The sequence below is a fragment of the Pantoea sp. Fr+CA_20 genome, assembly GCF_024520835.1.
Taxonomy (GTDB): domain Bacteria; phylum Pseudomonadota; class Gammaproteobacteria; order Enterobacterales; family Enterobacteriaceae; genus Pantoea; species Pantoea allii.
In genome coordinates this window covers 1-57671 of sequence record NZ_JALNPN010000018.1, presented here as the reverse complement: position 1 = coordinate 57671, position 57671 = coordinate 1, and the positions used below count along the sequence as shown (strand labels likewise).

The following is a 57671-nucleotide window of genomic DNA, read 5'->3' as shown; positions in this document are numbered from 1 at the left end:
CTCGCGCACCGTCATACCTTCTGCAGCCGGCAGTTGCTGAGGTAAATAGGCGACCTCACGGGCAAATACTTTGCTGTTCAGGCTCTCCACGGGCCGCTCATTCAGGAGCACCCGGCCTTCGCTGGCCGCGTGATGCCGCCCCAGCATTTTTAACAGCGTGGATTTTCCCGAACCATTGTGACCAATCAGCGCGGTTACTTTGCCTGGTGTAAAAGAGAGAGACAGCGGCTGGAGAAGCGTGCGACCGGGTACACGAAAGCTGGCATTATCCAGTTTGAAGGTCGTCTGTTGGTGCTGCGGAAGCTGCATGGTAATCCCTGTAAACGGGCGCCGAAGCGCCCTCATCGATCAGAACCGGAACGTGGCGGTGCCTACAATCTGCCGTTCTGCGCCCCAGTAGCACGCATATTCACGGTAACAACTGGCAACGTAGTCGCGGTTAAACAGGTTATTAACGTTAACGCCTACCGTTGATCCAGGCAAACCAAAACGTCCTAAATCATATTTCAGTGCAGCATCGACGGTGGTATAACCCGCCACGCTAAAGTTCTGGTTGGCATCAGGACCGTTGCTATACAGCCCCTGACTTTCGCCCACGTAACGGATGCCCGCGCCGACCGTGACGCCTGACAGCGCGGTTTCGTGGAAGGTATAGTCACTCCACAGCGACGCCATGTGTTTGGGCACCTCAACCGGGGTCTTGCCCTGAAGCTGAGTATCTTTCGTATATTCGGCATCGGTATAGGTATAAGAGGCCGTCAGGTTTACATTGGCGTTCAGCGCCGCTTTCGCTTCGAGTTCAACACCGCGAGAACGGATTTCGCCGCTCTGGATGCTGAAATTAGGACTGTTAGGATCAGCCGTTAAGTTTTTGGTCTTTGTCAGCTCATAAATCGCGGCCGTGACAACGACAGGGCGATCTTTTGGCACAAACTTTACGCCCGTTTCATACTGCTTAGCGCGCGAAGGGTCGAAAGGTTGACCACTTTGAGTCGTTCCGGATGTCGGAATGAAGGATTCGCTATAACTGAAATAAGGCGCGATACCATTATCGAACACATAGTTTAAGCCGCCACGCCAGGTAAACGCCTGGTCATGACTTTTAACTTCGGTACTGCTACTCCGATTAAAAGCAGAAGTCATTGCGTAATCATAGCGACTGCCCAATGTCAGTACCCAACGATCCCATTCCATCTGGTCTTGTGCATACAGGCCGGTTTGCTCCTGTTTGTTGAGATAGCGATACGGGGAAGGTGTGCCGATTAGCGCGTCATTGCCGTATTGCGGATTAACCGCATTCAACGGGAATGCTGAGCCAAAAGCCGCATTAATATCATTTCGCATGCGCTGATAATCAACGCCAAACAGTAACGTATGATCAAGCTGGCCGGTGGCAAATTTAGCCTGAGCCTGATTATCCACCGCAAACTGATTCAGTTTCTCGTCTGAAGCCGCAGACCCGCGGGTGATTTGCTGAGTGGCTGCATCAAAGCCGTTACCATAAATACTGCGATAATCCGTGGTTAACTCGGCATAACGCAGGTTCTGCCGCACCGTCCAGGTCTCATCAAAACGGTGCTCAAAGCTGTAGCCCAGCATTTTGGTATTGCGTGAGATGCGGTTGCTCTTCTCGCCCTCATCAAAGTTGGTCGGCAGTTTGTACTGGCTGCCATCAGGCCGGGTGATCGGCACCACGGTCCCTTCACGCGGGAGCCAGCCGTAGTAGCCGGTATCCGGCTCGTTCTGGAAATAGGTCAGCAGATCAAGACGGGTGTTTTCATCTGGTCGCCAGCTGAATGAAGGCGCGATGGTATAACGCTTCTGCTTGTTATTCGCCTGCTGGGCATCCTGGCTACTGGCCAGGCCTGTCAGACGGTAGCTGTACACGCCTGCGTCGTCTATTGCGCCGCCAAAGTCGAAACCGGTGGAGTAAAGGTTATGGTTGCCCATCTGGAACTGGACTTCGCGCAGCGTTTCCTGAGTGGGACGCTTGCTGACTAAAGCGACGACACCGCCGGGATTGCTTTTACCGTACAGCACGGAAACCGGACCGCGCAGCAGTTCAGCCCGCTCCAGAAAATAGGGATCGATAGCGAATTCAGAGTAGTTGTCACCCTGCAGCTTCAACCCATCGAGATACTGATTGGTGTTGGTTTCGCTAAAACCGCGAATCGACAGCGCGTCAATGACTGCGGAACTGCCGCGGTTGCCGGTCAGTACGCCAGGCGTATAGTTAAATGCCTGCTTGACGCTGCTGACGCTGCGCATGTCCATTTCTTCACGCGTGACCACGGAAACCGACTGCGGGTTCTTTTCAATCGGCGTATCCGTTTTGGTGCCGGTGGCGCTGCGTTTCGCGGCGACGGTCGGTGCCGGGCCCCACGGACTTTCCTGCGCAACAGCGGCACCGCCGTTTGCTGAAACCACCACCGTTTGTTCGGCGAAGGCCAGGGGAGTTGCGCCACTCGATATCAGCGCAATCATCAGTGCCAAAGGACGAGGGGTAAACGACCCTGGTGTGAAACCAAAAGTGGTGGTGCGCGCAGTCATGAAGGTGTCTCTCAAATGGGGATGATTAAGCGAATCGAAACGATAATGATTATTATAACGGTTCGATAATATGCGAAGTGCAACAATCTCTGCAAGCAGAATTCCCTACTGTGGCGCTGTTTGTAGCCTGTTTACAGCGTATTTATCAGGCATAAAAAAAGGCACCGAAGTGCCTTCTTTTCACTGCTTTTGACCCGTTACTTGCCGAACATGTCTTTTATCCAACCTGCAACGCCATCGCTGTCTTTTTGCTCCTGCTGTTGCTGCTGTTGCAATTGCTGTTGTTGCTGTTGTTGTTGCTGCTGCATTTGCTGAACCTGTTGCTGCTGTTGCTGACACAGTGCATTCGGGTCCAGTGCCCAAACCGGCAATGAGCGCCAGGTACTGCTGCCTGAGCCACAAACAAAGTTGCCCGCTGAGTCGATATTCATCATCGTCACGTCTTCCGGCGGCGTCAGTTGCAACGGCATCGGTGCCTGGTTATCAAGATAGCGACGGTAGATCTGCATCGCACCGCTGGCACCGTACAGCTTGGTCGGCTGGTTGTTATCACGCCCAACCCAGGTGATCGCCACTTCTTTACCATCGACACCGGCGAACCAGCTGTCTATCAGGTCGTTAGTGGTCCCTGTTTTGCCCGCCAGATGCGCATTAGGGAAGCGAGCGCCCAGGGCGCGTGCCGTACCGTGATCGGCAACCTGCTGCATCGTGTACAACGTTAAATAGGCAGCCTGCGCAGGCTCTACCCGTTGCGCCTGCGGGAAGCTCTGGTACAGCACCGTTCCGTCTTCGGCAATCACGGAACGCACCGCTGACAGGTCCGCACGATTCCCTCCGCTGGCAATCGACTGAAACGCCTGGGCCACTTCAATCGGCGTCAGGTTGAGTGCGCCCAGCAACATTGCCGGCACCGGGTTGAGCTGATCTTTAGGTACACCCAGTTTGGTCCAGGTATCCACCACCGCATTCAGCCCCAGCGTCATGCCAAGATTCACCGTCGGCACGTTCATGGAGTTGGTCAACGCATCCACCAGCATGACTTTGCCACTGAAGCGGCGGTCGTCATTCATGGGTTTCCAGATGCTGCCATTGGGCTGTTTCAGCGCAATAGGCTCATCGGCAATCCAGCTATTGAGTCGATATGTATTTGGCTGGCTCAGTGCGGTGAGATAGGTGGCCGGTTTTGCCAGTGAACCAATAGAACGGCGGGCCTGTAACGCACGGTTATACCCGGCGAACTGCGGATCGGCCCCGCCGACCATCGCGCGGACTTCACCGCTGAAACGGTCAACGACCACCATCGCGGTTTCCAGATCTTTCAGACCGCGCTGTTTTTTCAGGGTTGGAATGCCGTCGATAACCGCTTTTTCAGCGGCATCCTGCGAGACCGGATCTAAGGTGGTGAAAATTTTCACCCCCGACAGATCTTTAACCTTGTCACCCAGTTTTGCCTGAAGCTCATTACGCACCATCTGCATAAACGCAGGCTGTGGCGTAATCACACCGCCTTTCGGCTGCACGCCTAACGGACGCGCCGACAGCATGTCATACAGTTCCTGGTCGATGACTTTCTGCTGCTGCAACAAGCGCAGCACCAGATTGCGTCTTTCCAGTGCCAGTTTCGGGTTACGCCATGGGTTATAGAGCGAAGCGCCTTTTACCATGCCGACCAGCATTGCCTGCTGATCCAGACTCAGCTCATCCACCGGACGGCCAAAGTAGTAAAGGCTGGCCAAAGGGAAACCACGAATCTGATCGTTACCTGCCTGACCGAGATACACTTCGTTAAGGTAAAGCTCCAGAATGCGATCTTTGCTGTAACGCGCGTCCATGATCACGGCCATATAGGCTTCACGCGCTTTACGCCACAGCGAACGCTCGTTGGTCAGGAACAGGTTTTTTACCAGCTGCTGAGTCAGCGTACTGCCCCCCTGAACCGCCTTACCTGCCGTGATATTCGCGACAAAGGCACGGCCAATGGAGTACGGGCTGATACCATCATGCTCGTAAAAATGGCGATCCTCGGTGGCGATTAACGTATCGACCAGCAGATCCGGGAAGCCCGCACGGGGCACGAACAGGCGCTGTTCACCATTAGGCGACTGCAGCATGGTGATCAGACGCGGATCAAGACGGAAGAAACCAAAATCGCGCCCGGTTTCAACGTTTTTAATCTCGCTGAGTTCATCTTTGCTAAAGGTCATACGGGCATGAATCTGCCCCTCTTTGCTGTCCGGGAAATCAAATGGACGGCGCAACAGTTCGATAGTGTTGCCCTTAACCGAGAACTCACCCGGGCGCGTAATACGTGAAACTTCACGGTATTGCGTGCCTTCAAGCAGGGCGACCATTTCGCTTTTGTTGTAGGCCATGCCGGGTTCAAGGCTGACCATACGACCATATACGGTTGCGGGCAGTTGCCACACTTTACCGTCAATGCGGCTGCGAATTTCCGAGTCGAGGTATACGCCCCACGCGGCCATTACCACCACAAATACCAGGAACAGCTTAATTAACCATCCCAGCCAACGGCGTTTGCCGCGCGGCGGTTTTCCACCTTTACCTTTACGTGGCACCGGCGCTTCCTCCTCGTAGTCATCATCAAAATCGTCCTGAGCAACATCGTCATCGATGTCTCTGCGCCGCCCACGGCGGGCGCTGCTGCGCGGAGGCAGCGCTTTTCCTTTGCGCCCAATAGGTTCGCGATCGTTCCCAGACATTCGTTTTATTCTCCAGGCATAGCTTACGGCTGCGCCGCTACTCTAACTGCTTTCTTCACTGTCGCATGGCAGAACCCTCTGAATTAATCAGAGGTTCCACCCTGTGACGTCTTCTTTTTTGTCCGTCTTGTCGGCAAGGCGGAAGCCGGATCGTCAGGCCAGGGATGTTTGGGATAACGCCCTTTCATCTCTTTTTGCACGTCCTTATAGGCACCACGCCAGAAAGCGGCGAGGTCACGGGTAATCTGCAAGGGCCGCTGGGCGGGCGATAACAGCTCCAGTACCAGTGGAATGCGCCCTTCTGCCACGCTTGGGTTGCTGGCTTCGCCGAACATTTCCTGGATGCGCACCGCCAGTGCAGGCGGTTTATCTGCATCATAGCGAACAGGCAGCCGACTTCCGGTGGGCACAGTGTAATGAGTTGGCAGCACAGTATCCAGCCGCTGACGTTGTGACCATGTGAGCAAATGTAAGAGCGCGCTGACCAGATTCACCGCCTGTAAACTTTTCAGATCACGCACCGTGGTCATCTGGGGCAGAAGCCAGTGTTCAAGCGTCTCGATCAGGCTGGCGTCGTCAACCTCAGGCCAGTGTTCCTCTGGCAACCACTGTGCCGCACACTGGATGCGCAGACGCAACTGTTCTGCCTCCGGCGTCCAGCCCAACACCGATAGCCCTTTTTTGCCAATCCAGCGTAGCATTGCCGCCTGCAAGACTTTTGCGTCGGGACGGGCTAGCGGCTGGGTTTTCAGTATCAGTTCGCCAATCTGCTCGCGGCGCAACGTGCGTAACGTGCCCTTCTCCTCATCCCATTCCACCTCGGTGCGCTGTTCAATCAGTTGCGGACAGCGCTGCGTCAGTGCCTCGATATCAACGGGAATCGCCATCAGGATACGCGCGTCGGGCGCGCTGCTGCCCTGTAACAAGGTGGGGGCAATTAACCATTCATAACGCGTCAGCGCCTGCTGTTCGTCCAGCATCGCGCCCAGGCCGTTAGCTAACTGATAGCGGCCGCTGTTATCGCGGCGACGTGCCAGACGGTCGCTGAAGCCGGCGGTCAGCAGGGCGGCAAAATGGTCTTCGTCTAACCGACCGCCCTTTACGCCGATGCGTTTTTGCCAGTGCTGTGCGCGGCGCTGCCACTGTGGCAATGGACGATAAAGCGCATCACGCAGATCGGCTCCGGCACTGCGAGGCGGATCTTCCAGAACCGCCACCAGCAAGGCCGCGCTGGCAACGGCGTCAGGGTCACTGCCTGCTGCACATAAAATAGCGCTGAGCCGGGCGTCGCTGCCCAGCTGCGCCATGCGTCGTCCCTGGGCATTGAGGTGGCCCTGCTCGTCCAGAGCCCCAAGCCGCACCAGCTGCTGCTGAGCCGCACGCAGGTGCTTTTCCGGCGGCAAATCTATCCACTGCAATTGTTCGATACGGGTACAGCCCCACTGCAGCAACTCCAGCCATAACGACGCGAGATCGCTGTGCAAAATTTCTGCTTCGCTTTGCGCGGGCGCGCGTGAGGCCTGTTCCTGTGGTGTCAGATGCAGACAAATACCGGGCATGACACGTCCGGCTCGTCCGGCTCGCTGGGTCATGGATGCCTGACTGATGCGCTGAGTCTGCAAGCGCGTAACGCCGCTGCGAGCGTCAAACTGGGCTTTTCGCTCCAGGGCGCTGTCCACGACCAGCCGGATACCTTCAATGGTTAAGCTGGTTTCGGCAATGTTGGTCGCCAGCACCACTTTGCGGCGTCCGCTGGCGGCAGGCAGGATGGCCCGTTGCTGGGCCGCAAGAGGAAGTGCCCCATACAGCGGCGTTAAATCCACGTCGTCGTCAACGCGCGTCTCCAGTTCCCGTTTTACCCGCTCAATTTCGGCGATGCCGGGCAGGAACAGGAGCAGCGAGCCCGTTTCGTCGCGCAGTAACTGTGCGACTTCGCGCGCGACCGCATCATCAAAACGCAAGGTCTGGCTCAGCGCCGTATAGCGCCGTTCAACCGGATAGCTGCGCCCTTCAGAAGTAATCAAAGGAGCGTCCGGCAACAGTGCCGCCAGCCGCGCATTATCAAGCGTCGCCGACATCAGCAGGATTTTTAGATCTTCACGTAACCCCTGTTGCACATCCAGTAGCAGCGCCAGCGCCAGATCGGCCTGCAGGCTCCGCTCATGAAATTCATCCAGGATAACCAGCGACACGCCCTCCAGCATCGCATCCTGTTGCAGCATTCGGGTCAGAATGCCTTCGGTCACCACTTCAAGCCGGGTCATTGGCCCTGTGCAGTTTTCGCCGCGCATACGGTAGCCCACCGTCACGCCGGGTTGTTCACCCAACTGCTCGGCCAGACGTTGCGCCACGTTGCGCGCGGCTAAACGGCGCGGCTCCAGCATAATAATGCGTCCCGGCAAGGCCTTGTGCTGTAAAAGCTGAAGTGGCAGCCAGGTGGATTTACCTGCGCCCGTGGGCGCGGCCAGCAGGATGTTTGAGGCATCATTAAGCGCACTCAGAAGGTCAGGCAACACCGCGCTGACGGGTAAATCACTCACCGCAAACTCCGCGAATGGCTATGTTAAGATGGCGCGCATTGTAGCACTCATCCGTGAGGATTGCCGGAGACCGCCATGGCGTTACAACGCTTATTTTTTGCTATTACCCCGCCTGACACGCTGCAGCAGCAACTGGTGCACTGGCGGGCACAAACCTTTCATGCGGAGGCGGGCCGCCCCATTGCGGCGGCGAACCTTCACCTGACGCTGGCTTTTCTGGGCGATGTGTCGGCTGGAACGTCACAACAGTTGCAGGCCCTGGCGTCACGCATAAACCAGCCAGCATTTGACGTTGCGTTAGACGATGCAGGTCACTGGCCGCGCCCCGGCGTCGTGTGGCTGGGTTGCCAGCGCCCCCCGCGCGGCTTGTTACAGCTGGCAAGCCTGCTGCGCGCTCAGGCCGCGCGACATGGCTGCGAACAACCGGCTCAGCCCTTTCATCCCCACGTCAGCCTGTTGCGTGCGGCGACCCAGCCTGTCGCCCTGCCGCCACGTGGCTTTCACTGGCAATTTACGGTCAGTCAGTTTTCCCTTTTTACCTCAGAGTACGCGCAAGGCCGGACACGCTACCGCACGCTGGCCAGTTGGCCGTTACTCTCTTAATCAGGAGCCTTATGCTTTTTTCTTCCGCTCTTAAACCCGCGCGTCTTATTACTCGCTATAAGCGTTTTCTGGCCGATGTTGTGACGCCCGAAGGCGAAACGCTGACGATACATTGCGCGAATACCGGCGCAATGACCGGCTGTGCCACGCCGGGCGATACCGTGTGGTACTCCACGTCAGACAGCCTGACGCGCAAATACCCGCACAGTTGGGAAATGACCGAGACGCAGCAAGGCCACTGGATCTGTGTCAATACGCTGCGCGCCAATCAACTGGTGCGTGAAGCGCTGGACGAAAACCGACTTTTACCGCTGACCGGCTACGCGAAATGTCAGGCGGAAGTTAAATACGGCAGTGAAAAAAGCCGAATTGATTTCCTGCTCAAAGCAGAGGAGCGACCTGAGTGCTATATTGAGGTGAAATCCGTAACGCTTTTACAGGAAGGTAAAGGCTATTTTCCGGATGCGGTGACGATTCGAGGGCAGAAACACCTGCGTGAGCTGAGTAAGGCTGCCGCAGAAGGTCATCGGGCCGTTTTGTTGTTTGCCGTTCTGCACTCGGGGATTGAGGACGTTTCCCCGGCGCGTCACATTGATGCTGCTTACGCAGAACAACTGGTACAGGCGCAGCTGAGTGGCGTGGAGATTTTGGCTTACCGGGCAGAACTGTCATCAGCAGGTATGTTTCTGACGACCGCCATTGACGTAACATTGTAATATCATTGGCATCGTTCTGTGATATGACTATCTTCTGTCAGGGGCTAACTACGCTGTTCCTCACAGGCTTGTCAAGATGCGATCAGGAATAATTGCCAACCTTGACTGCTTCTGTTATTTATAGCGGCCTGTTTTTTCCCCGTTGGGGGATCGATGTACCCAAGAGAGGGTCATCATTAAGGTTAGCGTGTATGCGCTTACCGATGGCAATCAAAGGGTATAGTGCGTGTTATCCAGGAGAGAAACAACATGCAAGAAGGGCAAAACCGTAAAACATCGTCCCTGAGTATTCTCGCCATCGCTGGGGTGGAGCCTTATCAGGAGAAGCCAGGCGAAGAGTATATGAATGACGCGCAACTGGACCATTTTCGCAAGATTCTGGAAGCCTGGCGCAATCAATTGCGGGACGAAGTCGATCGCACCGTTACACACATGCAGGATGAAGCTGCAAACTTCCCGGACCCGGTTGACCGTGCCGCTCAGGAAGAAGAGTTCAGCCTGGAACTGCGTAACCGCGACCGCGAGCGTAAGTTAATTAAGAAGATCGAAAAAACGCTGAAGAAAGTCGAAGACGACGACTTCGGCTATTGCGATTCCTGTGGCGTCGAGATCGGTATCCGCCGTCTTGAAGCGCGTCCTACTGCCGATCTGTGCATCGACTGTAAGACACTGGCAGAAATTCGTGAGAAGCAAATGGCGGGCTAATGTTGCCGTCTGACTGCAGCCACACGGCGGGAAAAGGCCATCTTTTTCCGCCGTCTGGTTCATAATGCCTATGTCATTCTCATCCTGCGTTGGGCGCTTTGCCCCATCCCCTTCCGGTGAACTCCATTTCGGCTCCCTGATTGCTGCGTTAGGCAGTTACCTCAGCGCTCGCGCACAGCATGGTCGCTGGCTGGTGCGTATTGAAGATATCGATCCGCCTCGTGAAGTCGCGGGTGCCGCAACGCGGATTCTGCAACAGCTGGAGCATTACGGCCTGAACTGGGATGGTGAGGTGATGTGGCAGTCACAGCGGCATAACGCCTATCGTGACGCACTACAGTGGTTGAGAACGCAGCGTCAAAGTTATTTCTGCACCTGTTCGCGAAGCCGCATTCAGCAAACTGGCGGCTTTTACGATGGTCACTGTCGGGACCGGCAACATGGCCCCGATAAGGCAGCCCTGCGCCTGCGCCAGCATGCACCTGTCTATCGTTTTCAGGATCGGCTCAGGGGCGAGGTCGTCGCCGACAGGCGACTGGCTGAAGAAGATTTTATTATTCATCGTCGTGATGGGCTGTTTGCTTACAATCTGGCGGTGGTCGTGGACGATCATCATCAGGGCATCACAGAAATTGTGCGTGGGGCTGATTTAATTGAGCCAACGGTACGGCAGATTGCGCTTTATCAGCAATTCGGCTGGATGCCGCCGGACTATCTGCATTTGCCCCTGGCGATCACCGCTGATGGTCACAAACTTTCTAAACAAAATCATGCGCCCGCGCTGCCTGATGGGGATACACGTCCCTGCTTGGTACAGGCTTTACGCTTTCTGGGGCAGCCGGTTGGCGAAGGTTGGAAGGACAAAACGCAGGAGAAACTGCTGTCTGAGGCTGTGAAGCAGTGGAATATCGCTTTGATACCTCATGATAACGCCCTGATAACGGATGCATAGACAACAGCATTCTCAAATGATTCACAACAGGCTATGATTAGCCGCTGATTTTACCTACACCCTAATTGTCACTGTCGAGGTGTCCCATTTTTACCCGAGTAGCTAATTTTTGCCGGAAAGTCCTGAAGCGTGATGACGAGGAAGCACCAGCAGAGGTTGAACCTGAGAGTCATATGACCATCATTCCTCGTGAAAGCCACACCATCTCACGTAAAGACATCAGCGAAAATGCCCTCAAGGTGCTATATCGCCTGAATAAAGCCGGTTATGAAGCCTATCTTGTTGGCGGTGGCGTACGCGATTTGCTGCTGGGGCAGAAGCCGAAAGACTTCGACGTGACCACAAACGCCACGCCGGAGCAGATGCGTAAACTGTTCCGCAACTGCCGTCTGGTTGGTCGTCGTTTCCGTCTGGCGCACGTGATGTTTGGCCCGGAAGTCATCGAAGTGGCAACGTTCCGCGGTCATCATCAGATTGAAGAGACCACCGACGATCAGAACAACTCTCAGCGTGCCCAGAGCGGTATGCTGCTGCGCGACAACATTTTTGGCAACATCGAAGATGATGCCCAGCGTCGCGATCTGACCATCAACAGCCTCTATTACAGCGTGGCCGATTTTTCGGTGCGCGACTATGTTGGTGGGCTGAACGATCTGCAACAAGGCATCATTCGCCTGATTGGCGACCCGGAAACCCGTTATCGCGAAGATCCGGTGCGGATGCTGCGTGTCGCGCGTTTCGCTGCCAAACTGAATATGCGCATTGCGCCTGAAACGGCCGAGCCGATTCCACGCCTGGCGTCGTTGCTACGTGACGTGCCCGCCGCGCGCCTGTTTGAAGAGTCGCTAAAGCTGCTGCAGGCCGGCTATGGCTACAGTACCTGGCTTAAACTGTGTGAATACCAGTTATTTCAGCCGCTGTTCCCGACGCTGGCGCGTAACTTTACCGAGAACGGCGACAGCCACATGGAACGCATGCTGGCGCAGGTGCTGAAGAACACCGATAACCGTATTCAGAATGATATGCGGGTTAATCCGGCGTTTCTGTTTGCCGCGATGTTCTGGTATCCCCAGCTTGAAGCCGCCGAACGCATTGCGCAGGAAAGTGGCCTGACCTATTACGATGCCTTTGCCCTGGCAATGAACGATACGCTGGATGAAGCCTGCCGTGCGCTGGCGATCCCTAAACGCATCACATCGTTAATTCGTGATATCTGGCAGCTGCAGTTACGCATGTCTCGTCGCCATGGTAAGCGAGCCTGGAAGCTGATGGAGCATCCGAAGTTCCGCGCCGCTTACGACCTGCTCTCTTTGCGGGCTGAGGTAGAAAACAACCCGGAACTGCTGCGTCTGAGTAAGTGGTGGGGCGAGTTCCAGGTGGCCGCGCCGCCACAGCAGAAGACCATGCTGAATACGCTGGGAGACGATCCGGCACCACGCAGCCGCACACGTCGCCCACGTCGCCGTTCAACGGCTCCGCGTCGTGATAACAATAGCGCGTCATGACACGTGTGTATCTGGCACTAGGCAGTAACCTTGCCGATCCGCTGCATCAGATTGATGCAGCGCTGTCAGCGCTGGATGCACTCCCTGATACACAGCGCGTGGCGACCTCCGCTTTTTACCGGACGCCGCCCTATGGCCCACCGGACCAGCCCGATTATCTCAATGCGGCCGTCGCTCTCGATACCGCGTTGTCTGCCGAGGCGCTGCTGGACCAGACGCAGCGCATTGAGCAGGAACACGGTCGCGTTCGCAAGGCCGAGCGCTGGGGACCACGCACGCTGGATATTGATATCATGTTGTTTGGTACAGCCAGCCTCAACAGCGACCGTCTCATCGTGCCGCATTATGATTTGCTTAATCGCGCATTTATGCTGGTTCCGTTGCTGGAGATTGCCCCCGATCTGAGCCTGCCAGACGGTCGGTCGCTCAAACCAATCCTGGCCCAGTTGGACCGTTCCAGCATCCGACCATGGCACAGCTAAGCACCTAATCACACTTCATGGATTCCGCTCTGCAACACTATCCAGTAAAATGCGCCAATCTGAATTTCTGAGTTGAGAGCACCATGAAACCCACCACCATTTCTCACCTGCGTCAGTGGAAAGAAAGCGGCAAAAAATTCGCCACCCTGACCGCCTACGAGTTTAGTTTTGCCCGACTGTTTGCCGATGAAGGCATTCAGGTCCTGCTGGTGGGCGATTCACTTGGAATGACCGTGCAAGGCCATGACTCAACGTTGCCCGTTACGGTAAATGACATTGCCTACCATACCGCTGCAGTGCGCCGTGGCGCGCCTCAGTCGCTTTTGCTGGCTGACCTGCCCTTTATGAGTTATGCCACGCCTCAGCAAACCTTTGATAACGCGGCGCAGTTGATGCGCGCCGGTGCCAATATGGTGAAACTGGAAGGCGGCGCATGGCTGGCGGAGAGCGTACGAATGCTGACGGAGCGCGCCGTTCCGGTTTGCGGGCATCTGGGATTAACGCCGCAGTCCGTGAATATTTTTGGTGGCTATAAAGTGCAGGGCCGCGATGAAGCGGGCGCAGAGCAGCTTCTGGCTGATGCCCTGGCCCTGGAGGCGGCGGGTGCACAGCTGCTTGTGCTGGAGTGCGTCCCTGTTGCGCTGGCACAGCGCGTGACCCAGGCACTGGCGATTCCGGTTATTGGTATCGGCGCAGGCAATGTCACTGACGGTCAGATACTGGTCATGCATGACGCCCTGGGCATCACTGGCGGACATGTTCCCAAATTTGCTAAAAATTTCCTGGCGGAGACGGGCGATATTCGGGCGGCCATTCGCCAATATATTGCCGAAGTTGAAGCAGGACGCTACCCCGCCGTGGAACACAGTTTCCAGTAATTCAGGAGAATTGCCGTGCTGATCATCGAAACTCTGCCCATGTTACGCCGCGACGTTCGTCGCTGGCGCGAGCAAGGTAAACGCATCGCGTTGGTGCCGACTATGGGCAATCTGCACGAAGGACATTTGACGCTGGTCGACGAGGCACGTGAACGGGGCGATATCGTGATCGTGTCCATTTTCGTCAACCCCATGCAGTTTGATCGTCCTGACGATTTGGCCCGCTATCCGCGCACGCTTCAGGAGGATTGCGAAAAGCTGAACCGCCATGCGGTCGATGTGGTGTTTGCCCCCTCACCTGCGGAGGTTTATCCTCAGGGATTGGCCAATCAGACGTTTGTGGACGTCCCGGTGTTGTCATCGCTGCTGGAAGGCGCGAGTCGTCCCGGCCATTTTCGCGGCGTCGCGACCATCGTCAGTAAATTATTCAATCTGGTTCAGCCCGATATTGCCTGCTTCGGTGAGAAAGATTTTCAGCAGTTAGCCATCATTCGTAAAATGGTGGCGGATATGGGTTTCGACATTGAGATTATTGGTGTGCCCACGGTGCGCGCCAAAGACGGTCTGGCACTCAGTTCACGCAATGGTTATCTCACTGATGATGAACGCAAGTTGGCCCCCGCGCTGAGCCAGGTGATGAATGAGATGGCAGCCCGACTGGCTAATGGCGAGCGGCAGATTGACGATATTATTGATGCCGCGAATCTGTCGCTGCAGGAAAAAGGCTTTCGCCCGGACGGTCTGGCAATCTGTGATGCAGAAACGCTACAGCCTCTGACGGTGGACAGTCAGCGTGCCGTGGTTTTAATGGCGGCCTGGCTGGGGAACGCACGGCTGATCGATAATCAACAGGTCGACCTCACGCAGTAAAGGCTGTGGGTTGCAGGTCGTATTTTTGGCTGTTTAACAAGGTTTCTGACTATGATTCGCACGGTTTTACAAGGCAAATTGCATCGCGTGAAAGTGACGCAGGCGGACCTGAACTATGAAGGCTCCTGCGCCATCGATCAGGATTTCCTTGATGCTTCTGGCATCCTGCAATATGAAGCCATTGATATTTATAACGTCACCAACGGTCAGCGTTTCTCCACCTATGCCATCGCGGCCGAACGTGGCTCGAAAATCATTTCGGTAAACGGTGCAGCGGCTCGCTGTGCCTGCGAAGGCGATATCCTGATTATTTGCTCGTATGTGCAGGTCGATGATACACAAGCCCGCCAGTGGCAGCCCAACGTGGCCTACTTTGAAGGGGATAATCAGATGAAGCGCCTCGCAAAAGCGCTACCGGTACAGCTGGCATAGGTCAGTTGGCATAAAAAAAGCAGCGATATCGCTGCTTTTTTTTGCCCGTTACTGCATCAGGTGCGCAATCCACGCCCGCGCTGGATCAGGAAGTACACCGCGATATAGAACACCACGATAAAGGCAATCAGAACCGATAAGGTCAGGGCCAGTGGCACGTCGTGGATACCGAGAAAGCCAAAGCGGAAGCCGCTTATCATGTACACCACCGGGTTCAGCTTTGAAATCGCCTGCCACACTGGCGGTAACAACGTCAGCGAATAGAATACGCCGCCCAGGTAGGTTAATGGTGTCAGCACAAAGGTGGGAATCAGGCTGATATCGTCAAAGGTGCGGGCAAACACCGCATTGATCAGGCCCGCCAGCGAAAACAGCACGGCAGTGAGCAGCAGCGTGATGGCAACCATCATCCAGGAGTGCACATGGAACGGCACGAAAAACAGCGAGACGGCCGTGACCAGCACACCGACACAAACCCCGCGTGCCACACCGCCACCGACGTAGCCCGCAATAATGATGTGCGTCGGCACCGGTGCCACCAGCAGCTCTTCGATATTGCGCTGAAATTTGGCGCTAAAGAACGAGGAAGCCACGTTGGCATAGGCGTTGGTGATCACCGACATCATGATCAATCCAGGCACAATAAACTGCATGTAGCTGAACCCATTCATATCGCCGATGCGCGCACCGATAAGGTTACCGAAGATAATAAAATAAAGCGTCATGGTGATGACGGGCGGCACCAACGTCTGAATCCAGATACGGGCGAAACGGTTCACCTCCCTGGCCCAGATGCTCTTTAACGCCACCCAGTACAAATGTGTCATGCTTTAGCTCCTGTTTTTCCTTGCGTCAGGCCGACGAACAGCTCTTCCAGACGATTCGCTTTGTTGCGCATACTCAGTACCTGTACGCCCTGGGCGCTGAGCTGGCTAAATACACTGTTCAGCCCCTGCTCGCGTAGCACTTCCACTTCCAGCGTCGAGGTATCAACCAGCCGGTACTGGAAACCTTCCAGCGACGGCAACGGACTGCGCGGGGCCAGATCCAGGATGAACGTTTCTGATTTCAGCTTTGAAAGCAGAGATTTCATTGAGGTGTTTTCCACCAGTTCACCGTTTTGAATAATGCCGATGTTGCGGCACAGCATTTCGGCCTCTTCAAGATAGTGAGTGGTCAGGATAATGGTGGTGCCCTGGGCATTGAGATCTTTCAGAAATACCCACATTGAGCGGCGCAGTTCAATATCAACCCCGGCAGTGGGTTCATCCAGAATCAGCAATTTAGGCGAATGCATCAGGGCACGGGCGATCATCAGGCGACGTTTCATCCCGCCGGACAGCATCCGCGCCCGCTCATTGCGTTTTTCCCACAGGTCGAGCTGTTTCAGATGCTTTTCCGCACGCTGAAGCGCTTCACGGCGCTCAACGCCATAGTAACCGGCCTGATTCACCACGATCTGCATGACCGTCTCAAACGGGTTGAAGTTAAACTCCTGTGGGACAAGGCCCAACTGGCGTTTGGCATTGACCACGTCTTTTTCCAGATCGTAGCCGAAGACGCGTACGCTTCCCTCAGACTTATTCACCAGCGAACTGATAATGCCGATAGTGGTTGATTTACCCGCGCCGTTAGGTCCCAGTAGTGCATAAAAATCACCGGCTTCGACGTTGAGATCGATGCCCTTGAGCGCCTGTACGCCGCCGGGATAGGTCTTGGTCAGCCGGGAAAGTTCCAGTGCATAGGTCATTCTGAATACATACCCTGTTTTGTGGCATTGTAATGCCGTTTGAATTTAGGAAGCCTTCGCCTATAGTACGCGCACGCAAATGCGCAGTAACAGGTTGCTTAACGCCATGACAGATATTGATACCCTGATCAGTAATAACCGCGAATGGTCCACATTACTGGTCAAAGAAGATCCCGGCTTTTTTGAGCGACTGGCTCAGGCGCAAAAACCGCGTTTCCTTTGGATTGGCTGTTCAGACAGCCGCGTACCCGCCGAACGTCTCACCGGCCTTGAACCCGGCGAACTGTTTGTTCATCGCAACGTTGCCAACCTGGTGGTTCATACCGACCTCAACTGCCTTTCTGTCGTGCAATACGCCGTTGAAGTGCTGGAAGTTGAACACATCATCGTGTGCGGCCACTATGGTTGCGGCGGTGTGCAGGCCGCAATGGATAATCCAGAGCTCGGTCTTATTGATAACTGGCTGCTGCACATTCGCGATCTCTGGTACAAGCATAGCGTGTTGCTGGGAGAACTCCCGCCGGATAAACGCCTGGATAAACTCTGCGAAATCAACGTCGTTGAGCAGGTTTATAATCTGGGGCATTCCACTATTCTGCAATCCGCCTGGAAGCGCGGACGCAAAGTTTCGCTGCATGGCTGGGTTTACGGTATCCAGGATGGCTGCCTGCGTAACCTTGATGTTACGGCAAGCAGCCGGGAAAACCTTGAGCAACGCTATCGTCACGGCATGGCCAATCTGTTGGTTAAGGGCGATTTTTAGCGCCAGTAACCGCTGTGCGCGACAAGCCTACACGAAATGAAGGGCGCGGGCCTTGGAAGAATGTGCGGTAAACGGCATTCAGTCTTCGAGCGGCACCACTTTGCCAATGTAAGGCAGATGGCGATAATGCTGCGCATAGTCAATGCCAAAGCCCACGACAAACTCGTCAGGAATGGAAAAGCCCACGTATTCAACCTTGACGTCGACTTCACGGCGTTCAGGCTTGTCCAGCAGTGTACAAATCGCCAGTGATTTTGGCTCACGCAGGCGCAGGATCTCGCGCACTTTGGAAAGCGTGTTACCGGAGTCGATGATGTCTTCGACGATTAATACGTCTTTACCCCGAATATCTTCATCCAGATCTTTGAGGATTTTAACATCCCGGGTCGTGGACATACCGCTGCCGTAACTGGATGCGGTCATAAAATCCACTTCGTGTGGCACGTCAATGACGCGGCATAAATCAGCCATAAACATGAACGAGCCACGAAGTAGCCCCACCAGCACCATATCACTGCCGCTGTCGCGGTAATGGTCGGTAATCTCTTTGCCCAGTTCAGCAATGCGCGCGGCGATTGCCTCTTCAGGGATCATTACGTCAACAGTATGTTTCATTGCCTTCTGCCTGGTAGCTCACAAAGCCACGCAGTTTATCATAGTAGAACTGAGTACTGACGCCGCACGGAAATAGCAAACGTTTACGTGCGGTAAAATTCTTCACCTGCGTTCAGGCTGTTGCATCATCAGCATTACCTTAGAACAATACGGCATTTATCAGCATTAATTACTGCATGATACGATTTTAACAACATATCGTTATGCGGTTAACGACCTTATTGGGAGATCTCAATGGCCTCACCCTCAAGTAAGAAAACGCACGTTGGCGATCGTCAACTGCATCCTGAAACGCAGATGCTGAATTATGGCTACGATCCTCGCCTGTCTGAAGGGGCGGTTAAGCCGCCGGTGTTTCTTACCTCAACCTTTGTTTTTGACAGCGCAGAAGAAGGCCGCGACTTTTTCGATTACGTTTCAGGCCGCCGTCAGCCGCCAGAAGGCAAAAGCGGCGGACTGGTCTATTCCCGCTTTAATCATCCTAACAGTGAGATCGTTGAAGACAGGCTGGCAATCTATGAACAGGCAGAAAGCTGTGCCTTGTTCGCCTCCGGTATGGCAGCCATTTCGACAACGCTGTTAACCTTTGCAAGGCCGGGTGACGTCATTTTGCATTCTCAGCCGCTGTATGGTGGTACGGAAACGCTGCTGAGTAAGACACTGCATAATCTGAACATCAACGCGGTTGGCTTTAGTGACGGGCACGATGAGGCCAAAGTGCGCGATGCGGCACATAGCGCGATGGCGCTGGGACGCGTTGCGCTGATTTTGGTGGAAACACCGGCTAACCCGACTAACAGCCTGGTCAATATTGCCCTGATGGCACGCATCGCCGACGACATTGCGCGGCAACAGGGTTCACGTCCGGTGGTCGCCTGTGATAACACGCTGCTGGGCCCAATTTTTCAGCAGCCTTTGACGCTGGGTGCAGATCTCTCGCTTTATTCTCTGACCAAATACGTGGGCGGGCACTCCGATCTCATCGCTGGCGCGGTGATGGGTAACAAAACGCTGATGACGCAAATTCGTGCCCTGCGTAGCGCGATTGGCACACAGTTGGACCCGCACTCAAGCTGGATGATTGGCCGTTCGCTGGAAACGCTGTCGTTGCGCATGGAGAAAGCGTTTCACAATGCCGAAGCCGTCGCCGCCTTTCTGCGCACTCATCCCAAAGTCGCAGCGCTGCACTGGTTACCCTACCTGGATGCAGAAAGCCCTGCAGGCAGAACGTATCGTGAACAGTGCAGCGGCGCCGGATCAACGTTCTCTTTTGACATTGTTGGCGGACAGCCCGCGGCGTTTCGCTTTCTCAATGCGCTTTCACTGTTTAAACAGGCCGTCAGCCTGGGCGGCACCGAATCGCTTGCCAGCCATCCCGGCACCACCACCCATTCTGGCGTGCCTGATGCAGTGCGTCAGCGGATTGGCATCACCGACGCGACGATACGATTATCTATCGGCATCGAAAACGCCGGCGACCTGGTAGAGGATATCCGGCTGGCCCTTGAACGTGCCTGAGATCAGGTCACGGTAAAACCCAGCATCATTCCGGTATCTTCATGCTCCAGCAAATGACAATGGGCCATATACGCATGATCGGCGGCGGCAAGGTGGTTGAAACGGACCAGCACTTCGCTGCGCCAGCCGTCGACATTCACCATGTCTTTCCATCCCTGACGATGAGCGGCAGGCGGTTTACCGTTTTCTGAAAGAATGCGGAACTGTGTACCGTGAATATGGAAAGGATGCAGCATGCTGTCGCCTTCGCCAGAAATGGTCCATTTTTCGGTGGTGCCCTGCTTCACGTCAAAGGCTGGCCGGGTCATATCAAACGGCAGGCCGTTGATTTTATTTCCGTTGTGAAAATCATAGGCCGCCGCAGCCTTCTCACCCTGGTCCATATTCTGGTGATCCATCGTCTGCGCATCGCCATCATGTTTCATCCCACTCGCATCGTTGCCCATCGCCATATCATGGTGCGCCCCTTTCCCCATGGCTTTCTCACCATAGCGCGCCATCAGCGCCTGCATCCCCTGTTGATCCAACTGCGGATCCATACTGAGCTGCAGCCAGCGCGTTGTCAGGTTTTCTGTTTTCGGCACGGCCGGCAGCGTCGCTAACTGGTCAGGTAAGGTTGCGCTGGCCATGATCCGCAGCGGCAAGATATTCACCAATGGTAAGGGGTGATCGAAAGGTGCCAGCGTCATGCCCATTTGCGTGACGGGCAGCGTAACGATATCAAAGGCGTTGCCGTCTGAGGTATCGATCATGATCTCAAAGCGTTCACCCGGCAGCAGCGGGAGCGAGTCTAGTTTGACCGGCTCAGACAGCAGTCCGCCGTCGCTGGCGATAACATACAAAGGGCGCTTGTCGCTGGCAGCAATATGCAGAGAACGGGCATTACAGCCGTTAAGCAGCCTCAGACGGAGCCAGCCACGTGGGACGGCATGCTGGGGATACTGCACGCCATTGGTGAGCATCATGTCGCCAAACCAGCCTACCGCCGCGCGCATGACATCCAGTTGGTAATCGATACGCTCGCCCGACGGCGTCAGTTGCTTGTCCTGAAAAATAAGCGGCACATCGTCCGTACCCCACTGGCTGGGCAGACGGAGCGTGCCTGACGCCTGATCGTCCAGCACGATTAACCCCGCCAGCCCTTGTGCAACCTGATGACCGGTTTTGCCATGCAGATGGGGATGATACCAGCAGGTTGCCGCTGGCTGATCCGGGGTGAACGTAACCTGACGCATCGCGCCCGGCGCAATAATGCCTTGTGGGCCGCCGTCGACCTCGCCGGGGATTTCCAGGCCGTGCCAGTGCAGCGTCGTCGCCTCCCTGAGCCGGTTATGGATGTTAATGGTGGCCGTCGTCCCCCTTTTCAGGCGAATAGCCGGCCCCAGCAGGCTGCCGTTGTAGCCCCAGGTGGGCACCGCTTTACCCTGCCATTGCGTGGTGCCCTCCATCGCCGTCAGGCTGTACTGGCCTTTGGCATCCGCCTCCAGTAACGCGGGGATGGGAAGCGGCGGTCGGCTGGCTGCCATGAGCGAGCGGCTCCAGAGCGGTAGCGCACCCGCAGCGCCAAGTGCCGCGCTGAGTTTCAAAAAGTGGCGACGTTGCATAATCAGCATCCTTGTAACGAAATGACCTGAAGCCTAAACCCTGCCCTTATGGCAAGGTCAAGCCCTGCCACACAGAATGCCCCGAAAAACGTAAATTGATCGAAAATCTTTACATAACTGTGCTAACGTCTCTAAGACTCCTATCAGATGAGAATAACTATGAAGAAAAGCATCAAGATCCTGCTGCTGGCGGGACTCTTCGGCTTCTCCTCCACCAGCTTTGCCCTGAGCGAATCCGAAGCAGAAGATCTTGCCGATCTCACTGCCGTATTCGTTTATTTAAAAAATGATTGTGGCTACCAGGATTTGCCCGATGCGCAGATTCGTAAGGCGTTGGTGTTTTTTGCCCAGCAGAACCGCTGGGATTTAAGCAATTACAACAACTACAACATGAAGGCACTCGGCGAAGCCAGCTATCGTGATTTAAGCGGTATCGCTATTGCTAACGACAAAAAATGTAAGTCGTTGGCCCGAGACTCTCTCAGCCTGCTTGCCTATGTAAAATAGCGCGCCAGCCCGCTCTCCCGCCAGACATTTGCCCGTGCAACGACTATCATAGTTAGCTATGATGTCCCGCCGATTTTCAGGGTGATGTCACGAAAGGAGAGCCCCATCATGGCCCAAAATGAGATGTGGTATGAAACACTTCATACCGGCTTTGGCCAGTATTTTACCGTCGATAAGCAGCTTTATCGTGATAAAACGGCCCACCAGGATTTAATCATCTTTGAAAACGCGGCAATGGGTCGCGTCATGGCGCTGGATGGCGTGGTGCAAACCACTGAACGTGATGAGTTTATCTATCACGAAATGATGACGCACGTGCCGTTGCTGGCTCACGGTTCGGCGAAAAGCGTGCTGATCATTGGCGGCGGCGACGGTGCCATGTTGCGCGAAGTGTCCCGCCACTCTGCTATCCAAAAAATCACCATGGTCGAGATTGATGCTGGCGTGGTCACCTTTTGCCGCCAGTATTTGCCCAACCACAGTGCCGGGGCTTATGACGACCCGCGGCTGAATCTGGTGATTGATGACGGTGTTAATTTCGTTAATCACACGACTGAAAAGTTCGACGTTATTATCTCTGACTGCACCGATCCTATTGGTCCTGGCGAAAGTCTGTTTACCTCTGAATTTTATGCGGGCTGTAAAAACGCCCTGAATGAAAACGGTATTTTCGTTGCCCAGAACGGCGTGTGCTTCCTGCAGCAGGATGAGGCGGTTAACAGCCATCGCAAACTCAGTCACTATTTCCAGGACGTCAGCTTTTATCAGGCCGCTATTCCGACTTACTACGGCGGCATCATGACCTTTGCCTGGGCAAGCGACAATCCGGCGTTACGCCAGCCCGATCCTGCCATACTGCAAGCGCGTTTTGAGGCCTCTGGCCTGAACTGCCGTTACTATACACCGGCAATCCACACTGGCAGCTTTGCCCTGCCACAATATCTGTTGAATGCACTGGAAGACCCGCGCTGACTGGGCATTTATAAGGGGGTGAGTAAAATTGCAAAAGCTAAAACTACATGGCTTCAATAACCTGACCAAAAGCCTGAGTTTTTGTATCTACGATATTTGCTATGCAAATACTGAAGCTGAACGTGATGGTTATATTGCTTACATTGACGAGCAATACAATGCCAATCGCCTGACAGAAATTCTGACCGAAACCTGTTCGATCATTGGCGCGAATGTTCTCAATATCGCGCGTCAGGATTATGAGCCACAGGGTGCCAGCGTAACCATTCTGGTGAGTGAAGAGCCCATCGATCCCAAAGATATTGATACCTCTGAGCATCCGGGGCCGCTGCCAAATTCTGTGGTCGCGCATCTGGATAAAAGCCATATTTGTGTCCATACCTACCCAGAGAGCCACCCTGAAGGCGGCCTTTGCACCTTCCGTGCTGACATTGAAGTGTCGACCTGCGGCGTGATTTCCCCCCTTAAGGCACTTAATTATCTGATTCACCAGTTGGAGTCAGATATCGTCACTGTGGATTATCGCGTACGGGGTTTTACACGTGACGTGAACGGCGTGAAACATTTTATCGACCATGAGATTAATTCTATTCAGAACTTTATGTCTGAGGACATGAAGGGCATGTACGACATGGTTGATGTTAACGTTTACCAGGAAAATATCTTTCACACCAAGATGTTATTAAAAGAGTTCGATTTAAAACACTATCTTTTCAATACCCGTCCTGAAGATCTTACGCCTCAGGAACACAAGCGTATTACCGACCTGCTGTGGAAAGAAATGCGCGAGATTTATTACGGCAGAAATATTCCGTCAGTGGGATTAAAAACGTACTAATCAACATACCGCTGCAACGCCCCCGTGATTGGGGGCCATTTTCTCCCCTCTTGCCTGACCGTAACGCCTCCTGCCATTCGACTCAAATACGACTTATTTCTCGCCGAAAACCAGGATAGCGCTGTTATGACGGATTTTTCGTCATTTCACTGCTTTCATCGGGCTATCTGCTGCGGTGTGTACCGCTTCCTGTTCGCAGAACCTGTCTTATCTTTTCCTCTGTTTTATCGCGGTGAACCCTGCCACTCTCCGGCATCGCTTACCTTTTCCAGCGATAACGAATGAATTAATACAAACAGACAGGACTAAACACCAAATCTCATCGTTATCTCCGCCAGGAAACATTAATTTATTTAACCTTAAAAACTATCATGCCAATCGTTAAACTGAAGCCTTACGCATGTGCTTCGATCCCAGCCCCGCCTGAAATTCCTTGAACCTCGTCACAGTAAGGACGCGAAAAACATAAGCTTAATTTGTCATTAAAACTAAGCAACATCAGTACGATTACAAAAATTATGATAAAAAACCTTAATTATCATTAATATAAAAAACAGCCTTTTAAAAACTCGAATAAAACATAAAAATCGCTTAATGATCACAACACCCTGTGCTATACATTAGAAAATTTTACGATTTGCAGGTACTTGTTGGTGAGGAGAGTGATATGAGTCACGAATGTTCCGTCCTAAACATAAATGAACTTAACGTTTATGTGGAGTTAACAAAATGCAGCGTTCCTACGCGTAACAGGACCATCCTGATCAATGGTGCGCTGGCAACATCTTCTTCATTTCGCAACTGGAAACGGTTCCTGGCAGACAAATCCGATGTGATTACCTTCGATTTACCGTTTTCCGGCAAATCGAAGCCTTTCAACGAGCAGGACTGTAATATCGTCACGCTGGATGATGAAGTGGCCATCATCCGGGAAATTATTTCAATCTATAAGCCGAACATTATCGCTTCCGCCTCATGGGGCGGCGCATCCACGCTGAAGCTGTTACATAACGGCGAAGAGGGCCTGGAACACGCCATTATTGCGTCTTACTCTTTCGAATTTAACGATCGTATGCGCACCTACGTTAAGCAGGCAAACCTGTACTCGAAAGAGAAAAAGTTTGTCGATCTTGCCCATTTGATGAATGAGGAAGTGGGTGCGTATTTGCCGAATAAAATGAAATTCTGCAACTTCAGGCACCTGACCACGCTGGATGAGATTGAGTACCGGCAGGGGCGTTTCCACCTGGAGCAAATCTCTAACATTCGCAATCATGACTACAAGCGCATTATCGATAATTCGGCATGTCAGTTTCACTTCATCAATGGCGATCTGGATATTCATACTCCACAGAAAAACATTGAAGAGATATGCGGGGAGTCAGATAAAACACGCTTTTATCAGATCAGAGATGCGGGACACTTTTTAGACCTGGAAGGAAAGGTCAGCCGGGAGCGAACCGCCGCCGCCTTTAATACCATTTTTAGTCAAATTGGTGTCTGAAATGAAAGTGATTATTGGCGCTCTGGGCTCGGCAGGTGATGTTTTTCCCTGTATTGAAGTGGGTTCGCTCCTGAAAGAGAAACATCACGATGTTTACCTGCTCGCTAACGACTATTTCAGGTCAGAAGCGGTGTCTCGCGGACTTTCCTTTGTTGCCGTCGGCGATAAAGAAACTTACGTGAACGCAGTACAGGATCGATCCTTATGGGAAAAGAAGCATTCTCTAAAACGGATTTCGTACTATATGGCGGAACAGCAGGAAGCCATGTTCGATGCCATGAGCGCCCTTGTCGACGATGACTGCATCATCATTCATTCTTTATGGTGCTTTGCGGCGAAAGCCGTAAGCGATAAATATCAGATAAAGAAATACGCAATCAGCCTGACCAATTCAAATTTAAAATTGCAGCCCGGACGACTCATCAACTCGCTGGAAAAAAGCTTTAAGGTAAATTTGAACTGGAAGCTGGCCTTATTTCAACGAGCGCTGGTTTCACCCACGCTTCAGGACACGATAGACAAATTACGCCGCGACAATAACCTGCCCGCTTGTCGTAATATTTATGCCGATTGGGTAAGCAGCGAACAGCATACAATCGTGTTATATGAATCCTGGTTCTATCAAAAAAAGGCGCGCGACGGATTTTATGCGGGCTTTCTGCTTAACAAAAGTCGCGCATCCTTGGATGACGATCGCATAACCGCTTTTATCGACTCGCGCACGGTGGTCTTTTTTACCAGTTGGGCGCTGGCGGAGAAAAAATCGGTTGCCCCGATATTGCAGGATTTAAAGGATGAGGGACTGAAGTGCGTTCTCGTTACGCCAACGGCAAAAGCGTTATCGGTAAAAGATGACGTTATGACCGTGCCTCAGTTGAATATTGCGCTGGCAGAAACGTGCTTATTTGCCATTCATCATGGCGGCATTGGTACGACCGCGCAGTTACTCAAAAATGGCGTGCCACAACTCATCTATCCTCGCGCGTTCGATCAGTTTGAAAATGCCCGTGCCCTGGAACGGTTGGCCTGTGGACTGAAAGGAAAAGGGATCGGGGAGATCAGAAAAATGGCGGCGCTTTCACGTCAAAAGAAACACAATTGCGACTTTTATGCCGCGCAACTTGATCAACAAAACAATAAAGGCCAGGAACTGGAACGCTTTCTGACCCGTTAAACTATCTGGCTAATGCCGCCAACTTGCCAGACATCCGTTATGATGTCTGGCAAGCGGGAATCAGACCTGAAAGGCCGCCGTTAACACGCGCAGGCTTCTGGCCTGTTCTGTTAAAGACTGTGAGGCAGAAGCCGACTGCTCGACCAGCGCAGCGTTACTTTGCGTGACGCTGTCCATCTGGGTGACCGCTACGCTGACCTGGGAAACGCCTTGCATCTGCTCTACCGATGCCAGCGCCAGGCCATCCATATATTGCGCCAGCGACGCGACCTCACTTGCGGCTTTCAGAATACTGTGTGCGGTATTATCCGCAGCCTTAACGCCTTTCTCTACACCATTGACCGCTTCTTCAATCAGGTTACCGATTTCACGAGAGGATGACGCGCTGCGTTGTGCCAGCGTGCGCACTTCGGTAGCCACGACGGCAAAACCGCGACCATGCTCGCCTGCCCTTGCGGCTTCAACGGCCGCATTCAGCGCCAGAATATTGGTCTGAAACGCAATGCTCTGAATCACCGCGGTAATCTCTTTGACTTTAGCGGCGCTGACCGAAATGCTGTGCATTGTCTGACTCATTTCATTGACCGCTTTCTCACTGGCGCGGGTCAGCGATTCTGTCTCACGAGCCGAAGAGGCCGTGGATTCAGCCACAGAGGTGTTATTACGAACGGTGGCGGTGATTTGCTCCATACTTGCTGCCGTCTGTTGTAATGCCGCCGCCTGCTCTTCGGTGCGGGAAGACAGCTCGGTATTTCCCTGGGCGATTTCGCTGGCCGCAAGCTCAACCGACGCGGCGGAGTCTTTGATCTGGGAAACCAGCGTACGCAGGTGATTTTGCATATTTGCCAGCGCCGCCAGCAGCTTGCCGGTTTCATCGTTGCGATCAACGGTGATAACGGAGGTCAGGTCACCTCGGGCAATCGTATCGGCTGTATTCACCGCCAGCGTCAGAGGGCGGGAAATGCTGCGTGAAATAAGCAAGCCCAGAATCAATGAAATGCCCGCCGAAAGAATTAACCCGCCAATCAAAGTCATTCTTGTCTTTGTGCGCTCATTCATCAATTCATCTTCACGTGATTGCAGCAGGGATTTTTCGGTGACAATCATTGACGCAATCACCGCGCGCATCGCGTCCATTTGGATTTTTCCTTCACCGCTGGCAAAGATGTCGAAAAAGCTCTGCTGACTCATGCTGCCCTGGTTAAGGCGCTCACGCGCATCAATCACCTTTTGCGCATACGTCTCCAGCCAGTTTCGTTGCCTGCTTTCCAAATCTGCTAAGCGCTTCTGCTGTTGAGGATTATCCTGAACCAGTTGATGAATACTCTCGATATATTGTCTGAAGGCCTGTTTCCCTTCATTAAACGGCGCCAGCATCGGTGTTTTCCCACTGAGCGAAAAACCGCGCACACCGGTTTCCATATTAAGCAGATTTTCGGTCGTTTTGTTCAATCCCTCAACGACTTGATAAGTATGAATATTGAGCTGACTGGCCTGCGTCACCCGACCAAAACCGGCATAAAACAGGCTGCAAACAACAATCATGACGAGCGTAATGGTGCCAAACGCAATATAGAGTCGTGTTCTGATAGATGTATTGCTGAGCATAATTTCTCCGCGAGTGGAAAAAACAATTAAATTCCATTAATTAACTGAGACTAATGGCAAAACACATTAATAAAGCAGACGTATAAATTTAATGAAAAGCCTGCCCACTCAGCCGGAGGCAGAGTGACGCTAATAGACGCGCATTAATGTTCAGTTGATTATTAACGCTGTTTCGGAAATTGCCACTGCGTTACAAATTTAATTTTCAGCAACAGTGCAAATCACAAGAAAACTTATCTATCCGGGCCGTAGCGCAGTAAATAAATAAGCAGAAAAACAAAATAAAAAACCATACAATCAAATAGATAAAATCGAAACGATAATGAAAATCTTTTCGGATCAGGTCTTGCCGGGAATCGGCGAATTTAATTTGGCTTAAAGGAGGCGTATTATTAATCAATTTTTTGTTACAACCTGACAGTGGCGCATCAGCACACCAGGCATATAATTTTTTGAACCGTTATTTTTAATAAAACACAGCATTGTGTAAGGCATTTAATATTGTCTGTCACCCTGACGTTAATACAAATAAGCCCTACCTTCTGCTCTCTAAAACCGATTTTAGCCTGCACATCGACTGTAAAGTCGCCGAGGTGCAGGTTGATACTCACTGTCTGCGATACAACTCCTCAATATAGTGGAGTGCTTCGCAAAGGGTGTTGTCGGTGCCAAATCCGCCCGCCTTGGTAATGACCGGCAAATCATCAATGTCACTGTTAACAAAGGTGCCGCAAGGAATACAGGGGGCAACCTCGCTCTGAATACGATAACCTTCTGCACCCAGGGCGTTAGCCACGGCAATAGCGATATCGCCGCCGGTGAGGAAAAGGCCGCCTGTGCGGGCACGGTCCAGGATAGCTAAGGTGATTTCGCCGATACGCCGGCTCAGCGTTTCACCTAACACCTCCCGGCTCATATCGTATTGCGCAGTCAGCGCATCTATCTGGTTGCGATCGTCAACGTTACTGCTGGTCTGCAAAACACAATGCCTGTTCTGCATCAGTATCTGGCAGGCCTGCGTCACAATGTCATGACTCTCGTCTTCAGGTGCCAGAAGCGTTTTTACATCAATCCTGACAACCTCAACACGTCCCTGACGCTGTGCCTGCTCCACCTGACGTCGGGTCATTTCACTCATCGACCCCGCCACCACCAGCACCGGCAAGCTTTGATGCATATTCATGTAACTTTCCGCCGGAAGCGCATTTGCCAGTCCCGCAGCCCCCACTAACAGGGGACGTTTTTTCAGCGATAAGGCCGCCTGGGCAATCAGATTCAGATCGTTATCACTTTCGGCATCCATAACCACTATGCTGTATTCCTGCCGGGCCACACGTTCAAGCAGAGCGTTCAGGTTGCCGCTTCGTATCTCATCCAGCGATATTTCATTCACCGGCAGGCAGGTCTGTAAGCTGATAAGCGTACGAATGCGCGATGAGATAATCGGCGTGCGCGGATCGCTGGCAAACTCCGTCTCCAGCAACGGACGCTGGTGTACCAGACATTCGCCATTGCGCGTTGTCCGGCCTGCCGAAGGTATCGCAGCGGCAACTATCGCCAGCGTAGCACCACTTGCCGCCATGACCGCTGCAATCTCTGCCCCCGGATTCCCCCGAAAGGTTGAGTCGATTTTTTTATAGATCAGCACGTCATTTTGCGCCTCGTCCTGCCTGGCAGAAAGCGCCTGAGTAACGGCCATCGTCGCCTGCTCAGCGCTGAGCGCCCGACTATCTGTATTGATGACGAGTACGTCAGTCCGGCGCGACGGTTTCTGTTGTGGCGTCAGCATCACTTCCGTGCGCGCCCCTTTTTTTGCCAGTTGGACGCCCGTGTCGTTTGCGCCAGTAAAATCGTCGGCGATGACGATCATTTTCATAATGGTTTCTCCGTGGAAGACAGTGATCGTTGCTGATTGCCCTTGGCCACCCATGAGGTCAGCATGGGCGTTAAAATTGCGGTAACAATGACAGAGGTGGCGACCAGCGGCGTCGCTGTGGCGACCACGTGTGCCAAAGCAGGATCGGCCTGGGCGATGGCGATGGGCGTGGCAACAGCATTGCCAGCCGTGCTCGACGCCGCTGCGCCGGCAATGCCGCTGCCACCTAACAAACGATCAACCTTAATATTAAAGAAACCGCCGACGAGCGTGGTTAACCCACCCAGTAAAATGCCTGCCAGGCCACCTTTGAGCAACATGGCAAAATCAATACCGGCACCTAAAGCAAAGGCAAAGAAAGGAATTAACAGCGGGCCGCCCTTAGACAGGAAATCACGCATTTGTGGGTCGAGATTACCGAGCAACATGCCCAGCAGCATAGGGATGATCACCACCACCACCGACATCACCGGTATGTTTGCCATGCCTGCCGCGCCCAGGGCAATCATGGTTAATATCGGACCGTCATTAAGGGCGATCACGGGCGTCGCCCCGACTTCATTGTCGCGACCAAACTCACCCGCCAGCGCGGCATAAAGGCCGCCATTGCTGTTGCTCATCGCTGCAATAACAGCGACCGAGGTCAGTCCCCACAACCCATCAGCGCCAAAAAACTTATCGACAGCAAAGCCCATCGCCACAGCGACAAGAAACTTACTTGCCGTGACACCGACGCCTGTCAGCAGGGCTTTTGGCGCAGCGTTGAGAGAGATTCCTGCGCCCATGCAAAACAAAAATGCGCCGATCAGGGCGGGCGCACCGTCTTTAAAAAGGGCACTGGTAAAACCCCCCACCTGTAAGGCTTCTGGGGCCAGTGTGTTAACCACCGCCCCCAGGACCAGGGGCACAACCATCATACCGCCGGGGATTTTTTCAATGGTTGCTTTAATATCCATATCATCACCAGACTGATTGATTATAATCATGATGATGATATTAAATCATTTAATGAAAAGATGTTGTGTGAGTCGCAGAATAAAATGCAGTTATTTGAGCATAATCAATCAATATAGCAGGAGGAGTGCGGGTAACAAGATGGCTCAGCGATCATGTGTTTTGCATAAACCGTCGCCAGGCGGCAATGACCGCCAGGAAATCTTCCATACCGCAGAAGCACAGGCTTTCCTCGTCGTAGTAATTCATGCCCTCTTCCATTTCATCACCTTCAAAATTCAACGTATTCGCACGGACGATGACCTCTTCGTCGTCCATCCAGAGCGTATATTCACGCCCGGTACGCTGCCACTGGCGCTGGCTGCCTTTAAGCTTCAGGGCTTCTGCTTCCACCTCATCAAGCACGCTGGCGTCATGCTCAACTTCTTCATTGAACCAGTGGCCCAGTGCTTCATGCCCCATCGACATCCGGACTTTTACCTTGCCCGTAACGTCCCGTAGAAATTCATACTCCATGATCTTATCTCTTTGTCAGTAACTCGCGCTGTTATACCGCTATTTTGATTGCTGTGCACCTGCTTAGCGCACACATCCTGATTCCTGATAATCGTCTTGTGAGACATAAAAAAAAGAGGAACGCCAGGGCGTCCCTCTTCGATGGATCAATAAATGTCAGCTATCAGACGGCAGTCTGGAAAATCACGCCATCTGCTTTGTCAGTGTACTGGCTCAACTGGTCAAAGTTGAGATAGCGATAAGTATCACTGGCTGTTTTATCCACCTGCGCCATAAACTGCTGATACTCGTCCGGCGTGGGTAGCTTACCTAACAGCGATGAGACCGCAGCCAGCTCGGCAGACGCCAGGTAGACGTTTGCCCCTGTTCCCAGACGGTTCGGGAAGTTACGGGTTGAGGTCGATACCACCGTTGCGCCATCGGCGACGCGTGCCTGGTTACCCATGCACAGTGAACAACCGGGGATCTCGATACGCGCGCCACTCTTACCGAATACGCTGTAGTAGCCTTCTTCCGTCAGCTGTGCCGCATCCATTTTGGTCGGTGGTGCGACCCACAGACGGGTTGGCAGCTGGCCTTTATGGCTGTCCAGCAACTTACCTGCCGCACGGAAGTGACCAATGTTGGTCATGCACGAACCGATAAAGACTTCATCAATCTTTTCGCCCTGAACTTCAGACAGCAGACGCGCGTCATCAGGATCGTTTGGCGCACACAGAATCGGCTCTTTGATCTCAGCCAGATCGATGTCAATCACCGCAGCATATTCTGCATCGGCGTCGGCTTCGAGCAACTGTGGATCGGCCAGCCATTTTTCCATGCCATCAATACGACGCTCAAGCGTACGACGATCGCCGTAGCCTTCTGAGATCATCCATTTCAGCAGAACAATGTTGGACGTCAGATACTCTTTGATCGGCGCCTGATCCAGCTTGATAGTACAGCCTGCAGCGGAGCGCTCAGCAGAGGCATCCGTCAGTTCAAATGCCTGCTCGACTTTGAGATCCGGCAGACCTTCGATTTCAAGGATGCGGCCGGAGAAGATGTTTTTCTTACCTTTCTTCTCAACGGTCAACAGGCCCTGCTTGATGGCATACAGCGGAATGGCGTGAACCAAATCGCGCAGCGTAATGCCTGGCTCCATTTTACCTTTGAAGCGGACCAGCACAGATTCAGGCATATCCAGTGGCATAACGCCGGTAGCCGCCGCGAAGGCAACCAGGCCAGAACCTGCCGGGAACGAAATACCGATAGGGAAGCGCGTGTGGGAATCCCCACCGGTGCCCACGGTATCTGGCAGCAGCATGCGGTTTAACCAGGAGTGAATAACGCCATCACCCGGACGCAGTGAAACACCACCACGGTTCATGATGAAGTCTGGCAGCGTATGGTGAGTGCTTACATCCACAGGCTTAGGATAAGCCGCTGTGTGACAGAAGGACTGCATCACCAGGTCAGCAGAGAAGCCCAGGCACGCCAGGTCTTTGAGCTCATCGCGCGTCATTGGACCGGTGGTATCCTGAGAACCCACCGACGTCATTTTCGGTTCGCAATAGGCACCCGGACGCACGCCATCCACGCCACAAGCACGGCCAACCATTTTCTGTGCAAGTGAGTAGCCACGTGAGCTTTCCGCGACGTCTTTCGCTACGCGGAACACATCGCTGACAGGCAGGCCAAGCGATTCACGCGCTTTGCTGGTCAGGCCACGACCGATGATCAGTGGAATACGGCCGCCGGCACGCACTTCATCAATCAGAACGTCTGTTTTCAGTTCAAAGCTTGCCAGCAGATCGCCGGTTTCATGATGACGGACTTCGCCTTTAAACGGATAGATATCAATGACATCACCCATATTCAGGTCGTTAACGTCCACTTCAATTGGCAGCGCGCCGGCGTCTTCCATCGTGTTGAAGAAGATAGGGGCAATTTTGCCGCCTAAGACAACACCACCGCCTTTTTTGTTAGGCACGTTAGGGATGTCATCACCCATAAACCACAGCACCGAGTTGGTGGCAGATTTACGTGATGAACCCGTACCCACAACGTCACCCACATAAGCCAGAGGAAAACCTTTGGCCTGCAGCGCTTCGATCTGTTTAATCGGTCCGATATTACCCGCTTCATCCGGCTCAATACCTTCACGGGCATTTTTTAGCATCGCCAGGGCATGAAGAGGGATATCCGGACGTGACCAGGCATCAGGTGCCGGAGACAAGTCGTCGGTATTGGTTTCGCCAGTGACTTTGAAAACCGTAACGGTGATTTTTTCAGCCAGCTCAGGACGTGACAGATACCATTCGGCATTAGCCCAGGACTGCATCACCTGCTTCGCATGGGCATTGCCCGCTTTCGCTTTTTCTTCAACGTCGTAAAAGCTGTCAAACATCAGTAACGTATGAGAAAGCGCTTTTGCTGCGATCGGTGCCAGTCTGGCATCATCCAGTGCTTCAATCAGAGGATGGATGTTATAGCCGCCCTGCATGGTACCGAGCAGTTCGATGGCTTTTTCAGGAGATACCAGAGGAGAGGTTGTTTCGCCTTTGGCGACAGCAGCCAGGAAACCTGCTTTAACATACGCCGCTTCATCGACGCCGGGTGGTACGCGGTTGACCAACAAATCGGTCAAAAATTCTTCTTCACCCGCAGGTGGATTTTTTAGCAGTTCAACCAGCGCGGCCATCTGGGAAGCATCTAATGGCTTAGGTACAATCCCCAGGGCAGCACGCTCGGCAACGTGCTTACGGTATTCTTCTAGCACGACGTTCTCCTCGCTCTCATTGTATGGGTTTCCGGTGCACCCTGATGACAACGCATTCCATGAGTAGGGTAAGGTGCCCGGTTCCGCGTGGGGCAGCATAGCAGGATTTAGCCGCCTTGTTAATCTGTTTACAAAAAAGCAACATTAGTGTTTTCTTCAGCAGAATGAGCTGCCTAATGCGGTGTAAACGAAAAAAAGCAGGGCGTAAAGCCCTGCCTGTTAACAATGGAATGCCGCGCCCGGATTAGCGATCGATCATGCCAAATTCAGCGCTGGCATAGCGCGCTCCGCTAACGTTTTCCGGCGCAAACAACCCATCCAGATAATCACTATCGGTGCCTTTCACGACGACTGCCGCAGCCGCGCAGTTTTCTTCAAGATGGTGGACCTTACTCGCTCCCGGAATCGGCACGATATCCTCGCCCTTGCCTAAAACCCACGCCAGCGCCAGCTGCGCCGCAGAAATACCATAACCCCGTGCGACCTCTGTCAATTGATCAACTAACTTTTGGTTATGTTCCTGTGCCTGCTGTTGAAAGCGCGGCAAACTGCGGCGGAAATCACTTTGGTCAAGATCCGCCACGGATGCCAGCTTGCCGGTCAGGAAACCCCGCCCTAGTGGACTGTAAGGTACAAAACCCACATTCAGTTCACGACAGGTGGCAAGAATGCCCTGCTCGAGATCGCGAGTCCAAAGTGAGTACTCGCTTTGTAAAGCCGATATGGGATGTACCGCACAGGCACGGCGAAGCGTTGCTGCGGACACCTCTGACAGTCCGAGGTAACGCACTTTGCCTTCTTGAATCAAATCCGCCATGGTGCCCACAACATCCTCAATCGGCACAGCAGGATCAAAACGATGTTGATAAAGCAGATCAATATGATCGGTGCCCAGACGCGTTAACGATCCCTCGACGGCTTCGCGAATATGCTGCGGCTGGCTGTTCACGCCGGTCATGTTCTCCCAGCCCTGACCTGCACCGGTAATATTGAAACCAAATTTCGTCGCAATCGTCACGTTATCACGGCGGCCTTTAATGGCTTTGGCAATCAGCGCTTCGTTGGTAAAGGGACCATAGATCTCGGCGGTATCCAGAAAGTTGACGCCCAGTTCAAACGCGCGGGACAACGTATTCAATGCCTGCTGCTCATCGGTGTTGCCGTAGGCAAAGGTCATTCCCATACAGCCCAGTCCGAGCGCCGATACCCGTAAACCCTGATTGCCTAATTGACGTTGTTGCATGACATCTTCCTCATTATTGTTGCGGTGTTATTGTTATAATCCTCAACAATCACAACAACAATTGCGCTATTTTTGCCGATTCAGTGAGGAAAACTCATCAATGACATTCTCGCGGGCAACCCTGCAGGAACTGGAAATGTTCAGCGCCATCGCGCACCACCGTAGCTTTCGTAAGGCTGCACAGGCGCGTAACGTTACGCCGTCGGCGCTGAGCCACGCCATGCGCCATTTTGAGCAACGGCTCGGCGTAAGGCTGCTTAACCGCACCACACGCAGTGTCTCACTGACCGAAGCGGGCGAATATTTTCTGCAGCGTATTCAACCCGCGCTGGTCGATCTGTCGCAGGCGGTAGATGAGCTTAATGACTGGCGTGCCCGTCCGCACGGCACGCTAAAGCTCAATATGCCGCGTTCTGCAGAAGCGCTGTTTTTTGATAGCTTGATTCTGCCGTTTATCCAGCAGTACCCGGACATCACGCTGGAAATTGACAGTAACGATGCGCTGGTCGATATCCTGGAAGCGGGTTTTGATGCAGGTATTCGCTACGGCGATGTGCTGGCACAGGACATGATCGCCCTGCCCTTTGGTCCGGCAATGCGCACCCTGGTGGTCGCAAGCCCGGCGTTTATCGAACGTCATGGTACACCGCAAACACCGCATGAACTGCTTCAGTTTCCCTGTATCGAACGGCGTTTTCCCAGTGGCCGACGCTATCGCTGGGAATTCTGGAACGCAGGAAAAAAACAGGAGATCGCCGTGCGTGGCCCATTGGTACTGGACAACAACGCGCGGATTTTGCAGGCCACTGTCGCGGGTGCAGGCATCGCATTTCTGCAACAGGCAGCCGTGAATCCCAGCCTGCAACGTGGCGAACTCGTTGAGCTATTAAGTGACTTTACAGGCAATGCGGAAGGATTCTGGCTTTACTATCCCGGCAGGCGGTATGTCTCAGCACCTTTACGTCATTTTATTGACTGGCTACGTTTTAATAATAATGAAGTGAGTAATTAACCCAATTTCATGACAAGGTGATAACAGTGACGAAATTATTTTAAACCACTCACCAGGAAATTAATGTTAAGAATCACGTCAGGCATAATCAATTAAACGTAGAAACTTTCATTAATCATTAAAGTAGAAAATAAGAACCATAAATTAGTTAAAAGCACAGAGACAATAAAATAATCAATGGGTAGACTGCGGTTGGGCGCCTGAGGCTTTTTGCTTTGGGTGAGAACCTGAGGTGGAAAGAGGAAGGAACCGCTCACATTCACTATTCAACGAATGCGAGCGGGGGAACCACCCTAACACCTGAACACTGTCAGGGTAGTCCCTCACTCGATAAAAATCAAGAGAGGTGCCACCATGAAGTCGAAATACGGTTTACTTGTTATTAGCGGGTTAATTCTTTTAGGTTTGAGCTTATCGAACCGAAGTTCATTATGTGAACTTCGCCTCAGAATAATGAGCGCTGAACTTTCGGCTGTCTTGAATTACGAAACCAGGCAGTAAAAACTTCGTTAATGGCGGGGGTAACTCCGCCATTTTTGCCAGTGTGAATGTGTTAGCGCAGGCGCCCTTTCCTTTATTCGTTTACTTATCCGAATGAAAAGAAACCATAAAAAAACGGCCCCATAAGGGGCCGCTATTTCTGTCCTGAGACTTATTTCTTTTTCGCTTTCGCGTTAGGCAAATCAGTGATGCTGCCTTCAAAGATCTCAGCCGCCAGTCCTACTGACTCATGCAGGGTTGGGTGGGCATGAATGGTCAGTGCGATATCTTCTGCATCACAGCCCATTTCAATAGCCAGACCAATTTCACCCAGCAGCTCACCGCCGTTGGTGCCAACAATGGCGCCACCGATAACGCGGTGGGTTTCTTTGTCGAAAATCAGTTTGGTGATGCCGTCTGCACAGTCAGAAGCAATCGCACGGCCTGATGCCGCCCACGGGAACGTGGCGGTTTCATAGCTGATGCCTTTCTCTTTCGCTTCTTTCTCGGTCAGACCGACCCAGGCAACTTCTGGCTCAGTATAGGCAATGGATGGAATCACTTTCGGATCGAAGTAGTGCTTCAGACCTGAAATGACTTCTGCAGCCACGTGGCCTTCATGCACGCCTTTGTGCGCCAGCATCGGCTGACCGACGATATCGCCGATCGCGTAGATGTGCGGCACGTTGGTACGCATTTGCTTGTCAACGCGGATAAAGCCACGGTCGTCGACTTCAACGCCGGCTTTGTCAGCGTCCATGCCTTTACCGTTTGGCACACGACCAATCGCCACCAGAACGGCATCATAACGCTGGGCTTCGCCTGGCGCTTTTTTGCCTTCCATTGAAACGTAGATACCGTCGTCTTTAGCTTCAACGGCGGTGACCTTGGTTTCCAGCATCAGGTTGAATTTCTTGCTGATACGCTTGGTGAAGACTTTAACCACGTCTTTATCCGCAGCCGGGATAACCTGGTCAAACATTTCAACCACGTCGATCTCTGAACCCAGCGCATGGTAAACGGTGGCCATTTCCAGACCGATAATGCCGCCGCCCATGACCAGAAGACGCTTAGGCACTTCTTTCAGTTCCAGCGCATCGGTAGAATCCCACACGCGTGGATCTTCATGAGGAATGAATGGCAGTTCGATTGGACGTGAACCTGCAGCGATGATGGCGTTATCGAAGTTAATCGTGGTTGCCCCACCTTCACCTTCGACGACCAGCGTATTCGCACCGGTAAATTTGCCCAGGCCGTTAACCACGGTAACTTTACGACCTTTTGCCATGCCTGACAGGCCGCCAGTCAGCTGGTTAATAACTTTCTCTTTCCAACTGCGGATTTTGTTGATATCCGTTTGCGGCTGACCAAACACAATGCCGTGTTCTTCCAGCGCTTTCGCTTCTTCAATCACTTTAGCAACGTGCAGCAGCGCTTTAGACGGGATACAGCCTACGTTCAGACAGACACCGCCGAGGGTGCTGTAGCGCTCAACCAGTACGGTTTCCAGACCTAAGTCAGCGCAACGAAAGGCTGCAGAGTAACCTGCAGGACCTGCCCCAAGTACCACGACCTGAGTTTTAATCTCTGTACTCATCATGACCTCTTATTGGATTTCCGGCGGGTCAGACGCTGAGCCTATCCCATTAGGCTAGTTAACTGGCCATATTGCGTATGCTGCTGCAAACCCACGGCTATCGGGTTTGCGCGGCAGTGACTCAATCTGACTACGCCAATTATGCCTAATGGAATAGGCTCATAATGTCCTTATTCCACCGGGACATGTTCACCGCAAGAGTTTACAGAATTGTTAATAAACTGCCAACCGCGGTGCCCTGAATGTTACAAAAAGGCCGGCATTTGCCGGCCTTTTGCGCGTTTTACATAACCAGACGACGAATATCTGACAGCATATTGCCAACAATGGTAATGAAACGTGCCCCATCTGCACCGTCAATAACCCGGTGATCGAAGGACAGAGAGATTGGCATCATCAGACGCGGTGCAAACTCTTTACCGTTCCATACTGGCTCCATCGCTGACTTCGACACGCCAAGGATGGCCACTTCTGGCGCGTTAACGATCGGCGCAAAGTGGGTGGTTCCCAGGCCGCCAAGGCTGGAGATGGTGAAACAGCCGCCCTGCATATCGCCAGCGGTCAGTTTGCCATCGCGCGCCTTTTTAGAGATCGCCATCAGCTCACGAGACAGCTCGGTGATGCCCTTTTTGTTCACGTCTTTAAACACCGGAACAACCAGGCCATTTGGCGTATCAACTGCCACACCGATGTTGATGTACTTTTTCAACGTCAGCTTCTGCGCATCTTCAGACAGTGAACTGTTGAAGCGTGGCATCTGCTCAAGCGCCGCAGCGACCGCTTTCATGATGAAGACAACAGGTGTGTATTTCACATCCAGTTTACGCTTCTCAGCTTCGGCGTTCTGTTGTTTACGGAAGGCTTCCAGCTCGGTGATATCGGTTTTATCAAAGTGCGTAACGTGCGGGATCATCACCCAGTTACGGCTCAGGTTCGCACCCGAGATTTTCTGGATACGGCCCAGTTCCACTTCTTCGATTTCACCAAACTTGCTGAAGTCAACCTTCGGCCATGGCAGCATGCCGGGCAGGCCACCACCGCTGGCAGCGGCTGGCGCGGCTTCTGCACGTTTCACCGCATCTTTCACGTAAGCCTGAACGTCTTCTTTCAGGATACGGCCCTTACGGCCCGTGCCTTTCACTTTCGCCAGATTCACGCCAAATTCACGTGCCAGACGACGAATGACCGGCGTGGCATGTACATAGGCATCGTTCTCGGCAAACTCACCTTTGCTGTCTGCTTTCGCAGCAGCAGGAGCCGCAGGCTTAGATTCCGCCGCCGCCGCTGGCGCAGGTGCTGCCTCTTTTTTGGCAGCAGGTGCTGCGCCTTCCACTTCAAACACCATAATCAGCGAACCGGTGCTGACTTTATCGCCAGTAGCGACTTTCAGCGCTTTGACCGTACCGGCGAAAGGTGCAGGAACTTCCATCGATGCTTTATCGCCTTCAACCACAATCAGTGACTGCTCAGCCTCGACTTTATCGCCCACCTTCACCAGCACGTCGGTGACTTCGACTTCATCGCCACCGATATCCGGTACATTGACGTCTTTTGCGCCAGCCGCTGCTGCTGGCGCAGCCGCCGCGTCTTCTTTTACTTCTGGCTTAGCATCAGCAGCAGGCGCAGCGCCTTCTGCTTCAAATACCATGATGTGAGAACCGGTATTCACTTTATCGCCGGTGGTAATAATGATCTCTTTCACCACGCCCGCGAACGGCGCCGGAACTTCCATCGATGCTTTGTCGCCTTCAACCACAATCAGCGATTGCTCAGCTTCTACCTTGTCGCCCACTTTTACCAGGATCTCGGTGACTTCAACTTCGTCGCCGCCGATATCCGGTACGTTAACGTCTTTGCTGGCGCTGGCAGGTGCAGCGACTGGCGCTGCGTCTGCTTTTTTCTCCTGCGCTGGCGCGGGTGCGGCTTCTGCAGCATCGTCTGCGTCAAACATCATGATCAGCGAGCCGGTTTCTACTTTGTCGCCGGTCGCGATTTTGATCTCTTTCACCACACCGGCCTGCGGCGAGGGAACTTCCATCGAGGCTTTATCGCCTTCCACGGTGATCAGCGACTGCTCGGCTTCCACCTTGTCGCCAACCTTGACCAGAATTTCGGTGACTTCAACTTCGTCTGACCCGATATCTGGTACCTTGATTTCAATAGCCATTACTCTGTTACCTCTTAAGCCAGACGCGGGTTAACTTTATCGGCATCGATCTTGAACTTCACGATCGCATCCGCCACGACTTTCTTATCGATTTCGCCACGTTTAGCCAGTTCACCCAGCGCGGCAACCACAACGTAAGATGCATCCACTTCAAAGTGGTGACGCAGATTTTCACGGCTGTCAGAGCGGCCAAAACCATCCGTACCCAGCACGCGGTAATCGCTTGACGGCACATAGCTGCGAACCTGCTCAGCAAACAGCTTCATGTAGTCGGTTGACGCCACGGCAGGTGCTTCGTTCATCACCTGAGCGATGTAAGGCACGCGAGGTGCTTCCGTTGGATGCAGCATGTTCCAGCGCTCACAATCCTGACCATCGCGGGCCAGTTCGGTGAACGAGGTAACGCTGTAAACGTCTGAACCGATGCCGTAATCGGTCGCCAGGATCTGGGCAGCTTCACGTACATGGCGCAGAATAGAGCCTGAGCCCAACAGCTGAACTTTACCTTTGCTACCGTCCACGGTTTCCAGCTTATAGATACCTTTACGGATACCTTCCTCGGCACCTTTCGGCATCGCTGGCATGTGGTAGTTTTCGTTCAGCGTGGTGATGTAGTAATAGATATTTTCCTGCGCTTCGCCGTACATACGGACCAGGCCATCATGCATGATGACGGCTACTTCGTAGGCATATGACGGATCGTAGGAGATACAGTTTGGAATTGTCAGAGACTGAATATGGCTGTGACCATCTTCATGCTGCAAACCTTCACCGTTCAATGTGGTACGGCCTGATGTACCGCCGACCAGGAAGCCGCGTGCCTGTTGGTCGCCCGCCAGCCACATCAGATCGCCAATACGCTGGAAGCCGAACATCGAATAATAGATGTAGAACGGAATCATCGGCAGGTTGTTGGTGCTGTAAGAGGTCGCCGCCGCCAGCCAGGATGAACCTGCGCCCAGCTCGTTGATCCCTTCCTGCAAAATCTGACCTTTCTCGTCTTCTTTATAGTAAGCCACCTGCTCGCGGTCCTGCGGCGTGTACTGCTGACCGTTCGGGCTGTAGATACCAATCTGACGGAACAGACCTTCCATACCGAAAGTCCGTGCTTCATCAGCAAGAATCGGTACCAGGCGATCTTTGATCGACTTGTTCTTCAGCATCACATTCAGGGCACGCACAAATGCGATGGTGGTCGAGATCTCTTTGTTCTGCTCTTCAAGCAGCGCACCGAACTCTTCCAGCGCTGGCATTTCCAGCTTTTCAGTGAACTTCGGCTGGCGTGATGGCAGGTAACCACCTAACTTCTCACGCTGGCCGTGCAGGTAGTTGTACTCTTCAGAGCCTTTATCGAAGGTGATGTAAGGCAGAGATTCGATCTTGTCGTCTTCTACCGGCACGTTGAAGCGATCGCGGATGTAGCGAACGCCATCCATGTTCATCTTCTTCACCTGATGCGCGATGTTTTTACCTTCGGCCGTGTCGCCCATACCATAACCTTTAATGGTATGTGCCAGAATCAGCACCGGCTTGCCCTTGGTGTCTTGCGCTTTTTTCAGGGCCGCATAGATTTTCTTCGGATCGTGACCGCCGCGGTTCAGTGACCAGATCTCATCGTCTGACCAGTCTTTCACCAAGGCTGCGGTTTCCGGATATTTGCCGAAGAAGTGCTCACGCACATAAGCGCCGTCGCGGGATTTAAAGGTCTGGTAGTCGCCATCAACGGTTTCGTTCATCAGCTGGATCAGCTTACCGCTGGTGTCATTGCGCAGCAGTTCGTCCCAACGGCCGCCCCAGATAACCTTGATCACTTCCCAGCCAGCACCGGCAAAAATGCCTTCCAGCTCATTGATGATCTTGCCGTTACCGGTTACCGGTCCATCCAGGCGCTGCAGGTTACAGTTGATGATGAAGACCAGGTTATCCAGTTTTTCACGGGTGGCGATGGTAATCGCACCTTTCGATTCTGGCTCATCCATCTCGCCGTCGCCCAGGAAGGCATAAACGGTTTGGCCCGACGTCTCTTTCAGGCCACGGTGTTCCAGATATTTCAGGAATTTAGCCTGATAAATTGCATTCAGTGGACCCAGGCCCATTGAGACGGTCGGGAACTGCCAGAATTCCGGCATCAGTTTTGGATGCGGATAAGAAGACAGACCTTTACCGTCAACTTCCTGACGGAAGTTATCCATCTGCTCTTCAGTCAAACGACCTTCAAGGAAGGCACGAGAGTAAATGCCTGGCGAAATGTGGCCCTGGAAGTAAACCAGATCACCGCCATCTTTTTCGCTGCGCGCCCGGAAGAAGTGGTTAAAGCACACTTCATAAATGGTGGCGGAAGACTGGAAGGAGGAGAGGTGACCACCCAGTTCCAAATCTTTTTTCGATGCACGCAGCACTGACACGATGGCGTTCCAGCGGATGGCGGAACGGATACGACGTTCAAGTGAGGTGTTGCCCGGATAGTCCGGTTCATCTTCAACGGCAATAGAGTTGATGTAGTTACTGATTGCGGCAGCACCGCCAGCAACTTTCACACCGCCTTTGCGGGCTGCACTCAGTACCTGATCAATCAGATACTGTGCACGTTCAACACCTTCTTCACGGATGACCGATTCGATCGCCTGTAGCCAGTCACGAGTTTCAATCGGATCCACGTCATTGTGTAAACGTTCTGACATGGGGGGTATTCCTTATCTGTGTCTAATACGTTGAAAAATCGGGAGCCTGTTAACGTCAGGGAGACAGGCTCGTCGCACATGTCCGCACGATCTTTGCCGCACGTTATTCCTTACGTTGCTGTAAACGACGCAGGGAGCGTTCTCGACGGCTCTGCTCCCGACTTCTGTCCAGCAAGATTTCCTCAATGAACGCCAGGTGACGGTGTGAAGCCTCGCGTGCTTGTTCCGGCTCACGAGCCACAATCGCCTCAAAAATTCTGGCGCGGTGACCGCTCACTTTCGCCAGCATTTCCCGGCGCGAGTAGAGCAATTCAAAATTCTGTCGAACGTTCTGTTCCAGCATAGGACCCATTGATCGTAGCAAATGCAAAAGCACGACATTATGGGCGGCTTCTGTGACAGCGATCTGATACTTCATCACTGCGTCTGCTTCAGCGTCGAGATCGCCGCTGTCCTGCGCCTGCTGTATATGAAGATGACAGTCGCGAATACGCTGTAAATCTTCTTCTGTGCCACGCAGTGCGGCATAGTAAGCCGCGATACCTTCTAAAGCATGGCGCGTTTCCAACAGGTCAAACTGAGATTCCGGATGTTCTGCGAGAAGCTCAACGAGAGGATCGCTCATGCTCTGCCAGAGATGCTTCTGTACGAATGTTCCGCCGCCCTGACGGCGAAGTAACAATCCTTTCGCTTCTAAACGCTGGATTGCCTCGCGGAGAGACGGACGTGAAACATCGAATTGTTTGGCGAGTTCGCGCTCGGGAAGCAACTTCTCTCCCGGCTGAAGCGTCCCTTCCATGATCAGGGATTCAAGTTGCTGCTCAATTGCATCGCAGAGTTTGGGTTGACGAATCTTACTGTAAGCCATCTTCCCTTCTTAAATGTGCCTGTCTGACAAAGTAAATTGGTAATACCAATTCAAAAAAGGTGCCCGTAAAGTAACAAAGTATTCACCTTGTGTCTATACGGCATCTGTGACATTAAAGTGAAGGAATGCGGCGTGGCTGCCATAACTGTAGAGTTAAAAAGTGGAAAGCCGGGCGTTAGCGGAATGTTAATTTTTTTAACTTTTACTAAAAATTACATAATGTCGGTAGTTAAACCGATTTAGCTGGCGGTGCGGTTTTTGACCGGGCCGGGGCCTTTTTCTTTATCGCCTATCGCTATGGATTCCACCTGGTTGCTTCTTTTTCAGGCAACTCGTGACCGCTAAAGCGAAAGCAGGTGCAAAGCCCTGCGCTTATCACTATTCTGGTCCCCAGGCTACAACTGGCTTCATTACGCAAGTCAGATACCCTAAAAATATCAGTCGTTAATGTAATCAATTCTTTACAGTCAGCTTGCACTGCAGCGAAGAATAACAACATCACGAGGTGTGTATGGAACAACAGCACGGCGAATCGCTGAAGCGCGGTTTAAAAAACCGCCATATTCAGTTGATTGCCCTGGGTGGTGCAGTGGGAACCGGCCTGTTTCTGGGCAGCGCGTCGGTCATCAAATCGGCAGGGCCAGCCGTTATTTTAGGCTATGCCATTGCCGGATTTATCGCTTTTTTAATTATGCGCCAACTTGGTGAAATGGTGGTTGAAGAGCCGGTAGCCGGTAGCTTCAGTCATTTCGCCTATAAATACTGGGGTAACTTTGCTGGTTTTGCATCGGGCTGGAACTACTGGGTTCTGTATGTGCTGGTGGCGATGGCCGAGTTGAGTGCCGTCGGTAAATATATTCAGTTCTGGTGGCCTGATTTTCCTACCTGGGCCTCAGCCGCGATCTTCTTTGTGCTGATCAATGCCGTTAACCTGACCAACGTAAAAGTGTTTGGTGAGATGGAATTTTGGTTCGCCATTATCAAGGTGATTGCGGTTATTGCGATGATCCTGTTCGGCGGCTGGCTGCTGTTTAGCGGTACGGGCGGTCCACAGGCAACCGTGCGCAACCTGTGGGAGCACGGCGGCTTTCTGCCTAATGGCCTGGGCGGACTGGTGATGGTCATGGCGATTATCATGTTTTCGTTTGGTGGGCTGGAACTGGTGGGAATTACGGCGGCGGAAGCGGATAACCCGGAAACCACGATCCCTAAGGCGACCAATCAGGTGCTGTGGCGTATCCTGATTTTCTATATCGGCTCGCTGGCGGTACTGCTTTCTTTGATGCCGTGGACGCGCGTAACCGAAGACACCAGCCCTTTCGTGTTTATTTTCCATGAACTGGGCGATGCGATGGTCGCGAATGCCCTGAACGTGGTCATCCTGACGGCCGCCCTGTCGGTCTATAACAGCTGCGTTTACTGTAACAGTCGTATGCTGTTTGGTCTGGCACAGCAGGGAAATGCGCCTAAAGCGCTGCTGAACGTTGACCGTCGCGGCGTACCGGTAATGAGTATTCTGGTGTCAGCCGTTGCGACTGCCCTGTGTGTGCTGCTCAACTTCCTGATGCCGGGTGAAGCGTTTGGTCTGTTGATGTCGCTGGTCGTTTCTGCGCTGGTTATCAACTGGGCGATGATTAGCCTGGCGCACCTGAAATTCCGTAAAAAGAAAAATCAGCAGGGCGTGACGACCCGCTTTAAGGCCGTTCTGTATCCACTGGGTAACTGGATTTGCCTGGTTTTCCTGGGCGGAATTCTGGTCCTGATGGCGATGACACCGGGCATGGCCATTTCCGTATGGTTAATCCCTGTCTGGCTGGTCATCCTTGCTGTTGGTTATGTAGTTAAAAATAAAACGCAAAAAGCCTGATAGCGCTGCCCACCCGCGCGCATGTTTAAGCGGGTGGGCAGTCATTAAACCCGACGCTGTTCACACTTCTCTCTCCATGGCTGTTTTGTCCATCATCGCAACGATTTATTGCCGCTCATCCTGCTGATTAAACATTAATAATCCTTTTCTGTTTAATCCTTCTGCAGGAAACAATAATGACAGGTAAAACGCTCTCGTTCAGAGAAAAGCTGGGCTACGGCATGGGTGATGCCGGATGCAATATGATTGGCGGTGCCGTCATGTTGTTTCTCAGCTATTTCTATACTGATGTGTTTGGCTTAGCCCCGGCATTGGTCGGTGTACTGTTACTCTCTGTCCGGATTCTTGATGCCATCACCGATCCGATAATGGGCGCTATTGCCGACCGCACCAAAAGTCGCTGGGGACGCTTTCGCCCCTGGCTGCTCTGGGTATCGGTGCCCTATGTCATATTCAGTGTGCTGATGTTTACCACACCTGACTGGAGCTACCACAGCAAGGTTATTTGGGCGTTTGTCACCTATTTTTTCATGTCCCTGACCTACACTGCGATTAATATCCCCTATTGCTCGCTGGGCGGCGTGATTACCAACGATCCCGGTGAGCGCGTGTCCTGTCAGTCCTATCGCTTTGTGATGGTGGGCATTGCCACGTTGATCCTCTCGCTGTCGCTGCTGCCCATGGCTGAGTGGTTTGGTGGCGAGAATAAAGCGCGCGGCTATCAAATGGCGATGGGCGTACTGGCGCTGGTGGGATTAGCGATGTTCCTGTTCTGTTTCGCCAACGTCCGTGAACGTATTCACCCTGCCGTGCCGACAAATGATGACCTGAAACACGATTTGCGTGACGTGTGGAAGAATGATCAGTGGGTGCGCATCCTGCTGCTGACGTTCTGCAACGTCTGCCCTGGGTTTATTCGTATGGCGGCAACCATGTACTACGTCACCTGGGTGATGGGCCAAACCCCTCACTTTGCTACGCTGTTTATCAGCCTTGGTGTGGTGGGCATGATGCTGGGCAGTACGCTGGCAAAAGTGCTGACCGATCGTTGGTGTAAGCTGAAAGTCTTTTTCTGGACCAATATTGCCCTCGCGTTATTCTCCAGTGGTTTTTACTGGCTCGATCCGCACGCCACCGTCACGGTGGTCATCGCCTACTTCCTGCTGAATATCCTCCATCAGATTCCTTCGCCTTTGCATTGGTCCCTTATGGCCGATGTGGATGACTACGGTGAGTGGAAAACCGGCAAGCGCATTACCGGCATCAGCTTTTCCGGCAACCTGTTCTTCCTCAAGGTGGGCCTGGCGGTCGCAGGTGCCATGGTTGGTTTTCTGCTCTCGGCTTACGGCTACGATGCCGGAGCGAAACAGCAATCCGCGCATGCCATCAGTGGGATCGTGCTGCTGTTTACCGTTATTCCGGGCATCGGTTATTTGATTACCGCCGGCGTAGTGCGGCTGATGAAAGTGGATCGCAGCTTAATGCAAACCATCCAACGCGATCTTGCCCTGCGCCGTACAGCGGTACAGACGGGACACGATCAACACACCAGCGAGATCCAGACGGGAGCAGTGAAATGAGCGAGAACTGGCCTAACCCTTTTATCGAACGACGTGCCGATCCTTTTATCCTGCGCCATGGAGAGCACTATTACTTCATTGCTTCCGTACCGGAATACGATCGTCTGGAAATCCGTCGTGCCAGCACGTTGATGGGCTTACGCAACGCAGAGCCGGTTGTGGTATGGCAAAAGCCTGATATCGGCCCCTTTAGCGAGTTGATTTGGGCACCGGAGCTGCACCATATTGATGGTCAGTGGGTCATCTATTTTGCCGCAGCCCCTTCACGCGACATCAAAGACGGGCTGTTTCAGCACCGCATGTACGCACTGGTCTGCGACGATGCGGATCCGCTCAGCGGCAGCTGGCAGCCTGCACGCCAGGTCTTAAGCCACATCGACAGTTTCTCGCTGGACGCCACTCACTTCGTTCATCAGGGTAAAAACTGGTATTTATGGGCGCAAAAAGATCCCAGCATTCCGGGTAATTCCAACCTCTACCTTGCGGAGTTGCGCAATCCGTGGACGCTAAAAGGTAAACCGGTGATGCTGAGCCGCCCGGAATACGAATGGGAGTGCGCGGGCTTTAGTGTTAATGAAGGGGCGGCAGCGATTGTGCATGGCGATCGGCTTTTCATTACGTATTCGGCCAGCGCAACGGATGAAAATTACTGTATGGGCCTGCTGTCTATTCAGCGTGACGCCGATCCGTTGAATGCGTTAGCCTGGCAAAAGTCAGCGCGGCCGGTATTCTCGACCAGTTGGGAAAATCGCCAGTACGGGCCAGGGCACAGTTGCTTTACACAGGATGAAAGCGGACGCGATCTGCTGGTCTACCATGCGCGCAACTATACGGAAATTGAAGGGGACCCTCTGTGGGATGGTAATCGTCACACGCGCCTAAAATATGTACACTGGCGAGAAGATGGCACACCGGATTTTGGCGTGCCACCTGCCGATCACACCAGCGTGCCGTAGATGGTCAGGAGCGCAACCACCACGACTAACACCAGCGAAATACGCTTCGCCAGCGCCACCGCAACACGTGGCGTAGCGACCTTATCGCTGTGTGGATCGCGGGCCAGGGAAAACTGCGCCAGCGTGGTTAGCACATGGTACTGAGAGCGGTGCCTGTCGGTTAATGATGCAAACCAGGCAGGTAACGCCTTCTCTCCGTGGCCGAGCAGCGCATAGGCCACGCCCGCCAGCCGCACCGGAATCCAGTCAACCAGATGCAAAATGCTGTCCACGCCGGATTGCGCACGCGCCATCGGCGTACAATGTTTTGCCAGCCAGCTTTGCCAGGCCCGTAAAAAAGCGTAACCCACCAGCAAAACCGGGCCCCACGCACCTCCCACCACAAACCAGAACATCGGTGCCAGATAAAAACGGAAGTTAATCCAGATGAGGGCGTTTTGTAACTCACGTAAAAATTCGCGTTCACTGCATTCAACCGGCACGCCGTGGATCAGGGTTAATTCTGCCGCCATTGCCTGATGCGCTGCGGCTTCATCACGGCTCGCGGCCTGCAGATAGGCATGATAATGCTGACGCACCACACCGGCACCGATGCACAATAATCCCACGACAATCCAGAACACGAGTTGAGGGATACCAAACAGAATGCCTTTCAGGCTCCATACCACCAGCGCGGTCAGTACCATCACCACAAACAGCATCAACAGGGTACGCATAACAGAAAAGTGCCGACGACCGCGGAAAAAGGGCTCAAGCCGATGATCCAGTTGCCAGTGCTCCCCCAGCTTAAACAGCCGCTCCCAACCTAAAACCAGTAACAAGGTAAATAACGTCATAGTTACTCCAGATGAATCATGATTTTCGTTGCTGTAACCGCTGCTGATAATAGGTCCAGTCAAACGCCGGGCCGGGATCGGTTTTACGCTCCGGTGCGATATCACTGTGTCCGGTAATGCGGGCAGGCGTTATCGGATAGTGCTGCATCAAGATTTGCGTGATCTGATGCAGAGCCTGGTATTGCGCTTCGGTATAGGGTTCAACATCCGTTCCTTCCAGCTCAATGCCAATGGAAAAATCGTTGCAGTTTTCCCGTCCTGCAAACTGCGATATCCCCGCGTGCCAGGCGCGCTGGTCAAAGGGCACATACTGCACAATCTCGCCATCACGCCGAATTAAACAGTGTGCGGCGACGCGTAAATGGGCGATATCAGCAAAGTAAGGATGGGCGTCTGAAGGCAGTGTGCCCTTGAACAGTTTATCAATCCACGGGCCGCCATATTCACCCGGCGGCAGGCTAATATTATGAATAACCAGAAGAGAAGGTGCTTCGTTATGCGGCCGCGCATTATAGTGCGGTGACGGCACCTGTCGCACACCGGTCAGCCATCCTTTTTCTAATTTCATACTGGTTTCTCATCGCGGAATCGGTTTGAGAATAACATGAATTCTAAGGAATTATTGCGCCAAAATGCGCCGCGACCCAGGCGCCGACACTGTTTTGTTAAGTATACTAAACAAAACACCGTCCAGGACTGGCACCGCTGTATTATTCAGGATATGGTAATCACACTGTTATCTGACTTTTGCTGGAGCTGAACGCTATGTCTGTGCGTCGCTATGATCCTGACAGTCGCCACAAGGCGCTGCTTGAACGTATTGAAAATGATATTCCTGAAACGGTTGCACGTGCATTACAGGAAGATCTTGGCGGTGAGATAGACAGCGATCGGGATATTACCGCGCAGCTGTTGCCTGCCGAAAGCCGGGCCCATGCCCAGGTCATTACCCGCGAAGCCGGTGTTTTTTGTGGTAAACGCTGGGTGGAAGAGGTCTTTAACCAGTTGGGTGCCTATGACGCACTGACCTGGCATGTTGAAGATGGACAACCCGTTATCGCGGATCAGCGGTTGTTTGACATTGAGGGCCCCGCTCGCCTGCTGCTCACTGCCGAGCGTACTGCCCTAAACTTTGTGCAAACGTTGTCGGGCGTGGCCACTGAAGTCAGCCGCTATGTCGCGCTGCTGGAAGGCACACAGACACAGCTTCTGGATACGCGTAAAACCGTACCGGGGCTGCGTACGGCCTTAAAGTATGCCGTACTGTGCGGCGGGGGCAGCAATCACCGCCTTGGGCTGTCTGATGCTTTTTTAATTAAAGAGAACCATATTATTGCCAGTGGATCGATTCGCCAGGCGGTGGAAAAAGCCTTTTGGCTCTATCCGGATGTCCCGGTGGAAGTGGAAGTCGAGTCGTTAAAGGAGCTACAGGAAGCCCTTGAGGCGGCAGCCGATATCATCATGCTGGACAACTTTACGCTGGATGAGATGCGCGAAGCGGTGACGGTAACGGCAGGTCGCGCGCTGCTGGAGGTCTCCGGCAATGTCACTGATACGACACTCCGCCAAATCGCCCAGACCGGTGTGGACTATATTTCCGTCGGTGCACTGACCAAACATGTGCGTGCCCTCGATCTTTCCATGCGCTTTCAAGCGAGCTAATCGTTTTCGCCGTGCCACTGGCACGGCCTGTTTTGTGCAGTTTCTTCCACTGTTTAAGCTGTATTGCTGTAATCCGCTTTCTTTCCTGCCTGCGCTTTTCCACTCTCCTGATCTGCTGCTGTTATCGCCGCCACAGGCTTTTTACACTGCGGCCTTCTTACACAGGAGGCAATGGAATGATCTATCAACGTGGTTTCACGCTGGTTGAATTAATGATTGTGGTTGGCATCGTGGCAATTCTCAGCGCTATTGGGCTGCCTGCTTATCAAAACTATCTGCAGCGCGCCGCGCTAACCGACATGCTGCAAACGATGGTGCCCTTTAAGACAGCCGTTGAACTGTGTGCCATTGAGCGCGGCGGTCCTGATCAGTGCCAGGCCGGGCAACGCGGTATTCCGCAGGGAACCACATCGCGTTATGTGTCGGCCATCACCGTGGTCAACGGCATGATTACCCTGACCGGGCAGGAAAGCCTTAACGGATTAAGCGTTGAGATGCTCCCCGTATGGGACAGCACCCAGGGCACCATCGTGTGGCAGCGCACCTGTACCAGCAATAACACGACTCTGCGTGATAACTGCCAGGAACAATTCCGCTTTGCCGATCGGGGAGGCGCATATGCAAAAACCTGATGATGCGATTAGGCTGATCTGCCAGCGCTACCGAGCGATTGTCCTCGATCACAATACGACCCACTTACGCCTTGCCGTTGCCGAAAGCATTCCGGCGGGCCTGCTTGAAGCCTTACAGTTTGCCAGCCCGTGTAAAACCGAAGTGGAATGCTGGCCACAGGCCCGACTGGAACAGTTTGAATCGACGAATAAACCGCTAATGGCAAAAGAAAAAGCGCCAGGGGAATCGACGATTGATGCCGCCAGTCAGCTTTTGCGCCAGGCTACACTGCGTCGTGCGTCGGATATTCATATCGAACCTTACCAGAACAGCTTGCGTATTCGCCTGCGCATTGACGGGGTCCTGCATCCCCTGCCCCCGCAGTGTGATACGCAACCGGCTGCACTGCTGGCGCGGCTGAAAATTCTGGCAGGTCTGGATATTGCCGAACGGCGCCTGCCTCAGGATGGGCAATTTAGTTGTGATATTGAAGGCAGGTCGGCCTCTTTTCGGCTCTCAACCTTGCCCATTCAGGGCGGCGAAAAAGCCGTGGTACGCCTGCTGCAGAGTGAAGGCGCAGCATTGTCACTGGATAAGCTGGGACTGCCTGCCGCGCAGCTACGCCTGCTGACCTCATCACTGATGCAGCCGCAAGGGTTGATTCTGGTAACAGGCCCAACCGGTAGCGGCAAAACCTTTACGCTTTATAGCGGGCTGAGCGCCATCAACCAGCCGGATAAGAACCTTTGCAGCGTGGAAGATCCTGTTGAGATCCCGCTTCCGGGTATCAACCAGACCCAGATTAATCCAAAGTATGGCCTTGATTTCAACCGCGTGTTACGCGCTCTGCTTCGCCAGGATCCTGACGTCATCATGGTGGGTGAAATACGTGATGGTGAGACGGCGGAAATTGCCGTTAAGGCAGCGCAAACCGGTCATCTGGTTCTCTCGACCCTGCACACCAACTCGACGGCGGAAACGCTGACTCGCTTACGTCAAATGGGCATTCCGGGCTATCTGCTGGGTTCGGCACTCCGCCTGATCGTTGCACAACGGCTGGTAAGACGCTTGTGCCCTCGCTGCCGCGAACCGGCGCAGGCGGTGGCCCACTTTCCTGCGTCACTCTGGCCTGGTACCTTACAAACCTGGCGAGCACCGGGTTGCGATCACTGCTTTTCGGGTTATTTTGGTCGGCTGGCCTTATTTGAATTACTGCCCGTAACGGCGAAGTTACAAAACGCCATCGCCGCCGAAATGCCGGTCGAAGGCTTACTGGACCTGGCCAAACAGCAGGGCATGCGTACCCTGATGACATCCGGTCTGGAAGCCGTCAGTCGCGGTGAAACCTCGCTGGAAGAGATGCAGCGCGTGATCGGACTGGATAATGACTAGCCTCTGTTTGTATCGCTGGCATGCGGTAGACAGCAGCGGAAGGTTGCAAACAGGCCACCACCTTGCACCTGACTGCGACAGGCTGTTTTCTGATCTGGCGCAACGTCATTTACTGCCCGTGAGCTGGAAACGGGAAAAAGTTATACGCCGAAGTGACTGGAAGTGGCAGCATAAAATCGATTTGATTCGCCAGCTCGCCACGCTGCTTAAGGCGGGCCTTCCTCTGTCACAGAGCCTGAGTCTCCTTGCTGAAGGGCATCCTCAGGCAGCCTGGCGTGCCCTGATGCTGGCTTTGCAACATCACGTGTTAGCAGGCGAGCCCTTTTCCCACGCCTTGCGTCAGTGGCCGCAAATATTTCCGCCGCTTTATCCCGCCCTGATGGAGGTCGGTGAGCTGACCGGCCAGCTGGACATCTGCTGCGAACAACTGGCACAGCAGCAAACACGCCAGCAACATTTACGGGACAAGGTGATTAAAGCGCTGCGTTATCCGCTGTTTATCCTGGCCGTCGCGCTGGCTGTCACCTGCGGCATGCTGCTGTTTGTCTTACCGGAGTTTGTTTCGGTGTATGCCTCCTTTGACGCCCCCTTGCCTGTTTTCACCGCTGCTGTTATTACGCTCTCTGAGATATTGCAGGCATGGGGATTACCGTTAACCGGGTTGGTTATTCTGCTGGCCATGGGAGGGCAACAGTGGCGTCGGCACGCTGAAAACTGGCAGCGTCGCGAGCAGCGAGCTTTGCTGCGCATTCCCGTGATCGCCGGACTATGGCGGGGAAGTCAACTGACACAAATCTACAGTGTTTTGCAGTTGACGCAGCAGGCAGGACTGACGCTGCTGCAAGGGCTTGAGGCGGCAAAGGTCACGCTCTCCTCGCTGCTGTGGCGGGAAGCTATCGAGGCACTTCAGCATCATATTGCTCAGGGCAATCCTCTGCACCAGGCGCTGAACAATCATCCCTTATTTAGCCCGCTCTGCAGTCAGTTGATTCGCGTAGGTGAAGAAGCAGGCGCACTGGATGTGATGCTGGTACGTCTGGCTGAATGGCATGAAGGACAGACGCTGACGCGTGCTGATAATCTTGCAGCCTCGCTGGAACCCATCATGATGGTGGTGATTGGCGGCATTGTGGGCACATTGGTGATTGCCATGTACTTACCCGTGTTTGGATTAGGAGAAGCAATGCAGTAAAGGCGCAGCCTCACCCTTACTGCATGCACAACAGGTTGCCTTAACGGGTAAAGGTTCGGTTTTCCTGCTCGGCTACCCGGATAAAGGTCGTGCGTTTGGTTAACTCTTTCAGACGCTCAGCGCCAACATACGTACAGGCAGAACGGAGACCGCCGAGAATGTCACGAAGGGTTTCCTCCACCGGCCCGCGTAACGGCAGCTTCACCGTTTTTCCCTCTGCCGCACGGTATTCTGCGACGCTACCGGCATGACGTTTCATTGCCGACTCTGAACTCATGCCGTAAAACAGCATGAAACGCTCGCCATTTTCTTCGACGATCCGGCCCTCACACTCATCATGCGCGGCCAGCATACCACCCAGCATGACGAAATCTGCTCCGCCGCCAAAGGCTTTCGCGATATCGCCCGGTACGCTACAACCCCCGTCGCTGACAATTTGCCCGCTCAGGCCATGGGCCGCATCGGCGCACTCAATGACCGCAGAGAGCTGCGGATAGCCTACGCCGGTTTTGACGCGCGTGGTGCACACCGAGCCAGGCCCAATGCCGACCTTAACGATGTCTGCACCAGACAGGATTAACTCTTCCACCATCTCGCCGGTCACGACGTTCCCTGCACAGATCGTTTTACCAGGGAAGGTTTCCCGGGCGCGCTTCAGGAAATCGACAAAGTGTTCAGAATAGCCATTGGCGACGTCGATGCAGATGAACTGCAACTCGTCGGAGATCGCCATAATCGCGATCAGTTTATTGAGATCGGCATCCGAGGTCCCGGTAGAAACCATCACATACTTCAGCACTGCACTCGGTACGCGTTGCACGAATGTCCGCCATTCCTCTACGCTGTAATGCTTGTGCACAGCCGTCAGAATATTAAAACCGGCCAGCGCCTCCGCCATCAGAAAGGTGCCAACGGTATCCATATTGGCGGCGATAACCGGCACACCGCTCCAGCTAAGACCGGAATGCTTAAAGGTAAAGCTGCGATCCAGCTCAACCTGAGAACGGCTTTTCAGCGTTGAGCGCTTGGGGCGAATCAATACATCTTTAAATCCCAGTTTCAAATCTTCTTCAATGCGCATACATCCTGTCCTGGTAAGAGGTTATAAACTGTCGTGCATGAAGCCATCACGGTTCCCGCGATCTCATGATACGCGCCATTCCAGCCGCAACAAGACTGCGAATTTCACTTTATTTACGCTACAATCCATTAAATTCAACTGCGTATTTTTGTTGTGACCCAGCGCGCATATTTATCCTGTGATGACGCGTGACCGGCGTGATACTGAGCGACTAAGAGAGTTTGTGTGAGAGATTCCCCCTACACTGTGGCGCTGACTGGCGGAATTGGCAGCGGCAAAAGTACCATTGCCGAGTATTTTGCTGCGTCAGGTGTCGATATCATTGATGCGGATGTCATTGCTCGTGAAGTCGTCGAGCCAGGCACGCCCGCTCTTCAGGCTATTATCGCTCGCTATGGCGACGCTGTTGTGAACGAACAGGGCGCACTACATCGCTCACGTTTAAGAGAGATCATTTTTGCCACGCCCGATGAAAAACGCTGGTTAGACGCGCTGCTTCACCCTCTGATCAATGCACGCACCCAGCAGCTTAAAGCGCAGGCCGTTTCGCCCTATGTTTTGTGGGTGGTGCCTTTGCTGGTTGAAAATCAGCTGCAGCGGCAGGCCGATCGCGTGCTGGTCGTCGATACCGATGAAGAGACGCAGCTTAAACGCACGCTGCAGCGCGACAATGTCTCTCTCGATCAGGCTAAACGTATTCTTGCGGCACAGGCCACGCGTCAACAGCGTCTCGCCTGTGCGGACGATATTATTGATAACAGTGGCGCACCTGAAAATGCGCTGCCCCAGGTTGCCCAACTCCATCAGCTTTATCTGAAGCTTGCGGCAGCGAAACAGGATTAACCCATGAGTACAGTCGTTCTGTTTGAACATCCACTGAATGAAAAAATGCGTACCTGGCTGCGCGTGGAATTTTTGATCGACCAGTTGCATGACATTATGCCGTTGGAAAACACCGCGACGGCACTGACTTTTTTCCGCCTGATTGGAGAACTGCTGGATATCTTCGAGCGTGGCGATATGCGCACCGAATTGCTGAAAGAGCTTGAACGCCAGCAAGCGAAACTGCGTGCATGGGCCGATGTGCCCGGCGTAGATATGTCCGTGGTGGATGCATTACGTGACAAGCTGAAAGCGCAGTCTGTTCTGCTTAACAGCGCCCCTCGTATGGGACAGCCATTGCGAGAAGATCGTCTTATCGCCCTGGTTCGCCAACGACTCAGCATTCCCGGCGGGTGCTGTAGCTTTGATTTACCCGGCCTGCATATCTGGCTACATTTGCCCCAGGCGACGCGCGACGCGCAGGTGACACGCTGGATGGAAACCCTTATCCCGTTGCACAGTACCCTGGCGATGCTGCTTGATTTGATTCGCCAGTCGGGAACCTACCGTTTACAAACCAGTTTGAATGGGTTTTATCAGGATAATGCTGAAGGCGCGGATTTATTGCGACTGCAGCTGGAAATGGAGGATGCACTGTATCCTCAGGTTTCGGGCCATAAAAGCCGTTTTGCGATACGTTTTATGCCATTGGACAGCGAGCATGGCGAAGTGCCAGCGCGCCTTAACTTCCAACTGGCCTGTTGTTAGAGGTGAAAATGCAGGAAGAGATAATGACGGTGGAATGCCCGCAGTGCGGTAAAACAGTGATCTGGGATGAACTCAGCCCATGGCGGCCATTTTGTAGTAAACGCTGTCAGTTAATCGATCTGGGCGAGTGGGCTGCAGAAGAAAAGCGCATTCCCAGCAGCGATGATTTGAATGACAGTGATAACTGGAGCGAAGAAGACCGTTGAGTAAAACCGTGGGGCGTGATTGCCCCACCGTATTACAGTTCGTCCGCCACCAGACGAGCTATCAGCTCATGATTCGCTGCCGGAAACTCTTCGGCGACCAGCGCATGTTGTTCGACCCAACGTTGCGGTTGTCCCTCTTTGCCCCAGGGCTCACCTTTCCAGCCTTCCACCAGGAAAAAATGCAGCGTTACGCGCAGATCGTCGTAGGTATGATCTTTCGTGCCAATAGCGCGCGCCTGCGTCACTTCAATACCGGTTTCTTCTAACAGTTCGCGCACTAATCCTTGCTCGGCGCTCTCACCTGCTTCAATTTTCCCGCCGGGGAATTCCCACTTATTGGCCATATACGAGGACGCCGCACGCTGGGCAAGAAAAATCTGTTTACTGGCATTGCGAATGATGCCGACCGCAACCTGCAGGTGCTTCATGAAAATATCCCGGAGAGTGAGTGAAAGAGGGCTGATTCTAAAACATGTTAAGCAGGTTGTTAACCGCTCAGGCGTTCGAATAGCAAACTGAAAGGCAAAAAAAGGAGCCATTGGCTCCTTTTTAGTTCCACATGTCCCGTCCTGAATAGCGTTGACACATTTTCCACTGGTTTTGAGGAGAATGTGATGAAACAGTATGTTAAACGCACTCAGCGGGATTACTCTCTGTCCTTTAAGCTGGCAGTCGTGGAGCAGGTTGAAAAAGGCGAGATGACTTACCGCCAGGCTCAGGAACGCTACGGCATCCA

49 protein-coding genes (1 of these 49 running past the window's edge) are annotated in these 57671 nt (G+C 53.3%); 27 read left to right on the top strand and 22 right to left on the bottom strand.

The features are described 5' to 3' along the window. The 4 genes from fhuC to hrpB form a co-directional block, all read right to left on the bottom strand. Positions 1-309, bottom strand: the 5' portion of a protein-coding gene (gene fhuC, locus NR177_RS18505; protein WP_256853387.1) for a Fe3+-hydroxamate ABC transporter ATP-binding protein FhuC. The gene continues 486 nt to the left of window position 1, outside the view; the window shows 309 of its 795 coding nt (coding positions 1-309); it begins with the start codon at positions 307-309; the stop codon falls past the left edge of the window. Positions 310-348: 39 nt separating this feature from the next. After that, entirely contained in the window at positions 349-2550 is a 2202-nt protein-coding gene (gene fhuA, locus NR177_RS18500; protein ID WP_256853386.1) for a ferrichrome porin FhuA, read from the bottom strand. A gap of 197 nt (positions 2551-2747) precedes the next feature. Further along, the gene (mrcB, locus tag NR177_RS18495) at positions 2748-5270 is read right to left on the bottom strand and encodes a bifunctional glycosyl transferase/transpeptidase (RefSeq protein WP_096012095.1); all 2523 of its coding nucleotides are present in this window, start codon (positions 5268-5270) and stop codon (positions 2748-2750) included. Between the two features lie 83 nt (positions 5271-5353). Next, positions 5354-7810 (bottom strand): ATP-dependent helicase HrpB, encoded by a 2457-nt coding sequence (gene hrpB, locus NR177_RS18490; protein WP_256853385.1) that lies wholly within the window; start codon positions 7808-7810, stop codon positions 5354-5356. 75 nt (positions 7811-7885) lie between these two features. Between hrpB and thpR the strand changes: the two genes are divergently transcribed. The 9 genes from thpR (at position 7886) to panD (ending at position 14953) form a co-directional block, all read left to right on the top strand. Further along, entirely contained in the window at positions 7886-8413 is a 528-nt protein-coding gene (gene thpR, locus NR177_RS18485; protein ID WP_256853384.1) for an RNA 2',3'-cyclic phosphodiesterase, read from the top strand. A gap of 11 nt (positions 8414-8424) precedes the next feature. Then, positions 8425-9129 carry a DNA/RNA nuclease SfsA gene (gene sfsA / locus NR177_RS18480; RefSeq protein WP_256853383.1) on the top strand — a complete coding sequence of 235 codons (705 nt, stop codon included), beginning with the start codon at positions 8425-8427 and terminating at the stop codon, positions 9127-9129. Positions 9130-9378: 249 nt separating this feature from the next. Beyond that, entirely contained in the window at positions 9379-9834 is a 456-nt protein-coding gene (gene dksA / locus NR177_RS18475) for an RNA polymerase-binding protein DksA (protein ID WP_006117731.1), read from the top strand. Between the two features lie 70 nt (positions 9835-9904). Beyond that, positions 9905-10786, top strand: a complete 882-nt coding sequence (gene gluQRS / locus NR177_RS18470; RefSeq protein ID WP_096012091.1) for a tRNA glutamyl-Q(34) synthetase GluQRS — start codon at positions 9905-9907, stop codon at positions 10784-10786. Between the two features lie 86 nt (positions 10787-10872). After that, the gene (gene pcnB, locus NR177_RS18465; protein WP_208625032.1) at positions 10873-12291 is read left to right on the top strand and encodes a polynucleotide adenylyltransferase PcnB; all 1419 of its coding nucleotides are present in this window, start codon (positions 10873-10875) and stop codon (positions 12289-12291) included. Continuing rightward, on the top strand, positions 12288-12773 hold the full coding sequence (gene folK, locus NR177_RS18460; protein ID WP_256853382.1) for a 2-amino-4-hydroxy-6-hydroxymethyldihydropteridine diphosphokinase: 486 nt from the start codon (positions 12288-12290) through the stop codon (positions 12771-12773). Before pcnB ends, folK begins: the two co-directional genes overlap by 4 nt. 83 nt (positions 12774-12856) lie before the next feature. Then, the gene (gene panB, locus NR177_RS18455; RefSeq protein ID WP_109718240.1) at positions 12857-13651 is read left to right on the top strand and encodes a 3-methyl-2-oxobutanoate hydroxymethyltransferase; all 795 of its coding nucleotides are present in this window, start codon (positions 12857-12859) and stop codon (positions 13649-13651) included. Between the two features lie 15 nt (positions 13652-13666). Continuing rightward, entirely contained in the window at positions 13667-14521 is an 855-nt protein-coding gene (gene panC, locus NR177_RS18450; protein ID WP_096012088.1) for a pantoate--beta-alanine ligase, read from the top strand. Positions 14522-14572: 51 nt separating this feature from the next. Beyond that, entirely contained in the window at positions 14573-14953 is a 381-nt protein-coding gene (gene panD, locus NR177_RS18445) for an aspartate 1-decarboxylase (protein WP_109718238.1), read from the top strand. 56 nt (positions 14954-15009) lie between these two features. Here the strand turns inward: panD and NR177_RS18440 are convergent, their stop codons facing one another. Together NR177_RS18440 and NR177_RS18435 are read right to left on the bottom strand one after the other, a co-directional pair. Continuing rightward, positions 15010-15780, bottom strand: a complete 771-nt coding sequence (locus NR177_RS18440; protein ID WP_063878445.1) for an ABC transporter permease — start codon at positions 15778-15780, stop codon at positions 15010-15012. After that, positions 15777-16703, bottom strand: coding sequence for an ABC transporter ATP-binding protein (locus tag NR177_RS18435; RefSeq protein WP_063878444.1), 927 nt, complete (start codon positions 16701-16703; stop codon positions 15777-15779). Before NR177_RS18435 ends, NR177_RS18440 begins: the two co-directional genes overlap by 4 nt. 106 nt (positions 16704-16809) lie before the next feature. On the opposite strand from NR177_RS18435, the gene can reads away from it, so the two are divergent. Beyond that, positions 16810-17466 (top strand): carbonate dehydratase, encoded by a 657-nt coding sequence (gene can, locus NR177_RS18430; protein ID WP_172823888.1) that lies wholly within the window; start codon positions 16810-16812, stop codon positions 17464-17466. A 78-nt stretch (positions 17467-17544) separates the two neighbouring features. On the opposite strand, the gene hpt is transcribed toward can, so the two are convergent. Further along, positions 17545-18081 carry a hypoxanthine phosphoribosyltransferase gene (hpt, locus tag NR177_RS18425; RefSeq protein ID WP_109718237.1) on the bottom strand — a complete coding sequence of 179 codons (537 nt, stop codon included), beginning with the start codon at positions 18079-18081 and terminating at the stop codon, positions 17545-17547. A gap of 234 nt (positions 18082-18315) precedes the next feature. Between hpt and NR177_RS18420 the strand changes: the two genes are divergently transcribed. Next, positions 18316-19599 carry a cystathionine gamma-synthase family protein gene (locus tag NR177_RS18420; RefSeq protein WP_256853381.1) on the top strand — a complete coding sequence of 428 codons (1284 nt, stop codon included), beginning with the start codon at positions 18316-18318 and terminating at the stop codon, positions 19597-19599. Between the two features lie 2 nt (positions 19600-19601). Here NR177_RS18420 and cueO read toward each other — a convergent pair whose 3' ends face one another. Next, complete coding sequence (gene cueO, locus NR177_RS18415; protein ID WP_256853380.1) at positions 19602-21203, bottom strand: multicopper oxidase CueO; 1602 nt, start codon at positions 21201-21203, stop codon at positions 19602-19604. A 159-nt stretch (positions 21204-21362) separates the two neighbouring features. Here cueO and NR177_RS18410 point away from each other — a divergent pair, with 159 nt between their 5' ends. The 5 genes from NR177_RS18410 to NR177_RS18390 all read left to right on the top strand — a co-directional run bounded on the left by NR177_RS18410 (position 21363) and on the right by NR177_RS18390 (position 26198). After that, positions 21363-21710, top strand: coding sequence for a YacC family pilotin-like protein (locus NR177_RS18410; protein ID WP_063878440.1), 348 nt, complete (start codon positions 21363-21365; stop codon positions 21708-21710). Between the two features lie 108 nt (positions 21711-21818). Further along, positions 21819-22682: a polyamine aminopropyltransferase gene (speE, locus tag NR177_RS18405; RefSeq protein ID WP_063878439.1), complete on the top strand. Its 864-nt coding sequence runs from the start codon at positions 21819-21821 to the stop codon at positions 22680-22682. Between the two features lie 28 nt (positions 22683-22710). Beyond that, positions 22711-23520 (top strand): adenosylmethionine decarboxylase, encoded by an 810-nt coding sequence (gene speD / locus NR177_RS18400; RefSeq protein ID WP_013024649.1) that lies wholly within the window; start codon positions 22711-22713, stop codon positions 23518-23520. Positions 23521-24187: 667 nt separating this feature from the next. Beyond that, positions 24188-25024 carry an alpha/beta fold hydrolase gene (locus tag NR177_RS18395; RefSeq protein WP_063878438.1) on the top strand — a complete coding sequence of 279 codons (837 nt, stop codon included), beginning with the start codon at positions 24188-24190 and terminating at the stop codon, positions 25022-25024. 1 nt (position 25025) lies between these two features. After that, positions 25026-26198, top strand: coding sequence for a glycosyltransferase (locus NR177_RS18390; protein ID WP_256853379.1), 1173 nt, complete (start codon positions 25026-25028; stop codon positions 26196-26198). Positions 26199-26258: 60 nt separating this feature from the next. On the opposite strand, the gene NR177_RS18385 is transcribed toward NR177_RS18390, so the two are convergent. The 6 genes from NR177_RS18385 to NR177_RS18360 form a co-directional block, all read right to left on the bottom strand. After that, positions 26259-27806, bottom strand: coding sequence for a methyl-accepting chemotaxis protein (locus NR177_RS18385; RefSeq protein WP_256853378.1), 1548 nt, complete (start codon positions 27804-27806; stop codon positions 26259-26261). A gap of 607 nt (positions 27807-28413) precedes the next feature. Then, positions 28414-29682, bottom strand: a complete 1269-nt coding sequence (locus tag NR177_RS18380; protein WP_181377170.1) for a four-carbon acid sugar kinase family protein — start codon at positions 29680-29682, stop codon at positions 28414-28416. Then, complete coding sequence (locus NR177_RS18375; protein WP_109718235.1) at positions 29679-30638, bottom strand: 2-keto-3-deoxygluconate permease; 960 nt, start codon at positions 30636-30638, stop codon at positions 29679-29681. The genes NR177_RS18380 and NR177_RS18375 overlap by 4 nt, the downstream gene beginning before the upstream one ends. 151 nt (positions 30639-30789) lie before the next feature. Beyond that, positions 30790-31152 (bottom strand): protein YacL, encoded by a 363-nt coding sequence (gene yacL / locus NR177_RS18370; protein WP_063878433.1) that lies wholly within the window; start codon positions 31150-31152, stop codon positions 30790-30792. Between the two features lie 163 nt (positions 31153-31315). Further along, complete coding sequence (acnB, locus tag NR177_RS18365; RefSeq protein WP_096012079.1) at positions 31316-33913, bottom strand: bifunctional aconitate hydratase 2/2-methylisocitrate dehydratase; 2598 nt, start codon at positions 33911-33913, stop codon at positions 31316-31318. A 244-nt stretch (positions 33914-34157) separates the two neighbouring features. Beyond that, positions 34158-35156, bottom strand: a complete 999-nt coding sequence (locus NR177_RS18360) for an aldo/keto reductase (RefSeq protein ID WP_256853377.1) — start codon at positions 35154-35156, stop codon at positions 34158-34160. A gap of 100 nt (positions 35157-35256) precedes the next feature. Here NR177_RS18360 and NR177_RS18355 point away from each other — a divergent pair, with 100 nt between their 5' ends. Beyond that, positions 35257-36168, top strand: a complete 912-nt coding sequence (locus NR177_RS18355) for a LysR family transcriptional regulator (RefSeq protein ID WP_256853376.1) — start codon at positions 35257-35259, stop codon at positions 36166-36168. 652 nt (positions 36169-36820) lie between these two features. Here the strand turns inward: NR177_RS18355 and lpdA are convergent. From lpdA to pdhR, 4 genes are all read right to left on the bottom strand, one after another. After that, positions 36821-38245 carry a dihydrolipoyl dehydrogenase gene (gene lpdA, locus NR177_RS18350; protein ID WP_063878429.1) on the bottom strand — a complete coding sequence of 475 codons (1425 nt, stop codon included), beginning with the start codon at positions 38243-38245 and terminating at the stop codon, positions 36821-36823. 283 nt (positions 38246-38528) lie between these two features. Continuing rightward, positions 38529-40412: a pyruvate dehydrogenase complex dihydrolipoyllysine-residue acetyltransferase gene (gene aceF, locus NR177_RS18345; RefSeq protein WP_256853375.1), complete on the bottom strand. Its 1884-nt coding sequence runs from the start codon at positions 40410-40412 to the stop codon at positions 38529-38531. A gap of 14 nt (positions 40413-40426) precedes the next feature. Next, entirely contained in the window at positions 40427-43093 is a 2667-nt protein-coding gene (aceE, locus tag NR177_RS18340; RefSeq protein ID WP_145393626.1) for a pyruvate dehydrogenase (acetyl-transferring), homodimeric type, read from the bottom strand. A gap of 103 nt (positions 43094-43196) precedes the next feature. Then, a complete protein-coding gene (pdhR, locus tag NR177_RS18335; protein ID WP_063878426.1) occupies positions 43197-43961 on the bottom strand; it encodes a pyruvate dehydrogenase complex transcriptional repressor PdhR in 765 nt (254 codons plus the stop codon). Between the two features lie 511 nt (positions 43962-44472). On the opposite strand from pdhR, the gene aroP reads away from it, so the two are divergent. The 3 genes from aroP (at position 44473) to NR177_RS18320 (ending at position 48364) form a co-directional block, all read left to right on the top strand. Next, positions 44473-45828, top strand: a complete 1356-nt coding sequence (gene aroP, locus NR177_RS18330) for an aromatic amino acid transporter AroP (RefSeq protein ID WP_096012074.1) — start codon at positions 44473-44475, stop codon at positions 45826-45828. Positions 45829-46004: 176 nt separating this feature from the next. Beyond that, on the top strand, positions 46005-47408 hold the full coding sequence (locus tag NR177_RS18325) for a glycoside-pentoside-hexuronide (GPH):cation symporter (protein WP_256853374.1): 1404 nt from the start codon (positions 46005-46007) through the stop codon (positions 47406-47408). After that, a complete protein-coding gene (locus NR177_RS18320) occupies positions 47405-48364 on the top strand; it encodes a family 43 glycosylhydrolase (protein ID WP_063878423.1) in 960 nt (319 codons plus the stop codon). The genes NR177_RS18325 and NR177_RS18320 overlap by 4 nt, the downstream gene beginning before the upstream one ends. Here the strand turns inward: NR177_RS18320 and ampE are convergent. Further along, positions 48346-49200 carry a beta-lactamase regulator AmpE gene (gene ampE / locus NR177_RS18315; RefSeq protein ID WP_063878422.1) on the bottom strand — a complete coding sequence of 285 codons (855 nt, stop codon included), beginning with the start codon at positions 49198-49200 and terminating at the stop codon, positions 48346-48348. The two genes, NR177_RS18320 and ampE, sit on opposite strands and share 19 nt — an antisense overlap. A 16-nt stretch (positions 49201-49216) precedes the next feature. Then, positions 49217-49768: a 1,6-anhydro-N-acetylmuramyl-L-alanine amidase AmpD gene (gene ampD, locus NR177_RS18310; RefSeq protein WP_256853373.1), complete on the bottom strand. Its 552-nt coding sequence runs from the start codon at positions 49766-49768 to the stop codon at positions 49217-49219. Between the two features lie 197 nt (positions 49769-49965). On the opposite strand from ampD, the gene nadC reads away from it, so the two are divergent. The 4 genes from nadC to hofC all read left to right on the top strand — a co-directional run bounded on the left by nadC (position 49966) and on the right by hofC (position 54058). Beyond that, positions 49966-50862 (top strand): carboxylating nicotinate-nucleotide diphosphorylase, encoded by an 897-nt coding sequence (nadC, locus tag NR177_RS18305; RefSeq protein WP_256853372.1) that lies wholly within the window; start codon positions 49966-49968, stop codon positions 50860-50862. A gap of 176 nt (positions 50863-51038) precedes the next feature. Further along, complete coding sequence (gene ppdD / locus NR177_RS18300) at positions 51039-51494, top strand: prepilin peptidase-dependent pilin (RefSeq protein ID WP_063878419.1); 456 nt, start codon at positions 51039-51041, stop codon at positions 51492-51494. Beyond that, entirely contained in the window at positions 51481-52866 is a 1386-nt protein-coding gene (gene gspE, locus NR177_RS18295; protein WP_256853371.1) for a type II secretion system protein GspE, read from the top strand. Before ppdD ends, gspE begins: the two co-directional genes overlap by 14 nt. Beyond that, positions 52859-54058, top strand: a complete 1200-nt coding sequence (gene hofC / locus NR177_RS18290) for a protein transport protein HofC (RefSeq protein WP_256853370.1) — start codon at positions 52859-52861, stop codon at positions 54056-54058. Before gspE ends, hofC begins: the two co-directional genes overlap by 8 nt. Positions 54059-54098: 40 nt before the next feature. Here the strand turns inward: hofC and NR177_RS18285 are convergent, their stop codons facing one another. Continuing rightward, entirely contained in the window at positions 54099-55139 is a 1041-nt protein-coding gene (locus tag NR177_RS18285) for a GMP reductase (protein WP_063878416.1), read from the bottom strand. 225 nt (positions 55140-55364) lie between these two features. On the opposite strand from NR177_RS18285, the gene coaE reads away from it, so the two are divergent. From coaE to yacG, 3 genes are read left to right on the top strand one after another with little or no spacing between them, the layout of a single operon-like run. Continuing rightward, positions 55365-55982 (top strand): dephospho-CoA kinase, encoded by a 618-nt coding sequence (gene coaE / locus NR177_RS18280; RefSeq protein ID WP_256853369.1) that lies wholly within the window; start codon positions 55365-55367, stop codon positions 55980-55982. 3 nt (positions 55983-55985) lie between these two features. Continuing rightward, positions 55986-56729 carry a cell division protein ZapD gene (gene zapD, locus NR177_RS18275; protein ID WP_063878414.1) on the top strand — a complete coding sequence of 248 codons (744 nt, stop codon included), beginning with the start codon at positions 55986-55988 and terminating at the stop codon, positions 56727-56729. Positions 56730-56737: 8 nt separating this feature from the next. Then, complete coding sequence (yacG, locus tag NR177_RS18270) at positions 56738-56935, top strand: DNA gyrase inhibitor YacG (RefSeq protein WP_063878413.1); 198 nt, start codon at positions 56738-56740, stop codon at positions 56933-56935. Positions 56936-56967: 32 nt separating this feature from the next. On the opposite strand, the gene mutT is transcribed toward yacG, so the two are convergent. Next, positions 56968-57363: an 8-oxo-dGTP diphosphatase MutT gene (gene mutT, locus NR177_RS18265; protein ID WP_063878412.1), complete on the bottom strand. Its 396-nt coding sequence runs from the start codon at positions 57361-57363 to the stop codon at positions 56968-56970. Positions 57364-57671 lie beyond the last annotated feature (308 nt).

Bases quoted from the DNA above. Each gene is read 5' to 3' on its own strand.
- fhuA (WP_256853386.1), bottom strand. From the start codon at position 2,550: ATGACTGCGCGCACCACCACTTTTGGTTTCACACCAGGGTCGTTTACC.
- mrcB (WP_096012095.1), bottom strand. From the start codon at position 5,270: ATGTCTGGGAACGATCGCGAACCTATTGGGCGCAAAGGAAAAGCGCTG.
- thpR (WP_256853384.1), top strand. From the start codon at position 7,886: ATGGCGTTACAACGCTTATTTTTTGCTATTACCCCGCCTGACACGCTG.
- sfsA (WP_256853383.1), top strand. From the start codon at position 8,425: ATGCTTTTTTCTTCCGCTCTTAAACCCGCGCGTCTTATTACTCGCTAT.
- dksA (WP_006117731.1), top strand. From the start codon at position 9,379: ATGCAAGAAGGGCAAAACCGTAAAACATCGTCCCTGAGTATTCTCGCC.
- gluQRS (WP_096012091.1), top strand. From the start codon at position 9,905: ATGTCATTCTCATCCTGCGTTGGGCGCTTTGCCCCATCCCCTTCCGGT.
- folK (WP_256853382.1), top strand. From the start codon at position 12,288: ATGACACGTGTGTATCTGGCACTAGGCAGTAACCTTGCCGATCCGCTG.
- panB (WP_109718240.1), top strand. From the start codon at position 12,857: ATGAAACCCACCACCATTTCTCACCTGCGTCAGTGGAAAGAAAGCGGC.
- panD (WP_109718238.1), top strand. From the start codon at position 14,573: ATGATTCGCACGGTTTTACAAGGCAAATTGCATCGCGTGAAAGTGACG.
- NR177_RS18440 (WP_063878445.1), bottom strand. From the start codon at position 15,780: ATGACACATTTGTACTGGGTGGCGTTAAAGAGCATCTGGGCCAGGGAG.
- NR177_RS18435 (WP_063878444.1), bottom strand. From the start codon at position 16,703: ATGACCTATGCACTGGAACTTTCCCGGCTGACCAAGACCTATCCCGGC.
- can (WP_172823888.1), top strand. From the start codon at position 16,810: ATGACAGATATTGATACCCTGATCAGTAATAACCGCGAATGGTCCACA.
- hpt (WP_109718237.1), bottom strand. From the start codon at position 18,081: ATGAAACATACTGTTGACGTAATGATCCCTGAAGAGGCAATCGCCGCG.
- NR177_RS18420 (WP_256853381.1), top strand. From the start codon at position 18,316: ATGGCCTCACCCTCAAGTAAGAAAACGCACGTTGGCGATCGTCAACTG.
- cueO (WP_256853380.1), bottom strand. From the start codon at position 21,203: ATGCAACGTCGCCACTTTTTGAAACTCAGCGCGGCACTTGGCGCTGCG.
- NR177_RS18410 (WP_063878440.1), top strand. From the start codon at position 21,363: ATGAAGAAAAGCATCAAGATCCTGCTGCTGGCGGGACTCTTCGGCTTC.
- speE (WP_063878439.1), top strand. From the start codon at position 21,819: ATGGCCCAAAATGAGATGTGGTATGAAACACTTCATACCGGCTTTGGC.
- NR177_RS18395 (WP_063878438.1), top strand. From the start codon at position 24,188: ATGAGTCACGAATGTTCCGTCCTAAACATAAATGAACTTAACGTTTAT.
- NR177_RS18390 (WP_256853379.1), top strand. From the start codon at position 25,026: ATGAAAGTGATTATTGGCGCTCTGGGCTCGGCAGGTGATGTTTTTCCC.
- NR177_RS18385 (WP_256853378.1), bottom strand. From the start codon at position 27,806: ATGCTCAGCAATACATCTATCAGAACACGACTCTATATTGCGTTTGGC.
- NR177_RS18380 (WP_181377170.1), bottom strand. From the start codon at position 29,682: ATGAAAATGATCGTCATCGCCGACGATTTTACTGGCGCAAACGACACG.
- NR177_RS18375 (WP_109718235.1), bottom strand. From the start codon at position 30,638: ATGGATATTAAAGCAACCATTGAAAAAATCCCCGGCGGTATGATGGTT.
- yacL (WP_063878433.1), bottom strand. From the start codon at position 31,152: ATGGAGTATGAATTTCTACGGGACGTTACGGGCAAGGTAAAAGTCCGG.
- NR177_RS18360 (WP_256853377.1), bottom strand. From the start codon at position 35,156: ATGCAACAACGTCAATTAGGCAATCAGGGTTTACGGGTATCGGCGCTC.
- NR177_RS18355 (WP_256853376.1), top strand. From the start codon at position 35,257: ATGACATTCTCGCGGGCAACCCTGCAGGAACTGGAAATGTTCAGCGCC.
- lpdA (WP_063878429.1), bottom strand. From the start codon at position 38,245: ATGAGTACAGAGATTAAAACTCAGGTCGTGGTACTTGGGGCAGGTCCT.
- aceF (WP_256853375.1), bottom strand. From the start codon at position 40,412: ATGGCTATTGAAATCAAGGTACCAGATATCGGGTCAGACGAAGTTGAA.
- aceE (WP_145393626.1), bottom strand. From the start codon at position 43,093: ATGTCAGAACGTTTACACAATGACGTGGATCCGATTGAAACTCGTGAC.
- pdhR (WP_063878426.1), bottom strand. From the start codon at position 43,961: ATGGCTTACAGTAAGATTCGTCAACCCAAACTCTGCGATGCAATTGAG.
- aroP (WP_096012074.1), top strand. From the start codon at position 44,473: ATGGAACAACAGCACGGCGAATCGCTGAAGCGCGGTTTAAAAAACCGC.
- NR177_RS18325 (WP_256853374.1), top strand. From the start codon at position 46,005: ATGACAGGTAAAACGCTCTCGTTCAGAGAAAAGCTGGGCTACGGCATG.
- NR177_RS18320 (WP_063878423.1), top strand. From the start codon at position 47,405: ATGAGCGAGAACTGGCCTAACCCTTTTATCGAACGACGTGCCGATCCT.
- ampE (WP_063878422.1), bottom strand. From the start codon at position 49,200: ATGACGTTATTTACCTTGTTACTGGTTTTAGGTTGGGAGCGGCTGTTT.
- ampD (WP_256853373.1), bottom strand. From the start codon at position 49,768: ATGAAATTAGAAAAAGGATGGCTGACCGGTGTGCGACAGGTGCCGTCA.
- nadC (WP_256853372.1), top strand. From the start codon at position 49,966: ATGTCTGTGCGTCGCTATGATCCTGACAGTCGCCACAAGGCGCTGCTT.
- ppdD (WP_063878419.1), top strand. From the start codon at position 51,039: ATGATCTATCAACGTGGTTTCACGCTGGTTGAATTAATGATTGTGGTT.
- gspE (WP_256853371.1), top strand. From the start codon at position 51,481: ATGCAAAAACCTGATGATGCGATTAGGCTGATCTGCCAGCGCTACCGA.
- hofC (WP_256853370.1), top strand. From the start codon at position 52,859: ATGACTAGCCTCTGTTTGTATCGCTGGCATGCGGTAGACAGCAGCGGA.
- NR177_RS18285 (WP_063878416.1), bottom strand. From the start codon at position 55,139: ATGCGCATTGAAGAAGATTTGAAACTGGGATTTAAAGATGTATTGATT.
- zapD (WP_063878414.1), top strand. From the start codon at position 55,986: ATGAGTACAGTCGTTCTGTTTGAACATCCACTGAATGAAAAAATGCGT.
- yacG (WP_063878413.1), top strand. From the start codon at position 56,738: ATGCAGGAAGAGATAATGACGGTGGAATGCCCGCAGTGCGGTAAAACA.
- mutT (WP_063878412.1), bottom strand. From the start codon at position 57,363: ATGAAGCACCTGCAGGTTGCGGTCGGCATCATTCGCAATGCCAGTAAA.